Here is a 52549-nt window from a genome sequence, read left to right as displayed (position 1 = left end):
ACCTCGTAGGAGATCTCCAGGCCGATGACGAAGAAGAAGATCGTCATGAGGCCGTCGTTCACCCAGTGCCGCAGGTCGAGGCTGAACTCGCTGGCGCCGAACGACAGGCCGGCCTCGGTGTGCCAGAAGCTCTCGTAGGTGCCGCCCCAGGGGGAGTTGGCCCACAGCAGCGCCACCACGGTCGCCGCCAGCAGCACGCTCGTGCTGCCCGCCTCGGTCTTCAGAAACGCGCGCATCATCCCGGACTCCCCCCGGGATGATCCTAAGGTCGGCCTCTCGCCCGGGGTTTACGGCCCCGGGCGAAAGCCGTCAGAGGTTGCGGAGATAGGCCAGGGACGGCATGAAGAAGTACTCGCCGCCGCGCATCGTCACCGTCTGGGCCACCTGCGGCTGCGGCTCGGACTGCGCCGGCTTACCCCACGCCTTCGGCCACGTGACCTTGACGTCCCGGGCGCCCTGGCCGATCACCGGGTCGTGGCCGGTGCCGTCCACCTGGAAGTTCGGGTTGTTGGCCCACGACTGCTGGGTGAACTCGAACTGGTCGATCAGGCTGGAGTTGAAGGCCATGAACAGCAGGCCGACGTCCCCGGTGGGCCGGGTCTCCGGAGGAGCGTCGTCCCACGGCTCGTCGGTGCGCTCGCCGTACGTCTGACCGCGGCGGGCCATCAGCACATTGCGGCCGAACGAGCGCGGGTTGGTCTTGCGGACGTGCCCGCTGAACGGGCACTTGGAGCCGTCGTCGGCGTCGAAGGTGAAGTCGTTCACGACCGGGCCGCCGCCTGCCGTCGCCCGCATGGTCACCGGCGTGCCGTCCTTGAACCGGCCGACCAGCATCGCGCCGGCCCGCGGGCGATCCTTGCCGGTGAGGCCCAGGGAGTCGGCGAGATCCTGCTCGATCTCCTTGAACGCCCTGACGTTCTGCTCCAGCTTCCTGAAGACGAAGTAGCTGCCGAAGTGCCGGGCCGGGTTCGGCGCGAACGGGTCGGCGACCAGGATGTTGCCGAGCGGGAAGGCGGGGTTCCAGTGCTCCTTGGGCTCTTGGGCGACCTCGTCGGCGAGGAACAGCGGCTGGCTGCGGCCGTCCACGTAGCCGAAGTGCTCGATGCCGTCGCCGGCCGGGTTGCGCATGCCCTTGCCGGTCTCCTCGCCGAGCAGCCGGGCGCTGTCCGGAAGGCCACTGACGATCTCGTGCCGCATCCGCTCCACCGGCTCCGGGCGGGAGTCGCCGATGAGGATGACGGCGTGGATCTCGCGCTGGTAGGTGTTCTCCCACTGCTCGACGGGCGGGTCGTCGACGAGGGCGACGCGGCGCTTCATGCCGTCGCGGAAGCCCTTGTCCCCGAAACGCCGCACGTCCTCCACGGTGTGGCCGAGGTCGCGGTAGCCGGCCTTGCTGATGCCGATTCCCACGTACGGCGTGCCAGGCCGCCGTTCCCCGGCGAAAGCGCGTACTTCTTCCAGGTGTTTCCTCGCCGACTTCATGTGCTTGGTCGCGACGTGCCTGATAAACCGCTTGCCTTCCGCGACATCGTTGAAGCGCACGAACAACACCGTCAGATACTCGCGGACGTGCGCGCGCAGGATGTTGGGCTGCAGATTGTCGAGCATCGCCTTCGTGTCGGCGTCGAGCGTGGCCGAATCCCAGGCCAGGGGTTGTGCATTGGTCAGGTCGACAGGCATGTGCCGGTCCTTTCCCCGTCGTGTCGAAAGGGCCCCCTATACACGCGTCAGTAAGGACATTGCACTCACAGTGCGGCTGTCTGTGCGCCAGTCCAATTCCCCGTCACCAACGCGCCCCTGTTCATTACGACTCCCGAGGACCGCGAAAAGTTGCAGATAATCCAGATTTCCCGAAAAAACCTCCGGCCGCCCCGCGGGGTGTCTGGGGCGGCCGGAGTGGGGGGTGCCCCAATCAGGGGGCTGTGACAGTTAGCTTCGTGCGGGCGCTACCGCCGTCCTTGCAGGTGACGATCACCGGGAAGGCTCCCGCCTTGGCCGCCTTCAGGGCCGGAGTCCAGGCGGTGGCCCCGGCGGGGGCGGGCGTGCGGACCGGGGTGAACGCCTGGGAGGCGACGGCGCGCACGCCGGAGGCGCACACCGCGGTCACCTTCACCTGGGCCCCGGTGCGCACGGCGGCCGGGGCGACGCCGACGCCGGCGTCGACGGCCTCAAGGGAGGCGCCGGGCGTCGTCGGCGTGGGGGTGGGCTTCGGGGTGGCCGTCGGGGTGCCGGACGGCGTGGGCGCGGGGTTGTCGTTGCCGCCGCCGAAGACCACGTCGGAGCAGGAGTAGAACGCCTCGGGGCTGTCGCTGCGCTGCCAGACCGCGTAGATCAGGTGGTGGCCCTTCTTGGCCGGGAGCTGGGCGTCCATGACGTAGGAGCCGCCGGACAGCGCCGGGTCCTTCTGCGTGTGGAACGGCTTGGCCTCCAGGTCGGACCACTTCAGCGGCTGGGCCGGGTTGTAGCCGTCCTTGGTCAGGTACAGCTCGAAGGTGCCCCGGTGGGGCGCGGTGGCACGGAACCTGAAGGTGTGCTTCGCGCCCGAACTCATCGTCGTGGCCGGCCAGTCGGCCCGCGCCTGGTCGAAGCCGCGGTACTTGTCGCGGCCCGCGCTGCAGAGCCTGCCGTCGGGGATGAGCTCGCGGTGGCGGCCCGCGGCGGTGCCGATGTTGACCTCGTTCCAGTCGTACAGCGCCTGGGTGCCGCCCACCTGGACGGCCTTCTTGCAGGCATCGGACTTCGGAGCCTCGGGGCCCTCGGCGTAGCAGACCATCGTCCGGCTCGGCGGGTTGTTCATGGTGCCGTGCGCGCCGGCCGTACCGGGGGCCAGGGTGAGCACGAGCAGCGTGGGGGTGGCTAGGGAGAGGGCGGCGAGTGCCTTGCGGTTGATCTGCATGCAGTCACCATGGACCAGGCACCGGCCGGAAATTTCGTACTTATGTCGCCGTTAAGGCCGCCTTAGGGGCTTTTTCAAGGCGCGGATTCTGAGCCACATCTGCACCTGGGCGCCGCCGAGCGCCGAGCGGTCCAGCCGCAGCGTGCCGCCGGTCGACTCGGCCAGGCGGCGGGCGATGTCCAGGCCGAGCCCGGTGGAGCCGGCACCGCTCGCGCCCCGCTCGATCGCGGTCTCGGGGTCCCTGATGCCCGGGCCCGCGTCGGCGATGAGGATGCCGACCGAGTCCTTGCCCTCGTGCAGGGTCACGGTGAACGCGCTCCCCTCGGGGGTGTGCCGGAAGACGTTGCCCAGCAGCGCGTCCACGGTCGCGCCCAGTTCGCCCGCCGGGACCGGTACCCGCACCGGCAGCGTGGCGCCGATCAGCTGCCACGGCCGCTGCTGGTCCTCCGCCAGCGCCGACCAGAACGTCAGCCGCTCGCGCAGCACCTCCGCCGCGTCGCAGAACGTGGCCGCGCGCTGGGGCCGGCGGGCCGCGGAGATGATCGCGTCCACCTCGCCCTCCAGCCGGGTCAGCGCCTGCTTGCTCGCCTCCGCCTGCGGCCCGAGCTGCTCCAGGGTGAGGCGGAGCCCGGCCAGCGGGGTGCGCAGCCGGTGGGAGAGGTCGGCGGCCATCTCACGCTCGGCCGTCAGCAACTGGGTGACCCGGTTGGCCATCGCGTTGAACGCCGTGGCCGCGGCCACCAGCTCGGGCGGCCCGTCGGGATGGATGCGCTCGGCCAGGTCGCCATCGCCGAGCGCGGTGGCGGCGCTGCCGAGCCGCCGGGTGGCGCGCACCACCCGGGCGCCCAGCCGGTCGCCGACCACGACCGAGCCGATCACCAGCACCACGGCCACGCCGGTCAGCACCGCCCAGGAGGAGAAGACGCCCCGGTTGAGGTCGGCGGCGGGCACGAACACCTCGACGACCGCGCTCCTGCCGCCCTCCAGCGCGACCGGGCGCAGCAGCACGTAGCCGCTCTTCAGCTCGATCGTGCTGGCCCGGGTCTGGGAGGCGGCCCTGGCCACCTCGGCGGCGGGCGCGCGGCTGGTGCCCGAGGTACGGCTGCCGCCGACGTGGATGGCCAGATGGCCGCGCCGGCCCGCGGCGGTGCGCGCCATGGCCAGGCCCAGGTCGCCGGCCGTGGTGGTCAGCGCCAGCACCGGCACCAGCGAGGACGCCTGCCGTTCCGCCTCGGCCAGCGCCCGGCTCTGCGCGGTCTCCCTGACGATGAGCGCCAGCGGCACGAGGAAGGCGAGCGCCACCATCGAGGTGACGGCCACCATGAGGACCGCCAGCGTCCGCCTCATCGCGGGGCGGACAACATGACGCCCACGCCGCGGACCGTGTGCAGGTACCGCGGCTTGGCGGCGCTCTCGCCCAGCTTGCGCCGCAACCACGACAGGTGCACGTCGATGGTCTGGTCGTCGCCATAGGACTGCTGCCACACCTCGGCCAGCAGCTCCTTGCGGGCCACGACCCGGTCGGCGCGGGCGGCCAGGTAGGCCAGCAGGTCGAACTCGCGCCGGGTCAGCGACAGCGCCGCCCCCTCGAGCGTGGCCTCGCGCCGGTTGACGTCGATGACCAGCTCGCCGACGCGCAGGGTCTGCGGCGCCGGCGCCGACCTGGCGCGGCGCAGCACCGCATCCAGCCGGGCGCCCAGATGGTCGCCGGAGAAGGGCTTGACCAGGTAGTCGTCGGCGCCCGCCTCCAGCAGCCGGACGATCTCCGCCTCGTCGTCGCGGGCCGTGGCCACGATGACCGGCACGTCGGAGATGCCGCGCACCATCCGCAGCGCCTCTGAGCCGTCGAGGTCGGGCAGCCCGAGGTCGAGGATGACGGCGTCGGGCGGACTCTGGGCGATCTCCCTCAGGGCGTCGAGCGCGCATCCCGCGCTGCGGACGGCATGGTTGCGCCGGTCGAGTTCGCGGATCATCGCCGACCGGACGAAGTCATCGTCTTCGACTACGAGTACCGTCGCCATGGCGCCTTACCGTACATAATGCAACCCATGCGGCGAACACTTAGATATGTTGCCACGTGGTGCGGTGCTACCGCAGTGGCCATATCCGTCGCATGGTTCGGTGTTCGCGACGTGTTACGCAACGAGTTCGTGGACGACGTCCGCGTCCAGCCGATGACGGTCAGCCCGCCGGGCGAGAGCCCTTCGGCGACCAGGACCCCCTCGGCCACGCCGGCGCCCACGCCCCGCCGTACGCAGAAAAAGACGCCGCGCCCCCGCGGGGACCTGAAGGTGATCACCGTCAAGGGCGGCGAGGTCGCGTTCACCATCGGCGCGAACGGCTGCAAACTCATCTCGGCCACGCCCAACGGCGGCTACACGGCCAAGGTGAGCCGCGCCGACAGCTGGATCCGGGTAGATCTGGTGCAGGGGGAGCGCGGCTCGGCCGTGTTCTGCATCGGTCACGAGCGGCGTACCGACACCTGGGAGTACTGATGAGCAGGAAGTGGAGCCGGTCGAGCACCACCCGCGAGGTGCTGCTGAGCACGGCCCGGCAGGTCTTCCTGGCCAAGGGGTACGGCGAGGCCACCGTGGCCGACATCGTCGACGCCTCCAAGATCAGTGTCGGGAGCCTCTATCACCACTTCGGCGGGAAACCGGGGCTGTTCCTGGCGTTGTGGGAGCAGTTCATGCGCAACCAGGAGGACCGCACCGCCAAGGCGGCCAAGGCGGCCAAGGGGACCACCGAGCGGTTCCTGGCCGGGGCGCGGGCCTATCTGGAGGGTTCGTGGGAGCAGCGGGACGTGGCCCGGCTGTTCCTGGAGAACGACGGGCCCGCGGAGTTCACCACGTTGCGGCGCCAGCGCGGCTGGGACTGGATCGGCGGCAACAAGCGGCTGCTCGGCCTCGACGACAGCCGGGAGAGCCACGTGCTCGTGGTGCTGCTGACCACGGTCATGGGCGAGTCGGGGCGGGAGGTGGCGGCCTGCGAGTCCGAGGACGAGGCGCAGGTGACCATCGACGCGGTGATCGCCGTGGTGCGCAAGATGCTGGCTACCGCCGCGGATGTAGCGCCGACGCCTTCCGGGGGATGATTCGGCCCCGCCGTCCCGGTGGCAGCGTGGAAGCATGTGGAAAGCGCTGGGTGTGATGGCCGTGGTGCTGGCGGCGGTGATGTTCGGGTTCGCGGCGCTGCACAGCGGGATCTGGGGGCAGCCGGTGATCGCCCCCGCCGTCGTGGTGGAGATCGTGTGCGGCAGCGGGCTGCTGGCCGGTGGGTACGGCGCCATCAGGATCGCGCCCTGGGCGTGGAACGGGCTGGCGTACGCCTACGCGGGGGCGCTGGGCGGGGTGCTGCTCGGGGTGCTCGCGCTGGCGTTGTCACCGGGGGAGAGCCCGCCGCTGACCGAGTGGTATCACCGGGTCATGGCGGTGCTGCTGGCGCTCGGGCTGGGCGGCGCGCTCTACGCCTCCAGGGACCGCAAGTAGGACGCGGCCTCGGGGATGTGCTCCTCGGAGAACACCTTGATGCCGTGGAGCCCGAGCAGCGCGGCGGTGACGCCGTGGCCGGGGGTGCGCCTGCCGCGGAACGTGCCGTCGTAGATGGACAACGGACCGCAGGACGGGCTGCCCTCCTTCAGGACCGCCAGCCGTACGCCGAAGGACTGGGCGACGGCGAGCGCGGCCTGGGCGCCCGACAGGAACTCGGCCGTGACGTCGCCGCCCTCGGTGGTCAGGACGCGGGCCGCGCCGGAGAGCACGGCGTCGCCGCCGGCCCCGCCCTCGATCTCGGCGGCCGGGCGCGGGGTGGGCAGGCCGCCCTCGACCTCCGGGCAGAACACCACCAGGCGGCCCTCCTCACGCCAGGCTGCCAGGTGGGCGTCGGCGCTGGTCTTGGCACCGCCGTCGTAGCGCACCTTGCGGCCCATGAGACAGGCGCTGACGAGGATCCTTTCCACGTGGCCGATCCTATGCGGCCTTCGGCACGGGTGGTTTGCGGCTTGCACGGCGGGGCGGGCTTGTGCGGCGTCGCCGGGCGGACCGTCGATGGGCGGCGGTAGCCTTTTCCGCGATGAACACCACCGTCGCCACCGTCGTCATCGCCCTCGCCGTGCTGCTGATGCTGGCGAGCCTGGTCAGCGCGTTCCGCAACCGGGCCATGGGGATGGTGCTGCTGGTGGGGTTCGGCGTGCTGGAGCTCGCCGTCCTGGTGCAGGCCGGGTTCGTGATCGCGGCGGTGGCCGGCGGCGAGGGCGCGCACGTGTCCAAGGGGACGCTCTTCGGCTATCTCGGCGGGGAGGCGATCATCCCGCCCGCCGGGGTCTTCCTGGCGCTGGCCGAGCGGAGCCGGTGGGGGCCGGGGATCCTGGCGGTGGCCGGGTTCGCGATCGCGGTGATGACCGCCCGGCTGGTGCAGATCTGGCAGGGGCAGGCGTGAGCACACCGCTCGGGACCGGTCCGGGGCGGGTGCTGATCGCCGTCTACGGGCTTTTCGCGCTGGCCGCGGGGGCGCGGGCGACGGTGCAGATCGCGGGGCGGTTCGCCGAGGCGCCGCTGGCCTACTCGCTGTCGGCGTTCGCGGCGGCGGTCTACATCCTGCTGACCGTGGCCCTGTGGCGCGGGGCGCGGCGGCTGGCGCTGGTGTCGTTGGTCATCGAGCTGGCCGGCGTGCTGGTGGTGGGCACGGTGAGCCTGGCCGATCCGGCGGCGTTCCCGCATGACACGGTGTGGTCGGCGTTCGGGCGCGGGTATCTGTTCATCCCGCTCGTGCTGCCCTTGGTCGGGCTGTTCTGGCTGCGTCGCCGGCCGGTGTGAGCCGGGTCTCTTCTCTTAACGGTCAGGAATAAAGCCGACTTTTGGTCCTGTTATGGTGCACGTTGATTCGTCCCATGATTGGAGGATTTCCCGGCATGAGCGTGGTGGCCCAAGAGTCCAGAGGCAGAACCGCACCCCTCGCCTGGCTGCTCGTGCTGGGAATCGTCCTCGCGGCGCTCAACCTGCGCACCGCCGTCACCAGCGTCGGACCCCTCCTCGACCAGCTGGCCGGCAGCCTCGGCATGTCCAGCGTGGGAACGGGGTTGCTCACCACCCTACCGGTGCTCGCGTTCGCGACCGTCGGCGCCGTCACCCCGGCCATGGCCAGGAGGCTCGGCGAGCACCGGCTGCTCGTCCTCGCCCTGGTTCTCCTGGGCGTCGGCCTGCTCGTGCGCAGCCTCGTCGAGTCCGCGCCGATCTTCCTGCTGACCAGCGCCGTCGCGCTGTCGGGCGGCGCGATCGGCAACGTCCTCATCCCGACGCTGATCAAGCGCCACTTCCCGGCCAAGACCGGGATCATGACCACCGTCTACACCACCTCCCTGGCCGCCGGCACCATGCTCGCGGCGGCGGCCACCGTGCCGATCGAGCGGGCCGCCGGCGGAGACTGGCACATCGCGCTCGGCGTGTGGGCGGCGCTGGCCGCCATCGCCGTCATCCCGTGGCTGGCGCTGCTGCGCAGCGAGCCCGAGCGCACCGCCGGCAGCGCGGACGCCGGGCCGAAGCGCCTGCTCAGGAGCAAGCTGGCCTGGATGGTCGCCCTGTACTTCGGCACCCAGTCGATGATCGCTTACATCATGTTCGGCTGGCTCGCCACCATCCTCACCGACAGCGGCTACACCACCGGCCAGGCCGGCATGATCCTCGGCGTGTTCACCGCGCTGAACATCCCCGTCTCCATGCTGGTCCCGGCCGTCGCCTCCCGCTTCGGCGACCAGCGCCCCGTCGTGGTCGGCCTCGTCGTCGCCTACGTCATCGGCTTCGCCGGCCTCTGGTTCGCCCCCGCCTCGACCGCGCTCGTGTGGGTGGTCTTCGTCGCCGTCGGCATGGGCTCCTTCCCGCTGGCGCTCATGATGCTCGCCCTGCGCACCCGCACCCCGGAGGCCACCGCCGCCCTGTCCGCCTTCGGGCAGAGCGCCGGCTACCTCATCGCCGGCGCCGGCCCCCTGGTCGTCGGCGTCCTCCACCAGACGACCGGCGGGTGGGCCCTGCCGTACGCGCTGATCTTCGGCGTCCTCGTCCTGCAGCTCTTCACGGGCCTGTACGCCGGGCGCAACCGCTACCTGGAGGACGAGCGCCTGCCCAAGGCCGTCCGGGAGCGGCTGCCTGAGACAATCAAGGGGTGAAATCCACCCTTGTCACCTTCCCGAACGGCCAGGTCAACGGCCGTTCGGAGATCGTCGGGGCCGTGCCGGTGGGGGACCGGCACGGCCTCGTCGTCGCTCAAACCCCCTTCCACCCGCTCGACCACACCTGGCCCGACCAGCCCGCCGACCGCGGCACGATCGGCGGCCTGCCCGTCGTCGACTGCGTGACCGCTGGTTCGTCCGGTGCTTACGGGGGCGAGGTCTTCCTGGGTTCGGACATTCCGGTACGGCGGGGCGACGACGGATGGCAGTGGCTGGTCGTCCACGTCACCGAGACGCCTCTGGCCGTCGGCGCGCAGGTGGAGCTCGAGGTCGACGCCGGCTACCGGGCCGCGTTGTCGGCCGGGCACACCGCCTGTCATCTGGCCGCGCTGGCGCTCAACGCCTCCCTGGCCGGCCTGTGGCGCAAGGAGACCCGGCTGGACGCTCTCGGGCATCCGGACTTCGACCAGAGCGCGATCACCTCGTCCCGGATTCTCGCCTACGGCAGCGAGGACGTGTACCGGCTGGGCAAGTCGTTGCGCAAGAAGGGGTTCACGGCTGACGACCTGGACCCGGATGCCGTGGCGGCCCGGGTGAACGACCAGCTCAAGGCGTGGGTGGCGGCTGACGTGCCGGTCTGGGTGGATGTTCCGTCTCCGGGGCTCACGGCCCGCCGTACCTGGCACTGCGCCCTTCCCGAGGGCGAGGCGTCGATTCCGTGCGGCGGCACGCACGTGGGGCGGACCGGCGAGCTCGGGGCCGTCACCGTGACGCTGACTCCGGTGGAGCAGGGGTTGACGATGCACACGAGTGTCAGCATGAGCTGACAAATCGGATTTGTCAGCTTATGCTGACAGATATGGACGTCACCGAGCTTGCTCAGGCCGCCGCCGACCGCGACCACGGAACCGGCCTGCAAGCCGTCGCCGCACTGCGGGCCCTGCTGGAAGAGCTCGAAGCCGTGCACGTCACCAACGCCAGGGCGAGCGGCTGGTCGTGGGAGCAGATCGCCGACGCCCTCGGCGTACGACGGCAGACCGCACACCGCAAGCACGCCCGCCGGATCGGGAGGTAGCAGCGATGTTCCACAGGTTCACCGAACCCGCGCGCCAGGCATTCATCACCGCCGGAACCCTCGCCCTGGAGGCCGGCCAGGCCCGGCTCACCACCGACATGCTGCTGCTGGCGCTGGCCGAGACCCGGCCGTTTGAACTGCCGGCCTTCACGGCGACGCCGGCGGCGCTACGAGCGCGGCTGGCCGTACGCGACACCCGGGCCCTGCTGGCCGGGCTCGGCATCGACCTCGACGAGGTACGGCGGCGCACCCGCGACGATGCCGGTGACTGGCGGCTGCGGCGATCCGTTGTGCGGCCGTTGCGGGTGGTGCTTTATGGGCCACGGGGGGAGGTCGTCCTGAGCGGGGGTGCCAGGAAGGTCGTCGAGGTGGCTGCGTGGAGTGGTTCCGGGCTGGTCACGGGGGAGGGGCTGGTCTGGGGGCTGCTGGCGGACGGGCGGAACGGGGCCGCCCGCCACCTCCAGGGCGTCGGAGTTAACGTCCGGGCCCTGGTGGGAGAGGTGGGCATGCCGACCAGAGCCTGAGACGGAACCTCAAGGCTGTCCGGGACCCGGGGTGGGAGTGGTGGGCGGTCAGGGGCTGAGTCGTCCGAGTTTTTCCGGATTTGCCATGAGATAGATGGTCTCGACCTTGCCGTCGATGATCACCAGCGACAGGACGGAGATCACCCGCCCGCCCAAGCTGACCACCGCGGCCGGAGCCGCGTTGACCTCGGTGATCCGGAACCCCACCTCCAGATCTCCCGCCATCCCCAGCGAGGCGGCGAACTTCGCGATCTCCTCCGGCCTGGTGATGGCGGCGAGGAACCGGGTGACATTGTCCACACCCAGAAGCGCCCTGAGCGGCGCCCGAGCCTTGCCGCCACCATCGCTGACCAGCGTGACGTCCTTCGACAACATCGCGATCAGCGCATCCAGATCACCGCCGGCCGAGGCATTGATGAACCGCTCCGTCATGCGCCGCCGCTCGTCCAGGTCGGTCTCGAACCGAGGCCGCTTCTCCTGAACATGATCCCGCGCCCGCCGCGCCAACTGCCGGGTCGCGGGCTCGGCCCGCCCGATGATCTCCGCAATCTCGGAGAACGGCAGATCGAACGCCTCCCGCAACACGAACACCGCCCGCTCCAGAGGCGACAGCGTCTCAAGCACCACCAGCATGGCCAGCTCAACCGATTCGGCCAGTTCCACATGCTCGGCGACATCGGGAGCCGTGGCGATGGGTTCCGGCAACCAGGGCCCCACATACGATTCCCGCCGCGACTTGGCCCACCGGAGCCGATCGATCGCCAGCCGGGACGTCACCCGCACCAGGTAAGCCTTCGGATCGTCCACGGTGGCCTGATCCACCCCTGACCAGCGCAGCCACGCCTCCTGAACCACATCCTCCGCATCAGCCAGGCTACCCAGGATGCGGTAGGCGACTCCGGTCAAAAGGTGACGATGCTCCTCGAACATAGCAAGTAGAGGTATCACACGGCGTTCGGCGTGACGTGAGCGCGTTGGAGTTCCGATACACTTATGAACGTACCGCGAGGGGCTATGGCGCAGTTGGTAGCGCGCTTCCATGGCATGGAAGAGGTCTGGGGTTCGAATCCCCATAGCTCCACAAGCATGGTCTTGCCCTCTGCGCCCTTCGGGCGTGGGGGGCAAGGCTGTTTTCCCGGGGTTTACAAGCACGGTGCTCCTCTTCGCTCCGCGCGTTCTTCCAGTCGGGGCGCGGCCCCGACCCCTGTCGGGCCTCCCTTCGGTCGGGCCGTCTTCTCGGGTCCCACCCGTTGCCCGGCTAGGTGGTTGGGTCGTTGGAGCCCGCCCTGGTCTGCGGTCCTCGCTTCGCTCGGGCGCTTCGAACCGTGCGCGACTTCGACGCGGCTTGCGCGTGGGGTGAGTGTGAGCCCGCAAGGGAGTTGTGAATCAGCCCGGGTGGACTTGATCCGGTTTGGTGGGCATTCGAGATCAACGTTTGTCCCTGGCGCTCGCGGCACTCCGGTCGATTAGACGCCGCGTCGCCGAGCGTTGGGTGGTCTTGCCCGGCTTGCGTCAAGCGACGGAACCGCGATCCGAGTCGGTCGTCCGGGACATAGCCCATACATTCACGCGTCTGCTTTGGATTTCGACTGGTACGACTTTTTCAGTTGGTGTACCCGCTGCTTGGACAGGCCGGTGATTCGTGCTGTGTCGGGCTCTGACCAGCGCGCCGTCAGCTCGGCGACGACTTCTTCTCCCATTTCCAGGCTACGGGCCGCGTGTAGTTCGGCCAGCCTCCGCTCGTCGCGCCAAGCTTTCACCTTGGCCGTCAATTCGCCGGGCAGATCAAGGATGAGCTTGACGGGTGGCGGGTTCTCGGGCCAGGCCCATTCGTGAGCCTCTTCCAACTCCCGCTCCAACTGGGTCAGATTGCTGGCCACGGCCACGCCGCGCACTCGCTTTGAGTGGTCTCGGGCGGTCCAGCCACCCTCTTCGAAAGTGACCGTGTAGGTGATGGGCTCAGTCATGATTGTTCTCCAAGTCTTCGATGGCGGCTCGCAGATCTGCCAGTGCCTCAAGGTAGGCGGCCGGGCGAGCGTCTGGGTTCGCCGGGACGTAGACCATTGCCGACCGCTTGCCATGTCTGATGACCACCACGGCACAGGTCTCGCGTTTGTTGTGGAACAACCAATCAGCGGTTGCCCCGGCGGCTGCGACGATGGCGTTGACCTCGGCCGTAGCGCGGAAGTGTGGGGGGACATTCTCGCTCATGATCTTGTTAGTCTAGCCTACTAGGAACTTCTGTTCCTAGTGAAGTAGGAAGACGTGAAGGGATGTGAGGTGATCTTGGCTGCTTCACGGGGCGTATGTATGACCTTGAGTGCCTGGGTGCCGGGCGAGGTGTCCGGCTGTGCAACATCTCTTGGGCCCTCAGATCCCTTCGCCTCTGGAGACGTCGGCCCTTTCGATCATCTGACGCAGCTCTGGCACCTGGAGCGCCGAGTTCGAGTAAGCGGTGATGAGGTCCACAAGCAAGATCTTTCACCTTAGGCGCGCATCGCGCGTGAAGGTTCCTGTGCTTCTGGCTAGGCCGGGGCGTGGATCGGCCCTCGGTTGCCCGCACCCGGAGCCTTGCACCCAACCTGGCATCCGCTCCCGGACGCCAGGAGCCCGGCCATGATGCTTGCCCCGGGACGAGCTTGGTGTGGTCAGGCGGTTGCGTATGACAGGTGGCCGGGGAGGTCGGTGAGGCGTTCGATGCGGCGTATCGTCCCGTCTGCCGTCGGCGATGGGTCGCCGGTGACGAAGTCGATGCCGCGGTCCAGCCAGATGCCGGTGAGCCCGGCGTGGGCGGCGGCGGTCACATCGCTTTCCAGCATGTCGCCCACGTTGACCGCCTTCTTGGGGTCCGTCCGCATCCACCGGCAGGCGCCGGCGTAGGCGGCGGGCTTGGCCGCGCCCAACTCAGTTGGAGTCAGGACGGCTTCGAAGTACTCCAGGAGGCCGAAGCGGGCGAGCTTGGCGCGCTGCTGCCCGGGGTCTCCGTTGGTGAGAACGGCCAGGCGTGGTCCTTGGGGAAGCCGCTTCAGGGTCTCCAGGCAGGGCTGGACGTCGGGGTAGCACCGCCAGGACTCCGCGAACGGGGTGAGGTAGCGCTCGGTGATCCAGGCGTCCAGGAGGTCGGGGGCTTCCGGAACCGGTTCGCCGAGCATGGGCAGGAAGGCGCGGAGCCTGCGGCGGTGATGTTCGGCGAAGGAGCATTCACCGGCCAGGTACTCCCGCATGTGGCGTCCTTCCAGCGTCCACCACAACGTCACCAGTTCCTCCGGCGGAGCCGTCGCGTTCGGTGCTGCCCGGACGATCTGGCCGATCGTTTCCCAGACTGCGCTTCGATGATCGACCAGGGTGCCGTCCAGGTCGAAGAAAATCACGTCCGCCATGGGGTGATCATGTCGTGGTGTCTCTGCCTGACGCCAGAGGCGAGATGGCTCGGCTGGCTGATCTTGCGGCCGGTGAAGGGCTTCGAAGGCAGAGAGTCACCATGCCGACGCCGCCGAGATCCATCGCGTTCTGCGTGACCAAGGCGGAAACCTCGCCAAGGGCAAGGTCACTTCTACGATGAGGTCGTGAATAGTCAGCAACAGGCGGGCCGGCGTGAGCGGGGCCGGCCGCCGGGCCCCGGTGTGACGGTTGAGCAGCGGCGGGCGGATCTGCTCGACGCCGCGGAGCGAGCGATCCGGGCAAGAGGACCGGCGGTTTCGATGGCCGACATCGCACGCGAAGCCGGGTATGCGAGGTCCGCGTTGTATGCGATGTTCGCCGACCGGGCGTCCGTGCTCACGGCGCTCAGTGAACGGCATGCCGAGCGTATCTACGCCGCCATCGCCGACGGCATGCGCCTGGTTGCGGAGCCGCGCGGGAGGTTCCGGGTCACGCTCGACGTGCTGTGCCGGTGGGTGGAGGCCGAGCCGCACCTGTACCGGGTGCTGAGCCGGCATCCGCTGACCGACGAGGGGCCGGATCGGGGGTTGTTCGATGTGGTGAGCGCCTCGCTGGAGTCGCTGCTGCGGTCGACCCTGCGGGCCTCGGGCGCCGATCCGGCGCCGGCGGCGCCGTGGGCGCGGGCGATGGTGGGGTCGATGGCCGCGGCGGTGGAGTGGTGGCTGCGCGAGGACGCCATGTCGCGCGACGCTTTGGTCGAGCATCTCACCGATCTGTTCTGGGACGGCGGCGCGGCGCTTCCCCCCGGCTGGCTGGACGTCCGGGCTGCCGAAGGTTGACAGACTCTCAGAAAAAGACACACTGTCTTTTATGACGATGACGCATGCGCCGGAACGGTTCTGGGAGCCGGTCCCGGGCGAGGTCGACATTTCCCTGGTCGAGATCACCGGCACCCTGCCCCCGGAGTTGCGCGGCACGCTGTATCGCAACGGCCCGGGCCGATGGGAGGTGGGGTCGACTCAGCTCGACTGCCTGTTGGACCCCGACGGCATGATCGGCACGTTCATCCTCGATGGGTCGAGCGTGCGCTTCCGGAACCGGTATGTCCGCACGGAGCAGTATCTGCAGGGCAACCTGGCCGGGCGCCTGGTGAACCTGACCTCCGGGCAGCGGCTCCCCGGCGGAATCCCGAAGAACGTGCTGCGACGTCTGGGCAACCCGGCGAACACGAACGTGCTGATCCAGGGCGAGCGACTCTTCGCGTTGTGGGAAGGCGGCCGGCCGTACGAGCTCGACATCGACACCCTCGACACCTTGGGCATGACCGACCTGAACGGAGCGCTCAAGGGGCCGCTCGGGCCGTACTCGGCCCACTATTGCTGGGATCCGGCGTCGGAATCCGTGGTGAACTTCGGGGTCGACCCCTATATGCCCCGGATGGATCTCGCCTACCTCCAGGGGGCGCGCGACGGCGTCGAGTGGCGGCGCAGGGTGCGGGAGCTGCTCGGCGAAGTCCGGCCGCGGATCCGGCTCCGGCTCTATGAAACCGATCGGTACGGCGTCACGCGGTACCTTGGTTCGGTCCCGATGGCGACGTTCTCCTGGATACACGACATGGCGCTCACCCCGCGATACGCGATCTTCGCGGAGACTCCGGTGTGCTTCGATTTCGCCGCGGTGACGCTCGGCAGCGCATCGGGCATGGACGCCATGAGGCTGAAGCGGAACACGCCCGCCCGGTTCATCCTGGTGCCCCGCGACGGAGGTCCGGTCCGGACGGTGGAGACCGACCCGTTCTTCCTCTTCCACTTCACCAACGCCTACGACGAGGGCAACGACGTCATCGTCGAGCTCCCACGCTTCGCCCCCGACACGTTCCCCGCCGTGAAAGCGTGGATGAGGAACGTCCGCACGGGTACGGTGCCGTCGAAGAGCGTCCTCACCCGCTACCGGATCAGCGCCTCCGGCAAGGTGACCCTCGAGGACGCCGGCGACGTGCCCTGCGAGTTTCCCCAGTTCGACCAGCGATTCGCGACACAGCGTCATCACGTCACCTTCGCGGCGGCGCTCGGCAGCTCCGGCGTCGGCCTGGGCGCCGGCGTCGCCCGGTTCGATCACCGCGACAGCACGACGGACTCGTTCCGTCCCGAGGGCCACGACCTCGCCGAGCCGGTCTTCGTGCCCCGCGCGCCCGACTCTCCCGAGGGCGACGGGTGGGTGCTCACCATCGGCTACCACCAGAAGGAGCATCGCAGCAGCCTCATGATCTTCGATGCGGAGCACCTCGCCGACGGCCCGGTGGCGGAGGCGTGGCTGCCGTTCCACATCCCGGGCAGCTTCCACGGCGCCTTCACCACGCGCATCGCCACGTGAGCGCGCGTGCCGGTCGGCGACTCGTCCTCACCGCGTCCGGTACGTCCTGCGGATGGCGTTCACCAGGTCGTCGGGGGAGCAGTCCTTCAGCAGGTAACCCCTGGCCCCGGCGCGCAGGGCGCCGACGATGTAGTCGTCCTCCTCGAACGTGCTCAGCACCAGCGCCGCCACCTTCGGATGTTCCCCGGCCAGCCGGGTGATGAGCTGCACGCCGTCCATTCCCGGCATCCGGGCGTCGACCAGCACGATGTCGGGGTGAGGGTACGGCGGGGCCGCGAGCGCCGCCAGCGCCTGCACCCCGTCGGCCGCCTCGCCCACGACCTCGATGTCCTCCTCGACGTCCAGGAACTTGCGCAGCCCCTGCCGGATCAGCTCGTGATCGTCGACGATCAGGACACGGATCATCGTGGCAGCACCGCCGGAATCTCGACCCGCAGCTCGAAGCCGCCTTCCTCGCCGCTGGTGGCGCTCAGGGCGCCGCCGATGGAATGCACCCGTTCGCGTAACGAGGTCAGGCCGAAGCCGTGCTCGGCGCCCCGCGCGCCCTTGCCGTCGTCGCCGACGGTCATCACCACTTTCTGCTCGCCGAAGGTCAGCTGGGCACGGACCACCTTCGCGTCCGCATGCCGTACGGCGTTGGTGAGCCCTTCCTGCAGCACGCGGTAGAGCACCAGCTCGGCGTCGGGGTCGAGCGGGCGTTCCGTGCCGTGGAGCTGGAAGTCCACGTGCAGGCCGGTGCCGGTGAAGGAGTCGGCCAGGCGCTGGAGGGCGGGGCCGCCGATCCGGCTCTCCAGGGCGAGCGGGCGCAGGGCGCGCACCCAGAGGCGGGCGTCGGCCAGCGCGGTGACGGTCAGCTGCTTGGCCTGCCGTACCTCGTGCCAGGCGGCGTCGGGGCGGCGCTCGCGGAACCGTTCGGCGTTCTCCAGCCCGATCTTGATCACGGTGAGGTGATGGCCGATCGAGTCGTGCATGTCACGGGCCATTCTGGCGCGTTCCTCGGCCACGGCCAGCTCCCTGACGCGCTCCAGCAGGCGTTCTGCGGCCTCGCGCGCGCGGCGGACGTCCAGGAACGCCCGGGTCGTGGTGTAGACGAACCCGGCCAGGATCACCGCGCCCACGCCCTGGAAGACCCCGCTGATCCACGGCCCCTCGAAGAGCAGGGGTACGGCCAGCGTGACGGCGACCACGTACGGGGCCAAGATGAGGACCGTCATGCGGATGCTGAACAGGAACGCGATGTTGGCCAGCGTGATGAGCATGAACGGGCCGGCGTTGATGCCGCTGAAGGCGCTCATCGCGGTGACCGCAACCAGGAAGCACGGGGACACCAGCTTGCGCCAGGGGCTCGCGGAGGCGTCCCACGGCAGGAGGAACCACAGGACGGCGCTGGCCACCATGGACGCCACGAACGCGGCGAGCTGGGTGACCGGCGCGTAGCCGGTGACGACGGCCAGCGCGTTGGCGGCCCACAGCAGCCAGAAGACGGCGGTGAGCGGGAGCGGCCGGGTGGGTTCGCGGATGCTCACATGGCAACAGGCTAGCCAGTGCGGGGCCTCTCGGCATCCCCCTGAGGCACTATGCCTATGGTCATTGTCAGGTCATGCCACGGTCCGATGTGCCCGGCCGCGTGCCGCCGTACCGTCCTGACCATGAAGGTTCTCGTCGCGCTCCTCACCACGATCGTCATGTTCGTGCTCGTCGCGCTCAGCCCCATCCTGTCCCCGAGGACCACCTCCGCCGACGTCGTCGTCTCCCACCTCCTGCCGACCGTGGCGGCGCTGGCGTTGCTCTTCCTCTATCGGCGCTTCGCCGACCGGCGTCCGTGGTCTTCGCTGCGGACCGCGCCGACCCGGTGGTCCATCCCCCAGTTCTTACTCGGCGCGGCCGTGGGCCTGGGCACGTTGCTCCTGGCCAACGCGCTCGCCGTCTGGGTGGGAGCCGCGACCTGGGGCGGCGTGAGCACGGATCAGGGAGTGCCTTACGCCCTGTTCCTGTTTCCCGTGCTCATCGCGTTCCGGGCCGGCTATCCGGAGGAGCTGCTGTTCCGGGGACACCTGTTCGACGTGCTGTCGGATCGCTACCGGCAGATGACCGTGCTGGTCATCACGTCGGTGTCCTTCGGCGCGCTCCACATCGTCTCCCAGAGCGCGGCCGAGGGGATCGTGGAGCGCCTGCTGTACGTGCTGATGGCGATCGGGTTCGGCTTCCTGTGCGGGACGCTGCGGATGCGCACCGGGACGGTGTGGGCTGCGGCCGGAATGCACAGCTCGCTCTACTACGTCGTCTACTTTCCGACTCAGGAGATCAACTTCGGGGTTCAGCTGATCTTTCAGACGGTCCTGTTCGCGCTGGCCGCCGCGGCCGTGCTGATGTTCCCGGGGCGGCGGTTACCCTCCGCGGCACTCCCAGGCTAACCGGCCAGGAACTCTCTGGCGCCCCTCAGCCGGGTGCGGAGGAGACGCTGGGTCCGGTCGCAGGTGAGGCGCAGGTCGAGGGGGCCGGTCAGGGTCGTGCCGGCGCGGCGTCCCGTGGGCAGGGCGGCGGGGTCCAGGCCGTCGCGGCGGGCGATGAGGAGGCCGAGCTCGTGCCGGGTGACCGCGTCCGGGCCGGCGATGTGGTGGACGCCCTGGTGGGCGGGGTGGGCGAGCTCGAGGAGGGCGGCGGTCAGGTCGGCGACGTGTACGGCGCAGCGCACGTCGTCGGTGAACAGCGGCCCCTGGTGCCGGCCGGAGGCGACGGCGTGGACGAAGGACTCGTAGGGGGAGTCGCCGGCGCCGATGATCAGGGAGGTCCGGGCGATCACCGCTCCGGGGTCGATCGCCTGGACGGCCACTTCGGCGGCCGCCTTGGCCGCGCCGTACGGGGTGATGGGGTCCGGGGTGGCCTCCTCGGGGTAGGTGATCGCGCGGCCGGAGAAGACGGCGTCGCTGGAGACATGCACCAGCCGCGCGCCGGTCGCGGCGGCGGCCAGGGCCAGGTGGGCGGCGCCCGTGGCCGTGGTGGCCCAGTCCTGCTGCCGGTAGGCGGCGTTGACGACGAGATCGGGGGTGAACGTCTGGAGCAGGCCGAGGGTGGCGGCGCGGTCGCGGAGGTCGAGGGGCAGCCAGGTGGCCGGCGCGGTGCCGGGCACGGGTAGGCAGGTGGCACCGACGTCGTGGGCGGGGGTGGTCAGGTGGGTAGCGCCGACGTCGTGGGCGGGGGTGGTCAGGTAGGTGGCGCCGACGTCGTGGCCGGCGGCGGTGCTCTGCCGGACGAGCTCGCGGCCCAGGAATCCGCTGCCGCCGATGACGAGCACGCGCATGCCGATCAGACCCGCAGGAACCCGTGAGTACGGCCGAGCGGCACGAACCCGAGCCGGCCGTAGAACTGCTTGGGCCAGTCGTGGTCGTCGGCGTCCAGGAAGATCACTTCAGCGCCCGCGGCCTCGGCGAGCAGCCCCTCCAGCAGCACCCGGGCGTGCCCGCGGCCCCGATGCCCCGCGGCGGTGTAGACGCTCTCGATCTGCGCGATCCCGTCCTGCCGGTAGAGATCGGCCCGGGCGGCGATCGACCCGTCCGCCACCCGCACGCCGCGGAAGCCCACGAAGTCCGCGCCGAGCAGCCGGTGCTCCACCCGCCGCGCCAGCTCGTCCACCACCTGCTCCGAGGCGTCGGGCAGCGACTCCCGCCAGTCGCGCCGCAGGACCCGGACCATCTCCGCGAGCCCGATCTCCGCCACCGGCCGCGGGCGAGGCGGCGGCTGCCCGCGGAAGATCATCGTGAGGTTCACGGAATGCTCGTACCCCGCGGCCAGGAACGCGGGCGCGAAGGCCCGCCCGAGCCGGTCGTCGTGCACGTGGACGTAGCGGTGGCTCCGCCCGGCCAGCACCTCGTCGGCCGCCCGCAGCACCGCCCGAGCGTCGGCGCCCGACCAGATGAGCAGCTTGTTGTCGTCGTGCGAGCCGGGAAACCGGTCGTTCAGCAGCCCCGCACCGCCGGCCAACGGGAGCGTGCGAGCGGCCTTGCGAAGGGCGAAGTCCCGCTGAAACTGCAGAATCCGGTCATATTCCGAAGACATGGTTCACCACCCTGGAGCCCGTCCGAAGGAAACCTGGAGGACGTCCAGGCACCCTGAGGCCATGAATGCGACGAAGGACTTGACGATCACCACCATAGGCCGCAAAACCGGCCGCCTACGCACGACAACACACCCCTTCGGTGCGGACGGCGACCAACTGGTCCTGGTGGGGCCCGGCTCGGCGGCGGGCCCGCACCTGCCGGGCTGGTACCAGGACCTGATGGCGCACCCCGATGCCGAGGTCCAGCTGGACGGCAGAAGGCTGCACGTCCGGGCGCACACGGCGCACGGCCCGGAGCGGCGGCGGTTGTGGACGAAGCTGGTGGCCGCGCAGCCGGTCTACCAGCGGTATGCGGAGGCGGCCCGGGGCGAGATCCCGGTGGTGGTGCTGGAGGCGACGGCATGACGACGTTCGGTGAGATCCAGGAGGCGTTCGAGACGTACATCGGGGACATCGTCTACGCGACCATGACCACGGTGGACCGGAAGAACCGCCCCCGGGCCCGGGTGCTGATCCCCATCTGGGAGGTGGTGGACGGCGAGCCGCTGGGCTGGCTGGCCACCTACAGGACGCCGGTGAAGGCGGCGCACCTGGCCGGCAACCCGCACACCACGTTCTCGTACTGGACCCCGAGGCAGAACGCGGTGAGCATCGACACGGTCGCGGAATGGGTGGACGACATCGAGGTCAAGCGCCGCGTGTGGGGTTTGTACCGCACGACCAGCCCGCGCGGGGCCGGCTACAACCTGGGCAACTTCTGGCGGAGCCCGAGCGACCCGAAGCTGCACGTGCTGCGCCTGGAGCCGTGGCGGGTCCAGGTGATCCGCGGCGCGGACCTGCACAGCCGGATCTGGACGAAACGGCAGGAGGTCAGCCCAGCCGGGTGACGATCCTGCTCAGCACCTCGGCGAGCTGGGCGAGGTCATCGCCGGCGTCCTGTTCGAGCCGGGCGCGCTCGGCCTCGACGGCCGCGTCCCAGCGCCGCAGGGCGGTCTTCCCGTGGGCCGAGGCGTAGATGAGCACGCGCCGCCGGTCGGCGTCGTCGACCCGCCGGTAGACCAGCCCTTGCGAGACGAGTTTGTCCACGACCTTGGTGACGGTGGGCGCGGCGAGGATGACGTGCTCGGCGACCTGGGTCATCGCGTGCCCGCGGCCGTCGGCGAGCAGGCCGAGCACCCGCCATTGATCAACTGTGCTGCCGGCCGCGGCCAGGGCGGTGGCGATCCGCTGCGTTAACTGGCGTTCGGCGAGCGTGAGCAGTCGTGCTGTCTCCATCCTGATGCCAGGGTAACAGTTCACGGGCGAAAACTTCGCAGATAAAGTAACCGCTAAGGAGCGCGCCCATGGAGACTCTCGCGGTAGCGCTGGTGATCCCTCTGCAGGGACCAGCCGGCATCTTCGGTCCCTCCTGCGAACTGTGCGCCCGGCTGGCCGCCGACGAGATCAACGCAGGGAGCGGGCTGCTCGGTCACGAGCTCGTCTTCCGCGTGGTCGACGGCGGCCGCCCGCCGCACGAGGTGGCCGACGAGGTCGATCGGCTGATCGCCGCGGGCGAGGTGCGGGCCGTCACCGGCTGGCACATCTCCGCGGTACGGCAGGCGGTCGCGCCCCGGATCGCCGGGCGGGTGCCGTACCTCTACACCCCGTTGTACGAGGGCGGCGAGCACACCCCGTGGGTCTTTCTGACGGGTGAGACGCCGGGCCGGCAGCTGCGGCCGGCGCTGCGCTGGATGGCCGAGGAGCTCGGCGTGCGGCGCTGGACGGTGGTGGGCGACGACTACGTCTGGCCGAGGGAGTCGGCCAGGGCGGCCCGGCAGTACGTGGGCGGCAACAAGATCGTGGACGAGTTCTACGTGCGCCTGGGCACCGAGGACTTCGGCGGCGCGCTGGACCGGATCGCCCAAGGGCGCGGCGACGGCGTGCTCATGCTGCTGGTCGGCCAGGACGCGGTGGCGTTCAACCGGGCGTTCGCGGCGGCCGGGCTCGATCGCGACCACGTGCGGTTCAGCCCGCTGATGGACGAGAACATGCTGCTGGCGACCGGCGCCGCCAGCACGCGCGGGCTGTATTCGGCGGCCGGGTTCTTCGAGGGGCTGGGCACGGCGGGCAGCCTCGACTTCGGCGGGCGCTACCACGCGCGGTTCGGCCCGGACGCGCCGGTGCTCAACAGCATGGGCGAGTCCTGCTTCGAGGGTGTGCGGCTGCTGGGCGAGCTGGTCAACCGGGCGGGTGCGCTGGATCTGGACAGCATCCGGCGGGCCGCCGAGGGCCTGGTCTACGAGGGCCCGCGCGGGACCGTGCGCATGCGCGACCGCCATCTGGAGCAGGCGGTGTTCCTGGCCGAGGCGGACGGCATGGACTTCCACGTGCTGCAACAGCTCTGAGGGGTTGACAATACTTCCCTGAATAATATTTTCTGTGTGAAGTATCTGGGTGGGAGGTTGTCATGACGACCTATGAATACACCTGTCTGACCTGCGGACCATTCGAGGAACGGCACCCCATGGGCCAGGCGCCGGGGGAGACCCCCTGCCGCTGCTGCGGCACCCCGGCGCCCCGGCGCTTCAGTCCGCCCGCCGTACGGCAGATCACGCCCAAGCTGCGGCGGGCGCTCGACGCGCAGGAGTCCAGCGCGCACGAGCCCCGCGTCGTCAGGCGGTGACGGCATGGCCAGCGTGGGCCTGCTGTACGTCGGCGCCGTCCTGTTCGTCAACGCGATGATGCTGCTCGGCAAGGTCGACGGCCGGGCGGCGGCGATCCTCAACCTGTTCGTCGGCGCGCTCCAGGTCGTGACGCCGACCGTGATCATCGTGACCGCGGGCGGCGACCCGGCGACGATCATGGGGGCGTCCGGGATCTATCTGTTCGGCTTCACCTACCTCTACGTGGGGATCGGGCTGCTGGCCGGGCTCTCCACCACCGGCGTCGGCTGGTTCTCGCTGTTCGTGGCCATCGCCGCGCTCGTCTACGCCGCCCACAACGCCTTCACCGTCCGCGACTACCCCTTCGCCGTCATCTGGCTGCTGTGGTCGTTCCTGTGGACGTTGTTCTTCCTCGTGCTCGGCCTCGGGCGCGAGGACCTCACCCGCTACACCGGCTGGGTGACGCTCGTGCAAGCCTGGCTGACCGCGGTCATCCCGGCGTTCCTGCTGCTCACCGGCCGCTACTCCCCGTCGGCCTTCTACGCGCTCATCCTGGCGGGCGTCTGCGTCGTCGCCTTCGGCGGTCTGTGGATGACCGCCCGCCGTACTCAAGAACGGGAGCCGTCCCATGCCTGACGTCGTCTTCTCCGTAGACCAGTCGAAATCCATGCGCGACCAGGCCGCGCCCGGGCACAACCGGTGGCACCCCGACATCCCGGCCGTCGCCTCCGTACGGCCCGGCAGCTCGATCCGCATCGAATGCCGCGAATGGACCGACGGCCAGATCCACAACAGCGACAGCGCCAAGGACGTGCGCGACGTCGACCTGTCGGTGGCGCACATGCTCAGCGGCCCCGTCGCCGTCGAGGGCGCCGAACCCGGCGACCTGCTCGTCGTCGACATCCTCGACCTCGGTCCCGTCCCCCAGGAGTACGGCGAGGCGCCCGGCCAGGGCTGGGGCTACACGGGCATCTTCGCCAAGGAGAACGGCGGCGGCTTCCTGACCGAGGAGTACCCGGAGGCGGCCAAGGCCGTCTGGGACTTCCGCGGCCAGGTCGCCACCTCCCGCCACCTGCCCGGGGTGCGGTTCACCGGCATCACCCACCCCGGCCTGTTCGGCACCGCGCCCTCGCACGAACTGCTGGCCCAGTGGAACGAGCGCGAACGCGCCCTCATCGCCACCGACCCCGGCCGGGTCCCCCCGCTCGCCCTCCCACCGCTCGAGGAGGGGGTCCTGGCCGGCTCACTCACCGGCGCCGACCTCGAACGCGTCGGCAGGGAAGGCGCCCGCACCGTGCCCGCCCGCGAGAACGGCGGCAACCACGACATCAAGAACTTCTCCCGCGGATCCCGCGTCCTCTACCCCGTCCACGTGCCCGGCGCCAAGCTGTCCGGCGGCGACCTGCACTTCAGCCAGGGCGACGGCGAGATCACGTTCTGCGGCGCCATCGAAATGGGCGGCTTCATCGACATGCACGTCGACCTCATCAAGGGCGGCATGGCCAAGTACGGCGTCACCACCAACCCGATCTTCATGCCGGGCAACGTCGAGCCGCGCTACACCGAGTTCCTGTCGTTCATCGGCATCTCGGTCGACCACGCAAACAACGTCAATCACTACAACGACGCCACGCTGGCCTACCGGAACGCCTGCCTGAACGCCGTCGAATACCTCAAGAAGTTCGGCTACAGCGGCGAGCAGGCGTACCTGATCCTCGGCTCGGCCCCCATCGAGGGCAGGGTCAGCGGCGTGGTCGACATCCCCAACGCCTGCTGCTCGCTCTACCTGCCGACCGCCATCTTCGACTTCGACATCCGGCCCACCGCCGAGGGACCGCACTGGGGCGACCGCGGCCGCTGCGCCGTGGCCACCTAGTCCTGCTCGTCCTCCGGCTTCTTCTTCGGGGCGTTCCTGCGCTGCTCTTCGGCCCGCTCACGCAGGCGGCGCAGGAACTCCTCGTCGTCGTCCGGGTTGCTCGCCTCGAAGCGGCCCGGACGGTCGTATTCGGGGTAGCGGCCGGCCATGCGCCGCTGATGGGGCGTGGCCGGCGGCAACGCCTGCGGACGCCCGGCGACCAGCCAGATGACGGACCCGACCAGCGGGAACAACAGGACCACGAACACCCAAAGAATCTTGGGAAGGTTGCGTACGGCCTCGTCGGGGGTGGTGATCACGTCGAAGAGGCAATAGATCCACAGGACCAGCGTGATCAGGCCCATGGCTTCGTAGATGTACACCACGCGCCGGAAGGTAACAGAACCCGTGATCGCTGTACAGCCGATGGAGTACGGCCCGGCCGCCCGGCTGCGTCCCGCGCGGTAGCCCGCCACCGGCCTCGTGGACGATGCCCGGAGCCCTGAGCGGCGAGAAGGTTGTGCCATGACTTCTCACGCGTTCAGATTCGGCACCGTCGGGGGCTTCGCGCGCGACGGCGAGGCGTGGACCGCGCTGGCCCGGCGGGCCGAGGACCTCGGGTACGCCACGCTGCTGATCCCGGACACGCTCACCACGCTGTCACCCTTCACGGCCGCCGCCGCTGCCGCCGCCGTGACCAGCCGCCTGCGGGTCGGCACGTACGTGGCGGCGGCGCCGTACCGGACGCCCGCCGCGGTGGCGCGTGAGGTGGGCACGCTGCGCACGCTGACGGGCGGCCGGTTCGAGCTGGGCATCGGCGCCGGGCGGCCGGGCGCCGAGCAGGAGGCGGCGGCGCTGGGCGTGCGGTTCGGCACGCCGTCCGAGCGGGTGCGACGGGTGGTGGACACGCTGGACGCGGTGGACGAGGACGTGCCCGTCCTGATCGCGGCCGCCGGGACGCGGCTGCTGCGCCTGGCCGCCGAGCGGGCCGACACCGTCGCCCTGGGGCTGCCGGCGACCGCCACGGAGGACGACCTGGCCGCCAAGCTTGACGAGCTGTACGAGCTGGCCGGCGACCGGTTCAACGAGCTGGAGATCAACACCAACCTGGCGGCCGTGGGCGACGAGCTGCCCGCCTGGTTGTCCCAGCAGCTCGGCACCGACCCGCGGGAGATCGTGGCCAAGGGCGGCTACGGCATCCTCACCGGGACCCTCGACCAGATGGCCGACACGCTGCGCCGCCGCCGCGACCGCCTCGGGGTCTCCTACATCTCGGTCAGCGCGCAGTTCCTGGAGCAGTTCGCGCCGCTCGTGGAACGGCTGGCCGGTACCTGACACACGCTGACGGGTACTCCTGCCACGCTGGGCACATGTTCGCGAAAGGCACCTTCGACACCGCCGGCTGGACCCCTCAGCCAGCCTACGACGACCGCGACGGCGTCTCCCTTGGCGTCGTCACCATGACCAAGACCTTCCACGGCGACCTGACCGGCACCAGCCTGGTCACGCTGCTCGTGGTGAGCACCCCGGTGGAGGAGTCGAAGGCGTACGTCGCCCTGGAACGCATCGACGCCACGCTCGACGGCCGCACCGGCAGCTTCACCGTCCAGCACCTGGCGGCCAGCGAGCCGTCCGGCCAGTCGCTGCGCGTCAGCGTCGTCCCCGACTCCGGCACCGGCGAGCTGACCGGCATCCGGGGCGAGATGCAGATCCACATCGCGCCCGACGGCACCCACTCCTACGTCCTCGACTACACCCGCCCCGATTAGACCCGCTGGGCCAGGTCCACGACGGCGGCCATGAGCTCGGGGCCGTCCAGGAGGGTCTGGTCGTTGTGGCCGGCGCCGGGCACCTCGACCAGGACGGCCCCCGGCGGGGCGGCCGAGCGGGAGAGGGCCGGCGGGACGATCGTGTCGGCGCTGCCGTACACGATGGTGATCGGCGCGTGCACCGTCCTCAGCTGCGCCTTCACCGGGAACGTGTCGCGCAGCAGCGGCCGTACCGGAAGGAAAGGATAGGCGTGCCTGCCGGCGTCGGCCAGGTCGGTGAACGGGGAGCGGAGCAGCAGACCGTCCGGCGGGATCTTCGTGGCCAGGCGGGTGGCCACGGCGGCACCCAGGCTTTCGCCGTAATAGATGACTTTTCCGTTCACCGCCTGGCGGGCGGCCTCCGCGTCCAGAGCCAGGCCCTCCTCCGTGGGACTGCCCGCGTTGCCGCCATACCCGCGATAGTCCATGAGAAGGACGGCGAAACCCTCCCGGGCCAGCGCCGCGGCCAGCGGCGCCCGGTGCGACCGGTTGCCCGCGTTCCCGCCCATGACCAGGACGGTCACCTCCCGCCTCCCGGGCACGTACCACGCGCCCAGCCGCAGGCCGTCGGCCGTGGTGAGCGTGACGTCGCGGGCCCCGGGCAGGACCGTGGCCGCGGCCGGCACGGGCCGGGTGTCCGGCAGATAGATCAGCCGCCGCTGGAACAACCAGAGCAGCCCCGCCAGCAACAGCGCCACGCCCAGGACAGCCACCACGGACAGCAGTACGGTCTTGATCACGCCATCTCTTCCCGAGTGCGGTACGTCACCTGCTGATCGTCCGCCACGTCCCCTGAGGTAACAAGGTAACCATGAGCCACTGGGCATGGGGCGCCGAGCCCGGCCTGGACGAGCTGCGTGACCTGGCGCCCTCCTGGGCGGGGGCGCCGACTTCGAGGAGCCTGTCCCCTTTGATCGGGTACGGCGGCCGGTGCACAAGCTGTCCGCGCCGGTGCGGTTCGCCTCGTGGGAATGGGCGGGGTCGTCGGGGAGGTTCGTCAGGGCCGGGAATGGATGGGCACGTTCACCCGCATGCCGTACCTCCGCAATGCCTTTCCCGGAATGGGGAGGGTAGTGGAGACGTGCGACCGGCAGCGGCCGGAGCCGTTCGCGCCGGCGCTGCGGGCGGCCAAGGACGCGCTGGACCCGGCGGGCGTGCTCAACCCCGGCGTGCTCGTCTGACCTGCTCGCTAAATCGGTTGCCCGGGGCAGCGCGCCGTGAAAGCGTCGTTGAGCCATGATCTCCTGGACACAAGCGGGGCGTGAGCGTCGTGCGGCGTGGCGTTCGGCGACCGGAGCCCCCGAACCCGAGCGCGTCGTCGTGGCCGACGACAGCACCAAGGCCGACACCGCGCACCGGCTGGCCTCGGAAGGCGTCGCGCTGCTGTGGACCGGCGACTTCCACAACGCGCGCCAGCTGCTCAAGGCCATGGACCGGCGCTGCACCCGGCCCCGGCCGGGCAGCGGATTCCACCGGCAACGCCAGGCCCAGTCCCAGCGGGCCCGCATCCTGGGCATGCTGCTCGTGCCGTACACCGGTGACCACGAGATCCCGCTGCGCCGCGCGCCCGACGTGCGCGCGGCCTGCGCCGAGGTGTACGGCCCGGCCGACGGTGCGGCCGTCGGGCCGCTGCGCGAGCTGCTGGGGCTGATCGGCGCGCACGAATGGCGTTCCAAAGGCGTCGAGGTGCCGGCACTGGAGGATCGCATCCACCCGCATTTCGGGGTGTTCTCCCCGATTCGCGGTGAATATGTGGATCTCGTGGCGCGTACCCCGCTGCCGGACGCCGAGGTGGCCTTCGACATCGGCACCGGCACCGGCGTGCTGGCCGCGGTGCTGGCCAAACGGGGAGTGCGACGGGTGACCGCCACCGACCTCGATCCCCGGGCCGTGGACTGCGCCCGCGACAACATGGCGCGGCTGGGGCTGGCCGATCGGGTCTCGGTGCAGCGGACCGATCTGTTTCCCGAAGGGCAGGCGCCGCTGGTGGTGTGCAATCCGCCGTGGATCCCCGCGGTGCCGATGTCGCCGCTGGACCACGCCGTCTACGACGAGGGCAGCCGCATGATGCACGGGCTCCTGAGCGGGCTGCGGGAGCATCTGTCGCCCGGCGGGGAGGCATGGCTGATCCTTTCCGACCTGGCCGAGCATCTCGGGCTGCGGTCACGGGAGGAACTGCTCGGGTGGTTCCACGACGCCGGGCTGAGCGTGGCCGGGCGGGAGGAGACGCGGCCGCGGCACGGGCGGGCGGCCAAGAGCGACGACGCGCTGCACCGCGCGCGGGCCGCCGAGGTCACCTCGTTGTGGCGGCTCTACGTGCGGAAGGTTCTCCTGTAGGCCGACGGCGAGGTGTGCATCGCCCGGGTGAAATGGTGCCGGAAGGTGACCGGGCTCTCGAAGCCGACCGCGGCGCCGATCTCCTCGACCGGCACGCTCGTCGACTCCAGCATGGCCAGGCTGGCCGCCACCCGCTGAGAGATGACCCAGCGCAACGGGCTGGTCCCGGTCTGACGCTTGAAGTGGCGGATGAACGAGCGCTCCGACATGTGCGCCTCACCGGCCAGGCGGCCGACGGTGATCTGCTCGGTGAGATGGTCCAGCGCCCAGGCCATCGCGCGGGTCACGCCGTCGTCCTCCTCGACCGGCGTCACCGCGGCCTCGATGAACTGCGCCTGCCCGCCCTCGCGGTGCGGCGGCACGACCAGGCGGCGGGCCACGGTGTTGGCCACGTTCGCGCCGTGGTCCTTGCGGATGAGGTGGATGAGCAGGTCGAGGCCGGCGGCGCTGCCCGCGCTGGTGAGCACGTCGCCGTCGTCGACGTAGAGGACCTCGGGGTTGACGTGGACCTTGGGGTGGCGGGTGCGCAGCAGGTCGGCGTACTTCCAGTGGGTGGCGGCCGCGCGGCCGTCGAGCAGGCCGGCGGCGGCCAGGGTGAAGGCGCCGGAGCAGATGGAGACGATGCGGGCGCCGGCTCGGTGCGCCTCCTGCAACGCGGTGATGAGGGCGGGGGAGGTGGGGTGGTGGACGTTGGCGCCGGGGATGATCACCGTGTCCGCATTTTTCAGGACATCTAGGCCGTGTTCGGCCTGCATCGTGAAGCCGCCCACGACGCGCAGGGGGCCGCGCGATTCGGCGCAGACCTTCAGGTCGTACCAGGGGATTTCCAGCTCGGGCCGGGGCAGGCCGAAGATCTCCACCACGCAGCCCAGCTCGAAGGGCGCCATCCCGTCGAAGGCCAGCACGGAGATGGTGTGTGGCTTGGGCGGCCGAGGCATCATGGCGGGATATTAGCTGATTTGACCGATTTGGCCAGAGTGGTGTCTTTGCTGGTTTCTGGGTGTTGTGTGGGACACGGGAGGCTATCGGTGGCCGCTTTGCGGCTGGCCTTAATGGCGCGGAGACGGATGTCAGTGGCGTCCGGTTTGGTGGATTTGGTTACGGTTCGAGAACGTCGATCACGCTGTGACCACGGTTTGTACTCGCTTGCGTCACCTGCCCGGCCATGGGGGAGGCGGGCTCGTCTTAGGGCGTGGAGGTGGAAATGCCATGAAATTTCGCCCGTTAGTGGCTGGTGTCGGGTTGGCCGGGTTGCTTCTGCTCGCCGCGTGCGGCGGCCCGGGAGGCGGCTCGATCACGTCCGAGGACAAGGCCCCGCAGCAAGGGGCCAAGGCCGCCGAGCAAGGGGCCAACGCCGCGCCCAGCGACAACCTGCCCAGGCCGTCGCCCAGCGCGAGCAAGGCCGATGACGACGACACCACCACGGCCCAGATCTCCACGTTCGCGCTGGACGTGGACACCGCCTCGTACGGCTACGCCCGCCGTACCCTCGCGGAAGGACGCTGGCCCGAGCCCGGGATGATCCGCCCGGAGGAGTTCGTCAACGCCTTCCGCCAGGACTACGCCCAGCCGCGGGACAACGGCTTCACCGTGCACACCGACGGCGCGCGCACCGGCCAGGGGGAGACCGCCGTGGTCCGCGTCGGCCTGCAGACCCGCGCCTCCGACCCGGCCGCCCGCCGTCCCGCCAACCTCACCTTCGTCATCGACGTCTCCGGCTCCATGGCCGAGCCCGGCCGGCTCGACCTGGTGAAGGCGTCCCTCCGCACGTTGATCGGCCAGCTCGCCCCCGGCGACCAGGTCTCCATCGTGACCTTCAGCGACCAGGCCACCCGCGTGGCCTCCATGACCCCGCTCGTCTCGCGGGGCGAGCTGTACGCGGCCATCGACCGCATCGGCATCGGCGGCGGCACCAACCTCGAATCCGGCCTCGTCCTCGGCTACGAGGAGGCGGCGAAAGCCTTCCGCCCCGCCGCCACGAACCGGGTCATCCTGCTCTCCGACGGCCTGGCCAACCAGGGCGACACCCGGTGGCAGTCGCTGCTGGCCAAGGTCAAGGAGCAGGCCGGCAAGCAGATCACCCTGCTGTCGGTCGGCGTCGGCCGCGAGTACGGCGACGAACTCATGGAACAGCTCGCCGACCACGCCGACGGCGCCGCCGTTTACATGAGCTCGGAGGATGAGGCCACCAAGATCTTCGGCACCTACCTCACCACCACCATCGAACTGCGCGCCCGCGACGCCAAGGCCCAGGTCGTCTTCAACCCGCGCGTCGTCGAGTCACACCGGCTCATCGGCTACGACAACCGCGCCCTGGCCGCCGAGGACTTCCGCGACGACACCAAGGACGGCGGCGAGATAGGACCCGGCCACTCGGTCACCGCGCTCTACGTCGTCACCCTCAAACCCGGCGCCACCGGCCAGCTCGCCACGGCGACCGTACGCTGGCAGGACCCCGACACCCGCATGCCGGCCGAGGCCAGCGAGTCCGTCGACGCCGCCGACCTGAGCCCGTCCCTGTGGCAGAAGGCGCCGCCCAGGCTGCAGGTGGACCTGGTGGCCGCCGCCTTCGCGTTGTACATGCGCGACCAGGAGGCGTTCGGCCTCGACCTGCCCACGCTGGCCACCCGAGCCCGCGCCCTGGCCGCGAACGTGGAGGACCCCATGGTCAACGAACTCGCCTCACTGATCAGCCAGGCCGACGGCGTGCGTTAGCACCTAGTTCGGCCGCCCGAAGATGGGGATCTCCGGATCCCGCCCGTAATAGAAGTTGTACAACGCCTGCGCGAACTCGTCCTTCGACAGCCGGCCGTCACGGTTGCCGTCCAGCCGCTCGAACGCCTCTTTCGCGGTACGGCCGGCCACGTCGTAGGCCGCGAACAGGCGAAGGTACTCGGCCCGGGTCAACTGCTCGTCGCCGTCGGTGTCCAGCGCGTCCCACAGGGCGTCGCCGATGGGCCAGACGATCCGGGCCACGAACGTCATCCGGCCGGACGAGGGCCGCATCGCATGCCGTACATAGGATGCGCGGCTGATGCGCCCGTCGTCGTCGGTGCCGATGAGATCGACCGCATGATGCCACGCCTGCCGGTATGCGGCGATCACCGCGTCACGTTGCTCGGAAGGATCGGGAACACTGAGCCGATCACAGACCGCTACGCCGACGAGCGTCATGTCATGCTCGTCGAGGAAGCCGTCATGACCCATGTCACTGCTGTCGAAGGCATACCCCGCGTTTCGCGCGTGAGGATCCATGATCGCCCCGCCCCACCCCGGTGAATTACTCAGGACTAATGGTTCTCACCTGCATCAATACCTGTCAACCGAATCGTCAACATTCCCTGACCCGCGCTCGGGAATATCGGCATCATTCCGGCATAAAGCCACCTGGCGACGGGGAGCATGCGCGGATAACAGAACAGGGACGACTCGATTCCCAGGACGGACGGGGTGTCCAGCATGAGCGGCAATTCCGACAAAAGGAATGGAATCGCGTCCTGGGCCTGGGTGGGGGTGGGGGAGCGGGTCCCGAGCACGGGTTCGAGCGCGGCGACGCAGTACTCACGGAAAGCGGAGTCGCCGCGGTAGAGGTCTTCGAGGTGCGTCCTGAGCTCGGTGTAGCTCTGGTGGTGGTGAAGCTCGTTCCAGGAGAAGACGCCCACATCGGGCGCCTCCAGCATGCGTAGCGCGTGGAGGACGCGGTTGCGGGTGTTGTTGATGGCCGCCTTAGCCTTTTTGTGCGCTTTTTTCGGCATTTCCCCGCGCGCTGCGAGGGTCCCCGCCAGCTCCATCCCGGGAACCAGAACATCGACCCGCTTGAAATAGCCCCGCGCCCACCTGAGGAGCTCGGTGATGGCATCGAGACTGAAATATCCGTTCATGGCGCTGACACCGAGCAACGCATGCTCACGTTCGGCGAAGATACGCGCACATCGAGCCGTCAACGGCACGGCCTCCACAGTCGTCACGTAACGCACGGTAGCAAGCCGATGACGCTGAGATTTATCGGACTCGGAGAGTCTGGGAGTCCTATACACTGGGGCGGTGCCGCGGGTGCGGCATGGGGCTATAGCGCAGCTGGTAGCGCACCTCCATGGCATGGAGGGGGTCAGGGGTTCGAATCCCCTTAGCTCCACAGGCAAGGTCTTTCACATTGGCGCGCTTCGCGCGTTCGGGATTTCAGGCGTTTCTCCAGTCGAGCTGAAGCTCGACCCCTGAAGGTCCTCCCTCCGGTCGGGCTGTCTTTCATAGGTCCCGCCCGTTGCCCTGCTGGTTGGTTGAGCGGTTGGAGCCCGCCCTGGTCAATGGTCCTCGCTTCGCTCGGGCGTTTGATAGTGCGCCTGCGGCGCGTAGCTTGCGCGCTTGGGTGACCTTGGCTCATCGGGTTGTTCTGGGCCGAGGGCTGGTGCGGTCGGGCCGGCTAGCCGAAGTACGTCCACGAGAGCCCGTCGTGCAGCCATCGCCCGTCTGGAGGACCTGGCCTACCTGTGGCCCGCCATCAAGCGAGGGCAACACCGTCACCGGCTCAACAGCGAGCTCGAGGCCGCCTATCCGACCAGATCAGAGGTCGTTCGACCGGTGGCGGACGTTGATCGAAAGACGGACAGCCAGACCGGCATTCTGATCTGCACCGCAGTGTTCCTCCAAGACCTCAACGCCCTGCTCACCATGGAGCATGAAGCGGGATGCCGCGTACGCATACTGCTGGGAGGCCCGGATTCGCCAGCCATAAGGGGTTGCGGCCTGGAGGAGAAGTACGGCTACGGGGTCGAAACCCTATGCCGTCGGTCATGCACTATCTGCCGCTGGAGCGGGCCACCGGCATCGAGGTCCACGCCCGCGGCACCACGCTGTACAACTCGATCTTCATCGGTGGTACCGCAACAGGCTGTGGGCGCCCCCGGGCGGAGGCATGGATCTCACGGAATCGGTGTCCGGCGCCGGACGGCGCGAGGTGCTCGAAGAGATCGAGTACGGCATCTCTATGCCGCCGGCCAGGCCGGGTTTCGCACGGACACTCAAGGTGAGCCGGCGCGTGCTGCACAAGTACCTGCCGGAGTTGGGCGTGTCATGAGGATGGCCAAGAGATTATCGAAGGGGAACCATACGGGAGGCGAACATGGGGACGATTCAGGCGGTACCGGGGTTCGACCGGCTGACCGTCGAGCCAGGCAGCCCTGCATTCGCGGCTACCGCTTACCGCCGAGCACCTGGTTGAGCTGCACGTCAACGGCTGGACCGATGAGCAGATCATCGCAGAGTACCCGTTCATCGAGCCGGAGGACATTCAGCAGGCACTACGGTTCGCCCTGTCTCTCATGCAGCGCGCGTTCTACCTGCCGATGGCGGAGTCCGCGTGAGGCTGCTCCTCGACCAGAACATCCATCAGATGCTGTTGGGTTTGATGAACTCCCTCTGACCGGGCGATCTTATGAGGTTCCACCCGGTGGCCGGTCAGTTGGAGTCCGACCCTGCTCCGCCCCCAGAGTCTTGATCGCGCCCCGCCTTCGATGGGGTTCGCGCGTACGAGCAGGAAGGCCGGGATGCCACGTGCATACTTCTCATCGTCGCGAGCACCTAGCCCCGAGCGTATGCAAGGCCGTTCGAGTGATCATCGTCTGAGCAGGGCATCACGGAGAGGCCGTCTCTTGAACTGCATGGTGGATGCCTGACCTCGAAGGCCGACCATATCTTACTATGTGTCATACACTTGAGGGATGGTCAGAGGGAAGCGTGACCCTGCCGAGGCCACAGATGGCGTGCACGATGTGACCGTGCGCAAGACTGTGACCATGCGCAGCTCGATCGTTCGCCGAGTCGAGGCGCGAACAGGCACGCGTGACTTCTCGGCCTATGTGGACGGCGCCGTCGCCCGTGCGCTGGCCATGGATGACGCCCTGGAGATCCTCGCCGAGGCCGAGGGCCGTCTCGGGCCTGTCAGTGATGAGGCGATGGTGGAGGCGGAGCGAGCGTGGCGCGGAGAGTAGTCCGCCCCGATGTCCTTTCGGGCAAGGTCCTCGTCCTTGACGCTCAAGCGGTCTCTCTCTGGGCGGATGACGATGAGCGGATGCGTGCCCGGATCGCTCTCGCTGTTCAGCACGACCACATCCCGGTCATCAGCGCGGTCACCATCGTGGAGCAGCGCCGGGACGGACGGGCGGGTCAACGCCTGCGCTGGATGCGTTCTCGCTTGACTGTCATCTCCGTGACCGAGGATCTGGCCGATCTCGCCGCCAGGCTTCTGGCTGAGGCGGGCTTGGACGGCCATCGGAACGCGATTGACGCCGTGGTCGTCGCTACGGGAGCAATGGCCGGCGGTGCCGCCCGGGTGGCCTCCAGTGACGGGAGCCACATCCCCAGGCTGTGTCAGGCCGCGTCCGCCGTGCGTCGCACACCCGTCGAATGGCTGCCTGTCTAGGAGATGTCCTTCTGCCAGCCTTGGCCCCACGGTCCCGCACCCACGATCAGGGCGCAGGTCGTCGATGCCATGCCGGCGCCCCAACCACCTCATCCCCTTCAATGCCTCGTCGCCGGTCACGCTGACGGGGGGCCTGGGTTGCGGGCTGGTTGGTACGGCGTCTCCGTGCCGTGCACGCGTGAACGGCGAAGCGGCCCTCACCCGTGCCCGGCTGCGAAGAAGGGGCCGTGTCAGCGCGGTGACGGCCCGGTGTCAGGACGGGCGGCGATGGTGGGGCCATGAACCCCGGGCCGTGAACCCCGGGCCGTGAACCCCGAGCCGTGAACCCCAGGGCTACCCGCTGCGCCCGCTTCGATACGGTAGCGCCGCATCAGTGCAGCTATAGCCGTTGATCAGCAGATTTATTGGCGAGACAAGGAAATGGTCATGAGTGAATCCCTCCACACCCTCACGGCGATGCCGACCGAGCGTCAGCCCGGTTGCCCGTTCGACCCGCCCAAGGAGCTGCTCGAGGCTCGTGAGCACGGCCCGATCAGCCGTTTCCCGTTCCCGGACGGGCATCAGGGCTGGCTGGTCACCGGCTACGACCTGCTCCGGGCGGTGCTGGCCGACCAGCGGTTCAGTTCGCGCAGGGAGCTCATGCGGCACCACCCCCTGATCGACCTGGGCGACATCGAGGTGCCCCCGGCGCCGCCGGGTGAGTTCCTGCTGATGGACGAGCCGCAGCACGGCCGCTACCGCAAGCCGCTGGTGGGCAAGTTCACGGTCCGGCGGATGCGGCAGCTGACCGAGCGCGTGGAGCAGGTGACCGCCGAGCACCTGGACGCCATGGAGAAGGCGGGGCCGGGGGCGGATCTGGTGACCGCGTTCGCCAAGCCCATCCCGTCCGTCATCATCTGTGAGCTGCTGGGCGTGCCGTACGAGGACCGGGGCTCCTTCCAGGACAACATCGACAAGTTCCTCGGCGGGGAGGTCGGCGACGAGGAGCTGATGGCGGCCTACCTGGCCACCCAGAGCTATCTGGCGGAGCTGGTGGCGGCCAAGCGGGCCAACCCCACCGACGACGTGCTCAGCGACCTGCTCGACAGCGACTTCACCGACGAGGAGCTGAAGGGGATCGCGCTGATCCTGCTGTCGGCCGGGTTCGACACCACCGCGAACATGCTGGGCCTGGGCACCTTCGCCCTGCTGCAGAACCCGGCCCAGCTGGCCGCGCTGCGCAACGATCCGGCGCTCGCCGACAACGCCGTGGAAGAACTGCTGCGCTATCTCACCGTCGCCAAGCAGTTCACGAGAGTCGCGCTGGAGGACGTCGAGCTCGGCGGCCAGACCATCAAGGCCGGCGACACGCTCATCCTGTCGTATGGCACCGCCAACCGCGACCCCGAGCGCTTCAGCGACCCGCACCTGCTGGACCTGCGCCGCCAGGACGGCGGGCACCTGGCCTTCAGCCACGGCATCCACCAGTGTCTGGGCCAGCAGCTGGCCCGCGTCGAGCTACGCGTCGCGCTGCCCGCGCTGGTCAACCGCTTCCCGACGCTGCGGCTGGCCGTACCGGCTGAGGAGGTCGCCCTGCGCCCGGAGACCGCCGACATCTACGGCGTGAAGAGCCTCCCGGTCACCTGGGACGCCTGACCGCGAGCATGTGATGGGTGAGACCCCCGCGTCGAGGCCCTCACCCATCCCGCGCCGCCGGCTCGACACTTCGACCGGAGCTGAAACGTCGCGCGCCTACGCTCCCGTTCATGCACATGCTGGCCGTCTTCGCCGCCGGTACCGTGGCCGGCGCCGTCAACGCGGTGGTCGGCTCCGGCACGCTCATCACGTTCCCCGTCCTGCTGGCCAGCGGCCTGCCGCCGGTCACGGCCACGATCTCCAACGCCCTCGGCCTGATCCCCAGCTCGATCACCGGTCTGATCGGGTACCGCAAGGAGCTGGCGGGTCAGGGCCGCCTCGTGGCGAAGCTCGGCGCCGGCGCGCTGGCGGGCGGGGTGACGGGCGCCGCGCTGCTGCTGGCCCTGCCCGCCGAGGCGTTCGAGCGCATCGTCCCGGCCCTGGTGGGCGTGGCGCTCGTGCTCGTCGCCTGCCAGCCGTGGCTGGCGCGGCGGGTACGGCGGCGCCGCGGGCGGCCGGGCCCGTTGCTGCTCACGGGGCTGACGCTGGCCAGCGTGTACGGCGGCTATTTCGCGGCCGCCCAGGGAATCGTCTACATGTCCCTCATGGGCCTGACCCTCGACGCCGGGATGCAGCGGCTGAACGCCATCAAGAACGTCCTGGTGGCCCTGGTGAACACGGTCGCCGCGGGCTTCTTCCTCGTGATGGCGGACGTCGACTGGACGGCCGTGGCGCTCCTGGCGGCGGGCTCGGCCATCGGCGGGCGGATCGGCGCCGCCGTGGGCCGGAGGCTCGGCCCCCTTGCCCTGCGCGTGCTCATCCTGCTGGTCGGCACGGTCTCCATCGTCCAGTTGCTGCTCCGTTGACGCCCTCCCCCACGGCGGGGGAGGGCGATGATCTAGAACGCGACCTCCAGCAGCACCAGATGGCTCCATCGCCAGTGCACGCTGATGCTGACGTCCTTGGCGAAACAGGCGACCTTGATCTCTTCCCGGTAGCCGTCGAACAGCGCCGGGCTCATCCCGGATCGGCACCAGACGAGCATCGCCACGTCGCCGCCGTTGCGGGCGGAGTGGATGACGAGGGGCAGCCGTCCATCGGGCGTGCGCAGCGTGGTTCGCCGGCAGAGCCCCTGGAATCGGTGCCGGACGAGCAGCGCTCTGCCGTACCCGGCGATGCGGCGGCGGATCGGCGGTACGGCGAGGCCGGCGGCGAGCGCCACCAGGCTCCAGCGCAGGTCCAGGAGGAAGGCGGCCGTGGGGATCGCGGCTTCGGCGCGCCAGCGCCAGAGGCGGCCCAGTGCGGCGGGCCAGTCTCGCGCGGGCGGGATGATGCGCGGGTGGGTGCGGGGGTGGCCGTTACCTGGCGCGAAAGGGGAGTTGGACGAAGGTCTCCCCGTCCTGCCCCGGGCGGGTGAGCTGATCGAAGCGCGGGTCCCGGTAGACCCTTTTGTTCCACCTCGCTTCCCGGATCTGGAGGCCGGCCGAGGTGGCCGAGTCGTCGGCCGTGCGCCACACGAGGCGCTCCCATAATCTGTGCAGCCGGTTTTTAGGTGTTTTGTTAGGCTCTTGCATAGAGCATCCTGACTCGTCCTGGGTTGGCCTGCTTTGAGGCAGGTCGGCGGGGGCATCCGCCGACCTGCCCTTCGTTTCGTGGCAGCCCTTGCGTCACAGCTGTCTTGTTTCTTCTCCGATCTCTTCGCGAGTATCTCTCGTGTCGTGCGCAGTTCTGAGATACTCTGAGGATCCTTCAGCGAGGTGTTCTGTGCAATTTTCCAGGGAAGTACAACTGCCATGTCCCAAGGAAGTTCTTTAGAACTAATCGGTGAGGATTGCCTCGGCACGAGCTAGGGAAATGGCCCCTTAGTGAGTCGGATCAGTAACGTTGTGCGACATCGGCTGCTGGCCGCGGAGTTGCGGCGGCTGCGGGCTGAAGCGCGCCTGACCGGTCCCGTCGTGGCCAAGGCGCTGTCCATGTCGCCCGCCAAGTTCTCCCGCCTGGAATCGGCGAACGTCAAACCCTCGCCAGACGACACCCGTGCGATCCTGACCTACTACGGCGTTCCAGAAGATCGGCAGGCCGGTTATCTCGCCCTGGTGCGCCAGGCCCACGAGCTCAACTGGTGGGACGATCATGTCAAGGCTCTGCCGCCGGGCTATGTGGAGTTCGTCGGCCTCGAGCACGAGGCCAGGACGATGATCAGCTGGGAGAGCTCGGTCATGCCCGGCCTCCTGCAGACCCGGGCGCACATGGACGCCATCAACAGCACGGGGCGCGACTATTTCGCGATGCCGCCCAGCTGGGTGAGGGTGCGCAACCAGGTGCGGCTGACTCGCCAGGGACTCCTGACCGGCCCTGATCCGCTGGAGTTCGTCGCGGTGATCGACGAAGTCGTCATCCACCGCGCCATCAGCCTGCTGCGCACCATCGGCAGCGCGGACCTGGTCCGTGAGCAGCTGAACCACCTGGTGGTGATGGCGCAGTCGCCGAACGTGACCCTCCGGGTGTTCAAATTGTGGGATCCCTATCCAGTCCTCGCGGCATCCGCGCTCGTCCAGCTGAAGTTCGCGGCCATCGGCGACGTGCCCGGCCTCACGCATCCCGACGTCACCTATATCGAAGCGGTGACCGGTGGGTCCGTCACTGACGACGAGGAGACAAACTACAATACAGAACGTATCTTGCAATTCTTCCTACAGAAGTCGCTTGACGCACATCAATCCATCCGGCTGATCCAGCGGATTGCTGATCAGAACGGTGATTGACGGGGGAGTAACGAGAGGTGCTAATGAGCTCCGTGAGCTTTGTTCCGCAGTGGTTTAAAAGCAGCTACAGCGCGACGAATGGCAACTGTGTCGAGGTGGCGGGGCTACCCGGCAAGAGGGTCGCGGTGCGCGACACCAAAAATCGGGAAGGCGGCGTGCTCGAATTCAGTTTCGAGGACTGGCAGACCCTGCTGAACACGATCAAGGCCGCCGGGTAAGGTCCAGGCGGGAGCCTGGGACGCACGCGCGAAACGTCGTCCCAGGCGCCGGCCGGAAGTGGTCACGTCCGTCAGCGGCCGATCTCGCGGGAGGGTGTTGCGCGCCTCTCAGCGTGCGCGGTCCATCTCCCGCCACTCGGGGCGCAGCCCGGTCAGGTTCGTGGTCAGCGCGTAGAGCCCGGCGCAGGCCAGCAGGACGGGCCCCAGCCCGGCCGCGGCCACCGCGACTCCGCCCAGCAGGCCGCCCAGAGGGATGCCGCCCCAGCTCAGCGCCTGCTGCAGCGAATTGACCCGGCCCAGCAACTCCCGCGGCACCCGTTCGTAGGAGACGGCGCCGAGGATCGGGTTGATGAACCCGGCGCCGAACCCGCTCAGCGCGAACACCCCGGCCATCACCCACACCGGCGCGTCCACTGCCAGAATCAGGAACCGCGGCGCCCCGCACAACAGGAACGCCGCGAAGAAGACCGGCCGCCGCCGCAGCCGGTGCGCCACGGCCGCCGCGACCAGGCTTCCCGCGACCGCGGTCAACCCCATCACGCTGCTGTTGAGCCCGAGTACGGCCGGGCCGTACCCCGACTCCTTGGCCCACACGGGGGCCAGCACCTGCGAGAAGGCGGCGTCCAGCAGGTTCGTGACGGCGACCATGACGGCGACGGCGAGCAGGAGCGGTTCGCCGCGCAGGAACGCCAGGCCCTGGCCGAACCGGCGCCAGTACCCCTCCCGCTCGTCGTGGACGGCGGGGCGGTGTCCCATGTCGCGCGGCAGGGTCCAGGCCACGATGACGGAGCCGAGCGCGAAGCAGGCGGCGCTGAGGCCGAGCCCGGTCAGCGGTCCGGTCACGGCCACGAGCGCGCCGCCGGCCACGGGCCCCACGGTCTGGGCGAGCCGTTCGGTCACGCCCATCAGCCCCGCGGCCCGCTCCAGCGGCACCCGGGCACGCTCGGCCGCCTCGGGAATCATGACCTCTTTGGCCAGGTCCCCGGGGCCGCGGGCGGCGCCGATCAGGGCGACGAGGGCGAGGAGCGCGCCCAGCGGGAGCATGGCCAGGGTGTGCAGGGCGATCACGGCCGCGGCCGCGGCGGCGCTCAGCACGTCGGCCAGCCAGGAGACGCGGCGCGGGCCGGCCCGGTCGACCAGGGGTCCGGCCAGCGCCTTCACCAGCACGTAGGGGGCCAGTTCGGCGAAGGCCACGAGGCCGGTCTGCGCCGCGCTGCCGGTGGTGGTCAGGACGAACCAGGGCAGGGCGATGGCCGAGACCCGGGTGCCGGTCAACGCCACGGCGATGGCCGCGAGCACCCCGGCGATCGAGCCTAAGGGGCGGGTCACGAAATATCCGGTGGTTCGGGCAGCACCTGGGTGATCAGGTAGACCGGGGCCGAACCCTCCGCCGCCTCGGCGCGCCGGTAGCGCTCGACGACCTCCACCAGGTCCGCGTGCAGCCGCCTGCCCTCCTCCGCGGTGAGCCGGAGCGAGAAGGAGCTGAGGTCGAAGACGCGCCGCCACTCCCGGGGCATGGTGTGCAGTTCGTTCAGCGTCTGCTGGGTGCGCACGTTGTACAGGGCCGCGATCGACCGCAGGTACGCCAGCACCGCGTCCGGCTCCTGCTCCGACAGTTCCTCGCTGGAGAGCACGGTGCCGCGGTGCACCGAGCGCCACCAGCGTTCGCGGGCGTTGCCGCGCTCGGTGTCCTCTTCCACGAAGCCGGCCGCGCCGAGCCTGCGCAGGTGGTAGCTGGCCGTGCCCGAGTTCACCCCCAGCCGCTCGGCCAGCCGGGTGGCGGTGGACGGGCCGTGCTTGCGCAGCAGGTCCACCAGCCGCACGCGGACCGGGTGCGCCAGTGCGCGCAGGCCCTTGGCGTCGAGGACGACCACGCCGTCGCGAGGTTCGGTCATGCTTCGCAGCCTAAACCGCAAACATCTCTTCGCGAAGAGATGTTTGCGATTAAGCCACGGCGCCGGTCAGCCGGGCAGCAAGATGTGGAGCATGTCGCCGGCCCTCCGGTAGCCGACGCGTTCGTAGACGCGCCCGGCGGCCTCATCGGCGGGGGTGAGGAAGGGGGTGGTGACGCCCGTCCCGGCGCAGGCGCGGGTGAGGAGGGCCGTCACGGCTCCGGCGATGCCGCGGCGGCGATGAGAGGTGCGTACGGCGATGCCCGCGACCTCGGCCACGCCCTTCGTCGGGGCGCCGATCTGACCGGCGCCGACGACCTCGCCGGTCGTGGTGTCGGTGGCGGCGGCGGCCAGCCCGCCGCGGTCGAGCAGGCGCCGCAGCCGGGCGACGTCGTGCTCGGTGGCCTCGGGCGCCTCGAAGGCCGCGTTCATGACCTGTGCCACCGCCAGCAGGCCGGCGTCGGTGGTGACCAGCGAGACGTCGATGGCCGGATCCGTCGCGGCGTCGATCACCCGCGCGGGCGGGCACACCAGCAGCGGGAACCGGCCCTCGGGGACGAACCCGGCGGCCAGCAGGGCCGCCTCGACCTCGGGGGCGGCCTGGGGGACGTACTCCAGCCGGGGTGTCCTGGCTCGCGCGCGGAAGGCGGCGACCAGAGCGGCGAGGTCGGCGGCCGTGGGGGCGGCGCCGTCGTCGGGGATGGCGTAGTTGTAGGGCAGGGCGTCGTCGTGCTCGTCGAAGCGGATCGTGAACGGCCCGTTCCGCACGGCGGTCGGCAGCGCTCGGAGGTAGGCGTGGACGGCGGCGTCAAGCGCGCGGGTGCTTTCCATCGAGGCCGAAGGGTAGATCCCCGCGTTCATGTCCGGCAAATGACTTTGCGGCCCGATGTAGGGGCAAGGCCGATCGGGCACTACTGTCGTCAGGGTGCTGCCCCTCGAGCCGATGGATCCGATCCAGATCAGTGCCTACAAGCTGAGCGGCGTGCTCGGCCGCGGTGGGCAGGGAACCGTGTACGCGGGAGAGGACGGCGCCGGAGCCAAGGCCGCGGTCAAGGTCCTGCACACCGGCCTCGACGGCGAGGACGCCCGCCGGCGCTTCGTCCGGGAAGCCGAGGCCGCGCGCAAAGTGGCCCCCTTCTGTACGGCCCGCGTCCTGGACGTGGGCGTCGAGCAGGGCCGGCCGTACATCGTGAGCGAGTACATCCCGGGCCCCTCCCTCGACCGGCTGGTCAAGAACGAGGGCGCCCGGCCGGGCACCGCGCTGGAACGCCTGGCCGTGGCGACCCTGACCGCGCTGGCCGCCATCCACCGGGCGGGGATCGTGCACCGGGACTTCAAGCCGAGCAACGTGATCATGGGCCCCGAGGGGCCGGTCGTCATCGACTTCGGCATCGCCAGGGCGCTCGACCAGACGGCCACGAGCAGCGTCATGGGCACGCCCGCGTTCATGGCGCCGGAGCAGTTCGAGGGCGCGCTGGCCGGGCCGGCCGCGGACCTGTTCAGCTGGGCCAGCACGATGGTGTTCGCGGCGACGGGCACGCAGGCGTTCAAGGGCGACACGATGCCGTCGCTCATGCACGCCATCCTGACCACCGAACCCGACCTGTCCGGCGTGCCCGAGGCGATGCGCTCCCTGCTGGCACGCTGCCTGGACAAGGACCCCGCGCGGCGGCCGTCGGCCGAGGGGCTGCTGGCGCAGCTCACCGGGCAGCACGCGGCGGGCGGCACCCTGCACCTGCCAGCTCCGGAGCCGACGGTGCCGCAGAATGTCCAGGCCGCGCCGGTTCCGCTGGGCCCGTTCGCCGGGCCGCCGCACCTGCCCTATCCGATGCCGGTCGCGGTCCCGAAGCGGCCCGGCGGCGCCGGGCACACGGTCGCCGCGGTGCTGACCTCGGTGCTCGGGGGAGTCCTGGCGATCGTGCTGCTTCTGCAGGCGGTGAGCGGGGCGGGCGGGCTGCACCTCACCGCCGGCGGGCTCATCATCATGTTTGCGGCGCTGCTCCTGTTCGTCCCGGCGTTCGCCACCGCCGCCTGGCGCCACAACGTCGGCGCGGCGATCTGCGTCGTCCTGGTGTTCCCCCTGAGCCTGGTCATCCTGATCTGGGGAGTCGTGCTGGGCGGGGAGGACGACTTCCCCGAGCTTCTGCTGGCGATCGTCCCCGCCCTGCTCGTCGGCTTGCTGCTGGCCGCGTCCGCGTTGTTGCTGTGGCGGCTGAACCGGGTCGCCGCGGTGCTGGGCGGGCTCGGGGGCCTGCTGATGGCGGCCGAGGTCATGGGCTACATCCTCGTCGCCTCGTCCCTCGAACTGCCCGATCTCTTCTACGAGTTGCTGGGGATCGAATCGATCTTCACCCGGGTCATGCTCGCCGCGTGGCTGCTGACCGTGAGCATCTCATTGGTCGTGCGCGCGGGACGGCCGGCGTCACCGGGCCGCTGACGCGCGCAGCCTCCGATACACCGCCTGCCCGAGGACCAGCCAGGCGACGGCCAGGACCCACACGGCCAAGGCCAGCCGCCCGAGCGCCTCGCTGGCGAAGGCGCCGGCCCGTGGCGCGGCCACGCCCAGGTCGGAGAAGACGCCGGTGATGCCGCCGATCCCCATGAGGGCGCCGACCAGCATGCCGAGCGCGCCCATCACCCAGTTCCACCGCCATAACACCATCGCGGTGGCCAGCAGCAGCATGCTCGTCAGCACGGAGGCGAGCGAGACCACCGCCATGAGGTCGAAGCCGGTCAGGTTCTTGAACCCCTCCTTGCCGGCCGAGGCCACCCCGTTGAGCGCGAACAGCACGGTCAGCGGGATGTGCAGCAGCCAGATGAGGGAGGCGCTCGCGGAGACGTGGTGGAGCGTCAGGCAGAGCGCGCACGCCACGAGCGAGACCATGACCGCCCTGGGGGTCTCCACGTCGAAGGGCGGGGACAGGGAGGCGGGGAAGCCGGTTCCGTACCCGAGGGTCGCCAGGGCGAAGTAGACGCTGTAGTACAACAGCGGCGCGACCGCCAGCAGCGTCAGGACGGCCCCGGTCAGGCTGACCATGTCGGGGCCGGAGGAGGGCTCCTCATGGGCGGCGGACACGGTCGCGGGCTCGTCGGCATCGGGTACGGCTGCCGCGGCCGGAGGCATGGGCTGGGGCAGGGCGGTCATGGTGGCCAGGGCCTGGGCGGCGGTGGGGCGCAGGGCCGGGTCCTTGCCCAGGCAGGCGTGCAGCAGCGGGCGCAGGTCCTCGGGGACTCCCGACAGGTCCGGCTCGGTCATGAGGATGGCGTGCATGACCGACGGCATCGTGTCGCCCGGGAAGGGGTTGCGGCCGGTGGCGGCGAACACCATGGTGCTGGCCCAGCTGAACAGGTCGGCGGCCGGTCCGATCGGGCCGCCGGCGAACTGCTCGGGCGCCATGAACGCGGGGGTGCCCATGATGCTGCTGGTGGCGGTCTGGTCGAGCACGCGGGCGATGCCGAAGTCGATGACGACCGGCCCCTCGGGGCCCATGATCACGTTGCCGGGTTTGAAGTCGAGGTGCACGAGGCCGGCGCGGTGGATGTTCTCCAGCGCGGTGAGCGTGGCCACGGCCAGGCGCGGCAGGCCGCCACCGGTCCTGGGGCCGTGCTCGCGGACGAGCCGGCCCAGGGAGGGGCCGGGGACGTACTCGCTGACGATGTAGCCGTCGCCGACGTCCAGGACGCGGGCCGTACAGAAGGGGGAGACCTTGCGGGCGGCCTCGGCCTCGCGCAGGAAGCGGCGGCGCACGTCGCCTTCCGCGGCGAAGCGGCTGTGCAGGGCCTTGATGGCGACCTGGGCGCCGCCGGGAGCGCGCCCGAGATGCACGGTGCCCTGACCGCCCTCGCCCAGGATGCCTAACACCTCGTAGGGACCGAACCGCGACTCCACCCGGCCGAGCCTATCGGCGGCCGCCCTGAGGGGCGACCGCCGTACTGCCGTGGGCTACTTCTGCGGGGGCATGCTCGGCACGGAGACGGTCACGCCGCCCACCGAACCCCAGACCGACCACGCCTGGATGACGAAGTCGTCGGTGATGCGCAGGGGGCCCATCTCCCGGCGGCCGTTGGCGCGCAGGACGTCGCGGAAGAGCAGGCGGGTCTGGCCCTTGTTCCAGATCTCGATCCAGACGCCGGCCTCGCGGCCGGGGCTGCCGGACTGGAAGTCGAAGTCGGCCAGGTCGAGCTGGACCCACTGGTCGGAACGGCCGGCGAAGGTGATGCGCTGCTCCTGGCCGATCCGCTTGAGGTGGACGAACTTGCCGGGGCCGTCGATGTCCACCCGGCCGAGGTCGGTCACCGAGTTGAGCAGGACCTTGGCGGCGACCAGGCCGTCGGCGGCCACCGGGGCCACCTCGACCTCGTACGTGCCGGCGGTCGTCAGCTCGGGGACGGCCAGCCGGTAGATCGGCTGGACCTGCGGGTGGCCGCCGACGTACTGGGCGACGACCTGGCCGGAGGGGTCGCGGACGATCAGCTTGCTGTGGAAGCCGATCCGCTCACCGCCGGCGCCGGGGAGGTAGATGCCGACGGTGAGCTTGTCGCCGACGTTGCCGGTGAAGGTGTAGCAGTTGCCGACGCCGGGGGCGGGGCTGTTCGCGTCGAGTTCGGCGCCGTCGACTGCCAGCGCACCCGAAGGCTGGCAGGCGACCGCGGAGTTCGGGGTGGAGCCGGGGGTGGGGCCGGCATGCGCCGCCACTCCCGTGCCCAGGATCGTCAGCGTCGCGGCGACGGCTGCGACACCCGCACGAGCGAGGGTTCTCGTGTGCATCAAGCGTCTTCATCCTTCCACGTGCTCTGCGTGACCCGCGGCGGCGGGCCACCGCTTCATGATCAAGATCAAGCTTGACTCACAGATCGCCAACAAGCAAGAAACTTTCCTAAAGAATTCGGCGTCATCGCAGGTAACAGCCGGTGATGGAAGCGCTCTCTCGGCTTTCAACCTTCCGCACGGACGGATGGTTCGGTTTACCCGATGGACACGGCCGTGATCCTTGGCAGGCTGGGGGAGTGCGACGCATCTGGGCGGAATTCCGCTACGCCGTCACCGCGCTGCCGATCGCCCTGGCCGGGCTGACCGGGGTGGGCGTTCTGCTCGTGCCCGGGCTGACGCTGGCGGTCGTCTTCGCCGGGCTGCCGTTGCTGGCCGCCGCCGTCAGCCTGGCCGGGTGGTTCGCGGACATCGAACGGCGACGCCAGGCCGCCCTGCTCAGCGTCCGGATCGGCGCCCCGGCGGGCCCGGGCGGCGCGAGATGGCTGAGCGGCCGCCTCAAGCACGCGGCGGGCTGGCGGGCCGTGGCCTTCACCCTGCTCAAGCCCCTCACCGCGCTGCTGCCCTTCTCCGCCGTCCTGCTCTTCTGGGCGGCGGGGGCGGTCGAGCTCGCCTACCCCCTCTGGCGGCACGTCGGGGGCCTCACACAGGTCTGGGGCGGGCTCCTGCTCGACACCTGGCCCCGTTCCCTGCTCGCCACGGGCGCGGGCGCGCTCCTGCTGGCCTGCGCCCCCTGGGCGGTGCGCGGGGCGATCCTGCTCGACCGGCTGCCGGCCGGGGCGCTGCTGAGCCCGGCCAAGGGCGCCGAACGCCTGCGCCACCTCGAACGCACCCGCACCCAGGCCGTGGACGACGCCGCCGCGACCCTGCGCAGGATCGAGCGCGACCTGCACGACGGCGCCCAGGCCCGCATGGTCGCGGTCACCATGGACCTGATCACCGCGGGCCGGCTCCTGGAGGACGCCACCCAGCTCGACCGGGCCCGCGAACTGCTCGACCTGGCCCGGCACAACGCCGGCGCCGCCGTGGGGGAGTTGCGCGACCTGGCCAAGGGCATTCACCCGCCCGCGCTCGACCACGGCCTGGACACCGCGCTGGCCACGCTGGCCGCCGCGCGGGGCGGCATCCCGGTCGAGGTCAGCGTGGACCTGCCGGAGCGGCCCGGCCGGGCGAGCGAGAGCATCCTCTACTTCTGCGCCGCCGAGCTGCTGGCCAACGTCTTCAAGCACAGCCACGCCACCCGCGCGGTGATCGAGGTGCGCGGCACGCCGTCCGCGCTGATGCTGCGCGTCCACGACGACGGGTACGGCGGCGCCGCGCTGACATCCGGCGGCGGGCTGGACGGGCTGGCCGCCCGCCTGCGCCCGGTCGACGGCCGGTTGACGCTCACCAGCCCTCCGGGCGGGCCCACCACGGTGGTGGTCGAGCTGCCGCACCGGCGGTGACCGGGGTGCGCATCGTGATCGCCGAGGACTCGGCCGTCATCCGGGCCGGGCTGGCCAGGCTGCTGTCGTACCACGGTCACACGGTCGTGGCCGAGGCGGGCCGGGCCGAGGAGCTGTGGGCGACCGTGGCCGAGCACCTGCCCGACCTGGCCGTGGTGGACATCCGCATGCCGCCGTCGTACACCGACGAGGGCCTGCGGGCGGCCATCGCGGTCCGCGAGACCCATCCGGGGGTCGGCATCCTGGTGTTCTCGCAGTACGTCGAGACCCGCTACGCCACCGAGCTGCTGACCGGCGACCCCGGCGGTGTCGGCTACCTGCTGAAGGACCGGGTCTCCGCGGTCGAGGACTTCCTGGACGCCCTCGACCGGGTGGCCGCCGGGGGCACCGCGCTGGACCCGGAGGTCGTGGCCCAGCTGATGCGGGCCGGCCGGCGCAGGGACCCGCTGGCCGTACTGACCGAGCGCGAGCGTGAGGTGCTCGCGCTGATGGCGGAGGGCCGCTCGAACGCGGCCGTCGCGCGGCTGCTGCGGGTCGGCGACCGGGCCGTGGAGAAGCACGTGAGCAACATCTTCACCAAGCTGACGCTGCCGCCGGCCCGCGACGACCATCGCCGGGTCCTGGCCGTCCTCGCCTACCTCCAGCAGCGTTAGCGCAGCGGCTTGGGCAGCTTGATCGTGATGAGGCGGCTCTTGACGCCGGAGTCGATCAGCCGGCCGTCCTCGCCGAACGTGCCGAGGCCGAAGTCGTTGTCGTTGGCGATCACGACGGTGCGCGGGTCGAGCAGCGTCACGCCCTCGATCTTGCCGGGCAGGCCGGGGATCGCGGCCAGGTCGACGGCGAGCTTCTTGGCCGCGGGCCGGACCGAGGCGGGCAGCGCGCTCTCCAGCGATGGCTTGGTGGCCGGGTCGTCGTGCGGGCCGCCGAGCAGGTTGGTCGCGCCACGCAGGTCCACGGTGTAGAGACGGGCGACGGCGTCGGTGCGCTCCTGCAGCAGGAGCCGGCCGGGGGCGAGCACGTTGAGCGCGGAGATCTTCATGTCGCCCTGCTCGGCCTTCGGGTCGAAGTCCGCGACCTTCTCCATCAGGTGGGCCCACTCGCCGGTCGGGCGGCCGGTGCGCAGGTCCACGCGCAGGATGCGGACGAGGTCGGACGCCTTGCCGGTCTTCTTGTCCGGGTTGGCCAGCGGGCTCTGCACGGCCAGGTAGAGCGCGTTCTCACGACGCGAGAAGCCGAGCGCCTCGAGGCCGCGGTTCTGCTGGCGGGTGGCGAGTACGGCGGGCAGCGTCTCCTTGACCGGGTAGCCGGCGCCGGTCAGCCCGAGGCCCTTCGGCACGTACCTGGCCAGGATGCGCCCGTCGGGGGCGGCGTGCACGAGCGAGGGGGAGTACTCGTCCACCAGCCAGAAGTCGCCGTTGCGGCCGGCCACCAGGTCCTCGGTGTCGAGGCCGCCCGGGTCGTAGGCCAGCTGCTCCTGGCCGTCCCAGCCGTAGGGGACCTCGTCGTGGCCCTCCTGGTTGGACCGGCCGGTGATGGGGGTGCCGTCGGACTTCTTGAGCGTGATCGTCTTGGTGATCCTGGCCGTGCCGTTCCGCACCGCGACGCGCACGATGGCGGGGGCGAACTCGGGGACCGGGAACGTGCGCCGCTTCTCGCCGTTCACCTTGGGCTCGCCGTTGGGGCCGCGGTCGGTGACCATCCAGTACTCGCCATGCCCGGCCGGGTAGAGGCCGCTGCCGATGCCGCCCAGCTTGACGCCGCGGTCGTCCTGGACGAGGCCCTTCTCGAAGTCGGCCAGCGCGGGGGCGGGCAGGAGCACGTCCGAGGTGACCCTGGGCCCGGCCGTGGCTCCGGCGGGGACGGCCGCGAGTGTGGAGAGGGCCGCTGCTGCGGCGGCCAGCCCGGCGATAAGTGAACGGGACACAGTGCTTCCTATCAGTAAAGATGCGGCGATAGCACTCGGAAGCTATAGATGCCGGGCGTCCGGCTGTTGAAGCCCGGATGAATGCCCGCTTACCCGCGCACGTCAGCGTGGAGATCCTTCAATGTTCAACTGGATAAACCTATGTTGAGGTTTCTGCCCACTTGGGGGGCTCTTCGCCCTATGATCACGGCGCAGAACCCCACAAAACGGAGAACGTATGCTGCGCAAGACCTGGTTACCAGCCCTGGTGACCCTGGCCGTGACCGCCTCCGGCCTCACCGCCGCCCCCGCGCGGGCCGTCGCCGCGGACGAGCCGAAAACGATTACCGTCCAGGCCGCCGACGACACCTACGTCAGCGAGACGAGCCCGGCCGCCGACCACGCCGCCTTCACCTGGATGTCGGCCTTCAACGGCCCCGGCAACGAGCGCTTCGGCCTGGTCCGCTTCAAGGTCGCGGGCATCCCCGAGGGCGCCGAGGTCAAGGCCACGCTGGAGCTCCACTCCGTGCGCACCACCGACACCGCGCTGGCCGTGCGCCCGACCACCTCGGCCTGGGACGAGCACGTCCTCTACACCAACCGGCCCACGCTCGGCGCCACCGTCGCCACCCACACCGGCTTCACGGCCGGCGAGCAGGCCAAGATCGACCTGTCGGAGGCGGTCGCCGGCGACGGCGCCTACGCCTTCGCCCTGACCAGCACCGGCGGCGCCCAGGGCGTCTTCCACTCCTCGCGCGCCACCGCCACCGGGGCCGTCCCGCCGCGCCTGGTCATCACCTACACCGCCGCCGGGCAGCCGCCGGTGCCCGCCGGGCCGCTGCCGTTCAACCTGCCGGCGATCAGCACGCTGCGCGCCTCGGGCAAGAAGGTCTTCGCGCACTACTTCACGCCGTACCCGATCTCGCTTGACAACCAGGCCGGTAGCAGCGACTACTACGCCCGCAACTACCTCACCCCGACCGGCGAGGGCGGCAAGCACGCGGCGTACGGCGGCCTGCTGCGCGACCGTCCCCTGCCCCGCGCGGCCATGGGCGGCAACTGGCAGCTGGCCGACATGGAGGCCGAGATCCGCCTGGCCAGGGCGGCCGGGCTGGACGGCTTCACCGTGGACATCCTGTCGCTCACCAGCCAGCATTGGAGCAGGACCAAGCTGCTCATCGAGGCGGCCAAGAACGTCGACCCCGGCTTCAAGATCGTCCTGATGCCGGACATGAACGGCCTCAAGGGCGTCACGCCCGCCCAACTGGCCGCGTCCATGGCCGAGCTGGCGCAGAAGCCCGGCGTCTACCGCCTGGCCGACAAGCGCCTGGTCGTCTCGCCGTTCAAGGCCGAGAACCAGACGGTCTCGTGGTGGCGGGAGTTCATGGACACCATGCAGGCCAAGCACGGCGTCAAGGTGGCGTTCGTGCCCGTCTTCCTGAACGCCGCGACCCACGCCAAGGCGTTCGCGCCCATCAGCTACGGCTTCTCCAACTGGGGCAACCGCAGCCCGGCCCAGCAGTCGGGCATCGGTGCGAACATCGACCTCGCCCACGGCATGGGCAAGATCTGGATGCAGCCGGTCTCGGTACAGGACGAGCGCCCCAACCAGGGCGTCTACGACGAGGCCAACAACACCGAGAACCTCCGCGTCACCTGGGACAAGGCCATCTCGGGCGGCGCCGACTGGGTCCAGCTCACCACCTGGAACGACTTCTCCGAGGGCACCCAGTTCACGCCGTCCGCCCACAACGGCGGCGCGTACCTGGACATCACCTCCTACTACCTGACCAAGTTCAAGACCGGCAAGACGCCGACGATCGTCCGGGACACCGTCTACCTCACCCACCGCCTTCAGAAGGCGTCCCAGCGGCCGGGCGGGGGGCCGCAGACCAAGTTCATGACCCTGCGCGGCGGCAGCAGCCCGGCGCGCGACACGGTCGAGGTGCTGGCCTTCCTGACCGGCGCGGCCACGATCCAGGCCGGCATCGGCGGCACGGCCAAGAAGGCCGAGGCGGCGGCCGGGGTCACGGCCACGACCTTCCCGCTGGCGTACGGCCGGCAGTCCGCCTCGGTCGTGCGGGCCGGGAAGACCACGGCCAAGGTCGTCTCCCCGTTCGAGGTCAGGACGAGCCTGCCCAACCAGGACCTGCAGTACGTCGCCGCCACCAGCGGCCGGCCCTGACCTGGAAACCGGACCCGGCCCGGGGGTCTCGGGCCGGGGTGGTTCTGGGGCGTTTGGTGAAATATCCGGCGCCCGGGGATATGTCGGCGGATGGGGAAATATCCGGCCTACGACGTGCTTCGCTGGCTCACCGCGGCCAGGACCGCCGCGGCGGCCAGCAGGACCGCGCCGATCGCCGCGACCGTGGTGAGCCCGCCGGTGAACGCCTCCTTGGCCGCCGCCAGCACCTG

The 52549-nt window shown here is 70.1% G+C and carries 63 protein-coding genes and 2 tRNA genes (2 of these 65 only partly in view); 37 read left to right on the top strand and 28 right to left on the bottom strand.

Going from position 1 to position 52549, the window contains the following annotated elements:
* The 5 genes from nhaA to FVE25_RS12020 form a co-directional block, all read right to left on the bottom strand.
* A protein-coding gene (gene nhaA, locus FVE25_RS12040) for a Na+/H+ antiporter NhaA (RefSeq protein WP_157246482.1) crosses the window boundary here: on the bottom strand, positions 1 to 239 show its beginning. It extends 1558 nt beyond the left edge of the window; 239 of the gene's 1797 nt are visible here — the first part of the coding sequence; the start codon lies at positions 237 to 239; the stop codon falls past the left edge of the window.
* Positions 240 to 309: 70 nt separating this feature from the next.
* Positions 310 to 1680 carry a Dyp-type peroxidase gene (locus FVE25_RS12035; protein WP_157246481.1) on the bottom strand — a complete coding sequence of 457 codons (1371 nt, stop codon included), beginning with the start codon at positions 1678 to 1680 and terminating at the stop codon, positions 310 to 312.
* A 232-nt stretch (positions 1681 to 1912) separates the two neighbouring features.
* Complete coding sequence (locus tag FVE25_RS56250) at positions 1913 to 2896, bottom strand: lytic polysaccharide monooxygenase auxiliary activity family 9 protein (RefSeq protein ID WP_181019540.1); 984 nt, start codon at positions 2894 to 2896, stop codon at positions 1913 to 1915.
* 51 nt (positions 2897 to 2947) lie between these two features.
* Positions 2948 to 4243: a sensor histidine kinase gene (locus FVE25_RS12025; RefSeq protein WP_157246480.1), complete on the bottom strand. Its 1296-nt coding sequence runs from the start codon at positions 4241 to 4243 to the stop codon at positions 2948 to 2950.
* On the bottom strand, positions 4240 to 4917 hold the full coding sequence (locus FVE25_RS12020) for a response regulator transcription factor (protein WP_157246479.1): 678 nt from the start codon (positions 4915 to 4917) through the stop codon (positions 4240 to 4242). The genes FVE25_RS12025 and FVE25_RS12020 overlap by 4 nt, the downstream gene beginning before the upstream one ends.
* Positions 4918 to 5028: 111 nt before the next feature.
* On the opposite strand from FVE25_RS12020, the gene FVE25_RS12015 reads away from it, so the two are divergent.
* The 3 genes from FVE25_RS12015 to FVE25_RS12005 are packed head-to-tail and all read left to right on the top strand — an operon-like array spanning position 5029 to position 6384.
* The gene (locus FVE25_RS12015; protein WP_157246478.1) at positions 5029 to 5391 is read left to right on the top strand and encodes a hypothetical protein; all 363 of its coding nucleotides are present in this window, start codon (positions 5029 to 5031) and stop codon (positions 5389 to 5391) included.
* Positions 5391 to 5990 carry a TetR/AcrR family transcriptional regulator gene (locus FVE25_RS12010; protein ID WP_157246477.1) on the top strand — a complete coding sequence of 200 codons (600 nt, stop codon included), beginning with the start codon at positions 5391 to 5393 and terminating at the stop codon, positions 5988 to 5990. The genes FVE25_RS12015 and FVE25_RS12010 overlap by 1 nt, the downstream gene beginning before the upstream one ends.
* Before the next feature lie 34 nt (positions 5991 to 6024).
* Complete coding sequence (locus FVE25_RS12005; RefSeq protein WP_157246476.1) at positions 6025 to 6384, top strand: hypothetical protein; 360 nt, start codon at positions 6025 to 6027, stop codon at positions 6382 to 6384.
* Here the strand turns inward: FVE25_RS12005 and FVE25_RS12000 are convergent.
* A complete protein-coding gene (locus FVE25_RS12000) occupies positions 6360 to 6854 on the bottom strand; it encodes a 2-thiouracil desulfurase family protein (RefSeq protein WP_157246475.1) in 495 nt (164 codons plus the stop codon). The genes FVE25_RS12005 and FVE25_RS12000 overlap by 25 nt on opposite strands.
* Positions 6855 to 6967: 113 nt before the next feature.
* Here FVE25_RS12000 and FVE25_RS11995 point away from each other — a divergent pair, with 113 nt between their 5' ends.
* The 6 genes from FVE25_RS11995 to FVE25_RS11970 all read left to right on the top strand — a co-directional run bounded on the left by FVE25_RS11995 (position 6968) and on the right by FVE25_RS11970 (position 10658).
* The gene (locus FVE25_RS11995) at positions 6968 to 7333 is read left to right on the top strand and encodes a hypothetical protein (protein ID WP_157246474.1); all 366 of its coding nucleotides are present in this window, start codon (positions 6968 to 6970) and stop codon (positions 7331 to 7333) included.
* Entirely contained in the window at positions 7330 to 7710 is a 381-nt protein-coding gene (locus tag FVE25_RS11990; RefSeq protein ID WP_157246473.1) for a hypothetical protein, read from the top strand. Before FVE25_RS11995 ends, FVE25_RS11990 begins: the two co-directional genes overlap by 4 nt.
* Positions 7711 to 7805: 95 nt before the next feature.
* Positions 7806 to 9056: a CynX/NimT family MFS transporter gene (locus FVE25_RS11985; RefSeq protein WP_157246472.1), complete on the top strand. Its 1251-nt coding sequence runs from the start codon at positions 7806 to 7808 to the stop codon at positions 9054 to 9056.
* Positions 9053 to 9886: an alanyl-tRNA editing protein gene (locus tag FVE25_RS11980; RefSeq protein WP_157246471.1), complete on the top strand. Its 834-nt coding sequence runs from the start codon at positions 9053 to 9055 to the stop codon at positions 9884 to 9886. Before FVE25_RS11985 ends, FVE25_RS11980 begins: the two co-directional genes overlap by 4 nt.
* Before the next feature lie 32 nt (positions 9887 to 9918).
* On the top strand, positions 9919 to 10134 hold the full coding sequence (locus FVE25_RS11975) for a helix-turn-helix domain-containing protein (protein WP_157246470.1): 216 nt from the start codon (positions 9919 to 9921) through the stop codon (positions 10132 to 10134).
* Between the two features lie 5 nt (positions 10135 to 10139).
* On the top strand, positions 10140 to 10658 hold the full coding sequence (locus FVE25_RS11970) for a Clp protease N-terminal domain-containing protein (protein WP_157246469.1): 519 nt from the start codon (positions 10140 to 10142) through the stop codon (positions 10656 to 10658).
* A gap of 48 nt (positions 10659 to 10706) precedes the next feature.
* Here the strand turns inward: FVE25_RS11970 and FVE25_RS11965 are convergent, their stop codons facing one another.
* Positions 10707 to 11588, bottom strand: coding sequence for an RNA polymerase sigma-70 factor (locus tag FVE25_RS11965; RefSeq protein ID WP_157246468.1), 882 nt, complete (start codon positions 11586 to 11588; stop codon positions 10707 to 10709).
* Between the two features lie 78 nt (positions 11589 to 11666).
* On the opposite strand from FVE25_RS11965, the gene FVE25_RS11960 reads away from it, so the two are divergent.
* Positions 11667 to 11739: transfer RNA gene (locus tag FVE25_RS11960), tRNA-Ala, on the top strand.
* Positions 11740 to 12223: 484 nt separating this feature from the next.
* Here FVE25_RS11960 and FVE25_RS11955 read toward each other — a convergent pair.
* The 3 genes from FVE25_RS11955 to FVE25_RS11945 form a co-directional block, all read right to left on the bottom strand.
* The gene (locus FVE25_RS11955) at positions 12224 to 12625 is read right to left on the bottom strand and encodes a hypothetical protein (RefSeq protein WP_157246467.1); all 402 of its coding nucleotides are present in this window, start codon (positions 12623 to 12625) and stop codon (positions 12224 to 12226) included.
* On the bottom strand, positions 12618 to 12869 hold the full coding sequence (locus tag FVE25_RS11950; protein WP_157246466.1) for a hypothetical protein: 252 nt from the start codon (positions 12867 to 12869) through the stop codon (positions 12618 to 12620). The genes FVE25_RS11955 and FVE25_RS11950 overlap by 8 nt, the downstream gene beginning before the upstream one ends.
* Positions 12870 to 13306: 437 nt before the next feature.
* Positions 13307 to 14038 carry an HAD family hydrolase gene (locus FVE25_RS11945; protein WP_157246465.1) on the bottom strand — a complete coding sequence of 244 codons (732 nt, stop codon included), beginning with the start codon at positions 14036 to 14038 and terminating at the stop codon, positions 13307 to 13309.
* Positions 14039 to 14224: 186 nt separating this feature from the next.
* On the opposite strand from FVE25_RS11945, the gene FVE25_RS11940 reads away from it, so the two are divergent.
* Both FVE25_RS11940 and FVE25_RS11935 read left to right on the top strand, forming a co-directional pair.
* Positions 14225 to 14878: a TetR/AcrR family transcriptional regulator gene (locus FVE25_RS11940; RefSeq protein ID WP_219825432.1), complete on the top strand. Its 654-nt coding sequence runs from the start codon at positions 14225 to 14227 to the stop codon at positions 14876 to 14878.
* 31 nt (positions 14879 to 14909) lie between these two features.
* On the top strand, positions 14910 to 16412 hold the full coding sequence (locus tag FVE25_RS11935; RefSeq protein ID WP_157246464.1) for a carotenoid oxygenase family protein: 1503 nt from the start codon (positions 14910 to 14912) through the stop codon (positions 16410 to 16412).
* 27 nt (positions 16413 to 16439) lie between these two features.
* On the opposite strand, the gene FVE25_RS11930 is transcribed toward FVE25_RS11935, so the two are convergent.
* Positions 16440 to 16817: a response regulator gene (locus tag FVE25_RS11930; RefSeq protein WP_157246463.1), complete on the bottom strand. Its 378-nt coding sequence runs from the start codon at positions 16815 to 16817 to the stop codon at positions 16440 to 16442.
* Positions 16814 to 17938: a sensor histidine kinase gene (locus FVE25_RS11925; RefSeq protein ID WP_157246462.1), complete on the bottom strand. Its 1125-nt coding sequence runs from the start codon at positions 17936 to 17938 to the stop codon at positions 16814 to 16816. The genes FVE25_RS11930 and FVE25_RS11925 overlap by 4 nt, the downstream gene beginning before the upstream one ends.
* Positions 17939 to 18061: 123 nt before the next feature.
* Here FVE25_RS11925 and FVE25_RS11920 point away from each other — a divergent pair, with 123 nt between their 5' ends.
* The gene (locus FVE25_RS11920) at positions 18062 to 18826 is read left to right on the top strand and encodes a CPBP family intramembrane glutamic endopeptidase (protein ID WP_157246461.1); all 765 of its coding nucleotides are present in this window, start codon (positions 18062 to 18064) and stop codon (positions 18824 to 18826) included.
* Here the strand turns inward: FVE25_RS11920 and FVE25_RS11915 are convergent.
* Both FVE25_RS11915 and FVE25_RS11910 read right to left on the bottom strand, forming a co-directional pair.
* A complete protein-coding gene (locus tag FVE25_RS11915; RefSeq protein WP_157246460.1) occupies positions 18823 to 19713 on the bottom strand; it encodes a sugar nucleotide-binding protein in 891 nt (296 codons plus the stop codon). The two genes, FVE25_RS11920 and FVE25_RS11915, sit on opposite strands and share 4 nt — an antisense overlap.
* A 5-nt stretch (positions 19714 to 19718) precedes the next feature.
* On the bottom strand, positions 19719 to 20468 hold the full coding sequence (locus FVE25_RS11910; RefSeq protein WP_157246459.1) for a GNAT family N-acetyltransferase: 750 nt from the start codon (positions 20466 to 20468) through the stop codon (positions 19719 to 19721).
* Between the two features lie 61 nt (positions 20469 to 20529).
* Between FVE25_RS11910 and FVE25_RS11905 the strand changes: the two genes are divergently transcribed.
* Both FVE25_RS11905 and FVE25_RS11900 read left to right on the top strand, forming a co-directional pair.
* The gene (locus tag FVE25_RS11905) at positions 20530 to 20874 is read left to right on the top strand and encodes a nitroreductase/quinone reductase family protein (protein ID WP_157246458.1); all 345 of its coding nucleotides are present in this window, start codon (positions 20530 to 20532) and stop codon (positions 20872 to 20874) included.
* Entirely contained in the window at positions 20871 to 21356 is a 486-nt protein-coding gene (locus tag FVE25_RS11900; protein ID WP_157246457.1) for a pyridoxamine 5'-phosphate oxidase family protein, read from the top strand. Before FVE25_RS11905 ends, FVE25_RS11900 begins: the two co-directional genes overlap by 4 nt.
* On the opposite strand, the gene FVE25_RS11895 is transcribed toward FVE25_RS11900, so the two are convergent.
* Positions 21340 to 21744 carry a MarR family winged helix-turn-helix transcriptional regulator gene (locus tag FVE25_RS11895; protein WP_157246456.1) on the bottom strand — a complete coding sequence of 135 codons (405 nt, stop codon included), beginning with the start codon at positions 21742 to 21744 and terminating at the stop codon, positions 21340 to 21342. The genes FVE25_RS11900 and FVE25_RS11895 overlap by 17 nt on opposite strands.
* A gap of 68 nt (positions 21745 to 21812) precedes the next feature.
* Here FVE25_RS11895 and FVE25_RS11890 point away from each other — a divergent pair, with 68 nt between their 5' ends.
* From FVE25_RS11890 to fmdA, 4 genes are all read left to right on the top strand, one after another.
* A complete protein-coding gene (locus tag FVE25_RS11890) occupies positions 21813 to 22853 on the top strand; it encodes a substrate-binding domain-containing protein (RefSeq protein WP_157246455.1) in 1041 nt (346 codons plus the stop codon).
* A 62-nt stretch (positions 22854 to 22915) separates the two neighbouring features.
* Positions 22916 to 23131, top strand: a complete 216-nt coding sequence (locus tag FVE25_RS11885) for an FmdB family zinc ribbon protein (RefSeq protein ID WP_157246454.1) — start codon at positions 22916 to 22918, stop codon at positions 23129 to 23131.
* 4 nt (positions 23132 to 23135) lie between these two features.
* A complete protein-coding gene (locus tag FVE25_RS11880) occupies positions 23136 to 23747 on the top strand; it encodes an AmiS/UreI family transporter (RefSeq protein ID WP_157246453.1) in 612 nt (203 codons plus the stop codon).
* A complete protein-coding gene (fmdA, locus tag FVE25_RS11875; protein ID WP_157246452.1) occupies positions 23740 to 24987 on the top strand; it encodes a formamidase in 1248 nt (415 codons plus the stop codon). Before FVE25_RS11880 ends, fmdA begins: the two co-directional genes overlap by 8 nt.
* Here fmdA and FVE25_RS11870 read toward each other — a convergent pair.
* Positions 24984 to 25352 carry a PLD nuclease N-terminal domain-containing protein gene (locus FVE25_RS11870; protein ID WP_219825431.1) on the bottom strand — a complete coding sequence of 123 codons (369 nt, stop codon included), beginning with the start codon at positions 25350 to 25352 and terminating at the stop codon, positions 24984 to 24986. The genes fmdA and FVE25_RS11870 overlap by 4 nt on opposite strands.
* Positions 25353 to 25491: 139 nt before the next feature.
* Between FVE25_RS11870 and FVE25_RS11865 the strand changes: the two genes are divergently transcribed.
* Both FVE25_RS11865 and FVE25_RS11860 read left to right on the top strand, forming a co-directional pair.
* A complete protein-coding gene (locus tag FVE25_RS11865; RefSeq protein ID WP_157246451.1) occupies positions 25492 to 26301 on the top strand; it encodes an LLM class flavin-dependent oxidoreductase in 810 nt (269 codons plus the stop codon).
* Between the two features lie 35 nt (positions 26302 to 26336).
* Positions 26337 to 26735 (top strand): DUF3224 domain-containing protein, encoded by a 399-nt coding sequence (locus FVE25_RS11860; protein ID WP_157246450.1) that lies wholly within the window; start codon positions 26337 to 26339, stop codon positions 26733 to 26735.
* Here FVE25_RS11860 and FVE25_RS11855 read toward each other — a convergent pair.
* Positions 26732 to 27514: an alpha/beta hydrolase gene (locus FVE25_RS11855; protein ID WP_157246449.1), complete on the bottom strand. Its 783-nt coding sequence runs from the start codon at positions 27512 to 27514 to the stop codon at positions 26732 to 26734. The genes FVE25_RS11860 and FVE25_RS11855 overlap by 4 nt on opposite strands.
* Positions 27515 to 27835: 321 nt before the next feature.
* Here FVE25_RS11855 and FVE25_RS56245 point away from each other — a divergent pair, with 321 nt between their 5' ends.
* Together FVE25_RS56245 and FVE25_RS11845 are read left to right on the top strand one after the other, a co-directional pair.
* Complete coding sequence (locus tag FVE25_RS56245) at positions 27836 to 27955, top strand: FAD-linked oxidase C-terminal domain-containing protein (RefSeq protein WP_281367841.1); 120 nt, start codon at positions 27836 to 27838, stop codon at positions 27953 to 27955.
* Between the two features lie 55 nt (positions 27956 to 28010).
* Entirely contained in the window at positions 28011 to 29111 is a 1101-nt protein-coding gene (locus FVE25_RS11845; protein ID WP_157246448.1) for a 50S ribosomal protein L11 methyltransferase, read from the top strand.
* Here FVE25_RS11845 and FVE25_RS11840 read toward each other — a convergent pair.
* Positions 29087 to 30049: a helix-turn-helix domain-containing protein gene (locus FVE25_RS11840; protein ID WP_157246653.1), complete on the bottom strand. Its 963-nt coding sequence runs from the start codon at positions 30047 to 30049 to the stop codon at positions 29087 to 29089. The genes FVE25_RS11845 and FVE25_RS11840 overlap by 25 nt on opposite strands.
* 304 nt (positions 30050 to 30353) lie before the next feature.
* On the opposite strand from FVE25_RS11840, the gene FVE25_RS11835 reads away from it, so the two are divergent.
* A complete protein-coding gene (locus FVE25_RS11835) occupies positions 30354 to 31826 on the top strand; it encodes a vWA domain-containing protein (RefSeq protein ID WP_246266922.1) in 1473 nt (490 codons plus the stop codon).
* Positions 31827 to 31829: 3 nt separating this feature from the next.
* Here the strand turns inward: FVE25_RS11835 and FVE25_RS11830 are convergent, their stop codons facing one another.
* Both FVE25_RS11830 and FVE25_RS11825 read right to left on the bottom strand, forming a co-directional pair.
* Positions 31830 to 32216: an EF-hand domain-containing protein gene (locus tag FVE25_RS11830; protein ID WP_157246446.1), complete on the bottom strand. Its 387-nt coding sequence runs from the start codon at positions 32214 to 32216 to the stop codon at positions 31830 to 31832.
* Between the two features lie 185 nt (positions 32217 to 32401).
* Positions 32402 to 33079 carry a tRNA-dependent cyclodipeptide synthase gene (locus tag FVE25_RS11825; protein ID WP_157246445.1) on the bottom strand — a complete coding sequence of 226 codons (678 nt, stop codon included), beginning with the start codon at positions 33077 to 33079 and terminating at the stop codon, positions 32402 to 32404.
* Between the two features lie 94 nt (positions 33080 to 33173).
* Between FVE25_RS11825 and FVE25_RS11820 the strand changes: the two genes are divergently transcribed.
* The 7 genes from FVE25_RS11820 (at position 33174) to FVE25_RS11790 (ending at position 38009) form a co-directional block, all read left to right on the top strand.
* Positions 33174 to 33246 (top strand) — tRNA-Ala (locus FVE25_RS11820).
* A gap of 777 nt (positions 33247 to 34023) precedes the next feature.
* Positions 34024 to 34185 (top strand): hypothetical protein, encoded by a 162-nt coding sequence (locus FVE25_RS53775; protein WP_181019537.1) that lies wholly within the window; start codon positions 34024 to 34026, stop codon positions 34183 to 34185.
* A 103-nt stretch (positions 34186 to 34288) separates the two neighbouring features.
* The gene (locus tag FVE25_RS56985; protein WP_219825465.1) at positions 34289 to 34471 is read left to right on the top strand and encodes a DUF433 domain-containing protein; all 183 of its coding nucleotides are present in this window, start codon (positions 34289 to 34291) and stop codon (positions 34469 to 34471) included.
* Positions 34472 to 34828: 357 nt separating this feature from the next.
* Positions 34829 to 35098 (top strand): hypothetical protein, encoded by a 270-nt coding sequence (locus FVE25_RS11805; RefSeq protein ID WP_157246444.1) that lies wholly within the window; start codon positions 34829 to 34831, stop codon positions 35096 to 35098.
* 80 nt (positions 35099 to 35178) lie between these two features.
* Positions 35179 to 35529 (top strand): hypothetical protein, encoded by a 351-nt coding sequence (locus FVE25_RS11800; protein ID WP_246266921.1) that lies wholly within the window; start codon positions 35179 to 35181, stop codon positions 35527 to 35529.
* A 426-nt stretch (positions 35530 to 35955) separates the two neighbouring features.
* Positions 35956 to 37164, top strand: a complete 1209-nt coding sequence (locus FVE25_RS11795) for a cytochrome P450 (RefSeq protein WP_157246442.1) — start codon at positions 35956 to 35958, stop codon at positions 37162 to 37164.
* Positions 37165 to 37274: 110 nt separating this feature from the next.
* Complete coding sequence (locus FVE25_RS11790; RefSeq protein ID WP_157246441.1) at positions 37275 to 38009, top strand: sulfite exporter TauE/SafE family protein; 735 nt, start codon at positions 37275 to 37277, stop codon at positions 38007 to 38009.
* Between the two features lie 32 nt (positions 38010 to 38041).
* On the opposite strand, the gene FVE25_RS11785 is transcribed toward FVE25_RS11790, so the two are convergent.
* Positions 38042 to 38365, bottom strand: coding sequence for a hypothetical protein (locus tag FVE25_RS11785; protein ID WP_157246440.1), 324 nt, complete (start codon positions 38363 to 38365; stop codon positions 38042 to 38044).
* A gap of 664 nt (positions 38366 to 39029) precedes the next feature.
* On the opposite strand from FVE25_RS11785, the gene FVE25_RS11780 reads away from it, so the two are divergent.
* Together FVE25_RS11780 and FVE25_RS11775 are read left to right on the top strand one after the other, a co-directional pair.
* A complete protein-coding gene (locus FVE25_RS11780) occupies positions 39030 to 39908 on the top strand; it encodes a helix-turn-helix domain-containing protein (RefSeq protein ID WP_157246439.1) in 879 nt (292 codons plus the stop codon).
* Positions 39909 to 39940: 32 nt separating this feature from the next.
* A complete protein-coding gene (locus FVE25_RS11775; protein WP_425489484.1) occupies positions 39941 to 40126 on the top strand; it encodes a DUF397 domain-containing protein in 186 nt (61 codons plus the stop codon).
* Between the two features lie 108 nt (positions 40127 to 40234).
* On the opposite strand, the gene FVE25_RS11770 is transcribed toward FVE25_RS11775, so the two are convergent.
* The 3 genes from FVE25_RS11770 to FVE25_RS11760 form a co-directional block, all read right to left on the bottom strand.
* Complete coding sequence (locus tag FVE25_RS11770) at positions 40235 to 41455, bottom strand: MFS transporter (protein WP_157246437.1); 1221 nt, start codon at positions 41453 to 41455, stop codon at positions 40235 to 40237.
* Complete coding sequence (locus tag FVE25_RS11765) at positions 41452 to 42021, bottom strand: ArsR/SmtB family transcription factor (protein ID WP_157246436.1); 570 nt, start codon at positions 42019 to 42021, stop codon at positions 41452 to 41454. The genes FVE25_RS11770 and FVE25_RS11765 overlap by 4 nt, the downstream gene beginning before the upstream one ends.
* A gap of 66 nt (positions 42022 to 42087) precedes the next feature.
* Positions 42088 to 42849, bottom strand: a complete 762-nt coding sequence (locus tag FVE25_RS11760) for a GNAT family N-acetyltransferase (RefSeq protein ID WP_157246435.1) — start codon at positions 42847 to 42849, stop codon at positions 42088 to 42090.
* A 94-nt stretch (positions 42850 to 42943) separates the two neighbouring features.
* Between FVE25_RS11760 and FVE25_RS11755 the strand changes: the two genes are divergently transcribed.
* The gene (locus FVE25_RS11755) at positions 42944 to 44455 is read left to right on the top strand and encodes a serine/threonine-protein kinase (protein WP_157246434.1); all 1512 of its coding nucleotides are present in this window, start codon (positions 42944 to 42946) and stop codon (positions 44453 to 44455) included.
* Here the strand turns inward: FVE25_RS11755 and FVE25_RS11750 are convergent.
* Entirely contained in the window at positions 44441 to 45907 is a 1467-nt protein-coding gene (locus tag FVE25_RS11750; protein ID WP_157246433.1) for a serine/threonine-protein kinase, read from the bottom strand. The genes FVE25_RS11755 and FVE25_RS11750 overlap by 15 nt on opposite strands.
* Before the next feature lie 54 nt (positions 45908 to 45961).
* Entirely contained in the window at positions 45962 to 46786 is an 825-nt protein-coding gene (locus FVE25_RS11745) for a hypothetical protein (RefSeq protein ID WP_157246432.1), read from the bottom strand.
* Positions 46787 to 47025: 239 nt separating this feature from the next.
* Here FVE25_RS11745 and FVE25_RS11740 point away from each other — a divergent pair, with 239 nt between their 5' ends.
* Together FVE25_RS11740 and FVE25_RS11735 are read left to right on the top strand one after the other, a co-directional pair.
* The gene (locus tag FVE25_RS11740) at positions 47026 to 48231 is read left to right on the top strand and encodes a sensor histidine kinase (protein WP_181019536.1); all 1206 of its coding nucleotides are present in this window, start codon (positions 47026 to 47028) and stop codon (positions 48229 to 48231) included.
* Positions 48232 to 48236: 5 nt separating this feature from the next.
* Complete coding sequence (locus FVE25_RS11735; RefSeq protein WP_157246430.1) at positions 48237 to 48884, top strand: response regulator transcription factor; 648 nt, start codon at positions 48237 to 48239, stop codon at positions 48882 to 48884.
* Here the strand turns inward: FVE25_RS11735 and FVE25_RS11730 are convergent.
* Positions 48881 to 50155, bottom strand: a complete 1275-nt coding sequence (locus FVE25_RS11730; RefSeq protein ID WP_157246429.1) for an esterase-like activity of phytase family protein — start codon at positions 50153 to 50155, stop codon at positions 48881 to 48883. The genes FVE25_RS11735 and FVE25_RS11730 overlap by 4 nt on opposite strands.
* Before the next feature lie 217 nt (positions 50156 to 50372).
* Here FVE25_RS11730 and FVE25_RS11725 point away from each other — a divergent pair, with 217 nt between their 5' ends.
* On the top strand, positions 50373 to 52319 hold the full coding sequence (locus FVE25_RS11725) for a glycoside hydrolase family 71 protein (protein WP_219825429.1): 1947 nt from the start codon (positions 50373 to 50375) through the stop codon (positions 52317 to 52319).
* Between the two features lie 107 nt (positions 52320 to 52426).
* On the opposite strand, the gene FVE25_RS11720 is transcribed toward FVE25_RS11725, so the two are convergent.
* Positions 52427 to 52549: the 3' portion of an MFS transporter gene (locus FVE25_RS11720; RefSeq protein WP_157246428.1), read on the bottom strand. The gene runs 1533 nt beyond the window's last position; only the last 123 of its 1656 coding nucleotides appear in the window; its start codon lies off the right edge, out of view; it ends in the stop codon at positions 52427 to 52429.

Source organism: Nonomuraea typhae (assembly GCF_009760925.1).
Classification (GTDB): Bacteria; Actinomycetota; Actinomycetes; order Streptosporangiales; family Streptosporangiaceae; genus Nonomuraea; species Nonomuraea typhae.
This window is presented reverse-complemented; position numbering and strand designations above follow the sequence as displayed.

Bases quoted from the DNA above. Each gene is read 5' to 3' on its own strand.
- FVE25_RS56250 (WP_181019540.1), bottom strand. From the start codon at position 2,896: ATGCAGATCAACCGCAAGGCACTCGCCGCCCTCTCCCTAGCCACCCCC.
- FVE25_RS11765 (WP_157246436.1), bottom strand. From the start codon at position 42,021: ATGACCGAACCTCGCGACGGCGTGGTCGTCCTCGACGCCAAGGGCCTG.
- FVE25_RS11915 (WP_157246460.1), bottom strand. From the start codon at position 19,713: ATGCGCGTGCTCGTCATCGGCGGCAGCGGATTCCTGGGCCGCGAGCTC.
- FVE25_RS11985 (WP_157246472.1), top strand. From the start codon at position 7,806: ATGAGCGTGGTGGCCCAAGAGTCCAGAGGCAGAACCGCACCCCTCGCC.
- FVE25_RS11955 (WP_157246467.1), bottom strand. From the start codon at position 12,625: ATGACTGAGCCCATCACCTACACGGTCACTTTCGAAGAGGGTGGCTGG.
- FVE25_RS11965 (WP_157246468.1), bottom strand. From the start codon at position 11,588: ATGTTCGAGGAGCATCGTCACCTTTTGACCGGAGTCGCCTACCGCATC.
- FVE25_RS11800 (WP_246266921.1), top strand. From the start codon at position 35,179: ATGCGTGCCCGGATCGCTCTCGCTGTTCAGCACGACCACATCCCGGTC.
- FVE25_RS11975 (WP_157246470.1), top strand. From the start codon at position 9,919: ATGGACGTCACCGAGCTTGCTCAGGCCGCCGCCGACCGCGACCACGGA.
- FVE25_RS53775 (WP_181019537.1), top strand. From the start codon at position 34,024: ATGGATCTCACGGAATCGGTGTCCGGCGCCGGACGGCGCGAGGTGCTC.
- FVE25_RS11935 (WP_157246464.1), top strand. From the start codon at position 14,910: ATGACGATGACGCATGCGCCGGAACGGTTCTGGGAGCCGGTCCCGGGC.
- FVE25_RS11725 (WP_219825429.1), top strand. From the start codon at position 50,373: ATGCTGCGCAAGACCTGGTTACCAGCCCTGGTGACCCTGGCCGTGACC.
- FVE25_RS11910 (WP_157246459.1), bottom strand. From the start codon at position 20,468: ATGTCTTCGGAATATGACCGGATTCTGCAGTTTCAGCGGGACTTCGCC.
- FVE25_RS11950 (WP_157246466.1), bottom strand. From the start codon at position 12,869: ATGAGCGAGAATGTCCCCCCACACTTCCGCGCTACGGCCGAGGTCAAC.
- FVE25_RS11880 (WP_157246453.1), top strand. From the start codon at position 23,136: ATGGCCAGCGTGGGCCTGCTGTACGTCGGCGCCGTCCTGTTCGTCAAC.
- FVE25_RS12010 (WP_157246477.1), top strand. From the start codon at position 5,391: ATGAGCAGGAAGTGGAGCCGGTCGAGCACCACCCGCGAGGTGCTGCTG.
- FVE25_RS11760 (WP_157246435.1), bottom strand. From the start codon at position 42,849: ATGGAAAGCACCCGCGCGCTTGACGCCGCCGTCCACGCCTACCTCCGA.
- FVE25_RS11805 (WP_157246444.1), top strand. From the start codon at position 34,829: ATGGTCAGAGGGAAGCGTGACCCTGCCGAGGCCACAGATGGCGTGCAC.
- FVE25_RS11790 (WP_157246441.1), top strand. From the start codon at position 37,275: ATGCACATGCTGGCCGTCTTCGCCGCCGGTACCGTGGCCGGCGCCGTC.
- FVE25_RS11865 (WP_157246451.1), top strand. From the start codon at position 25,492: ATGACTTCTCACGCGTTCAGATTCGGCACCGTCGGGGGCTTCGCGCGC.
- FVE25_RS11920 (WP_157246461.1), top strand. From the start codon at position 18,062: ATGAAGGTTCTCGTCGCGCTCCTCACCACGATCGTCATGTTCGTGCTC.
- FVE25_RS56245 (WP_281367841.1), top strand. From the start codon at position 27,836: ATGGGGAGGGTAGTGGAGACGTGCGACCGGCAGCGGCCGGAGCCGTTC.
- FVE25_RS12005 (WP_157246476.1), top strand. From the start codon at position 6,025: ATGTGGAAAGCGCTGGGTGTGATGGCCGTGGTGCTGGCGGCGGTGATG.
- FVE25_RS11905 (WP_157246458.1), top strand. From the start codon at position 20,530: ATGAATGCGACGAAGGACTTGACGATCACCACCATAGGCCGCAAAACC.
- FVE25_RS11745 (WP_157246432.1), bottom strand. From the start codon at position 46,786: ATGCACACGAGAACCCTCGCTCGTGCGGGTGTCGCAGCCGTCGCCGCG.
- FVE25_RS12035 (WP_157246481.1), bottom strand. From the start codon at position 1,680: ATGCCTGTCGACCTGACCAATGCACAACCCCTGGCCTGGGATTCGGCC.
- FVE25_RS11840 (WP_157246653.1), bottom strand. From the start codon at position 30,049: ATGCCTCGGCCGCCCAAGCCACACACCATCTCCGTGCTGGCCTTCGAC.
- FVE25_RS12020 (WP_157246479.1), bottom strand. From the start codon at position 4,917: ATGGCGACGGTACTCGTAGTCGAAGACGATGACTTCGTCCGGTCGGCG.
- FVE25_RS11860 (WP_157246450.1), top strand. From the start codon at position 26,337: ATGTTCGCGAAAGGCACCTTCGACACCGCCGGCTGGACCCCTCAGCCA.
- FVE25_RS12025 (WP_157246480.1), bottom strand. From the start codon at position 4,243: ATGAGGCGGACGCTGGCGGTCCTCATGGTGGCCGTCACCTCGATGGTG.
- FVE25_RS11900 (WP_157246457.1), top strand. From the start codon at position 20,871: ATGACGACGTTCGGTGAGATCCAGGAGGCGTTCGAGACGTACATCGGG.
- fmdA (WP_157246452.1), top strand. From the start codon at position 23,740: ATGCCTGACGTCGTCTTCTCCGTAGACCAGTCGAAATCCATGCGCGAC.
- FVE25_RS11885 (WP_157246454.1), top strand. From the start codon at position 22,916: ATGACGACCTATGAATACACCTGTCTGACCTGCGGACCATTCGAGGAA.
- FVE25_RS11795 (WP_157246442.1), top strand. From the start codon at position 35,956: ATGAGTGAATCCCTCCACACCCTCACGGCGATGCCGACCGAGCGTCAG.
- FVE25_RS11845 (WP_157246448.1), top strand. From the start codon at position 28,011: ATGATCTCCTGGACACAAGCGGGGCGTGAGCGTCGTGCGGCGTGGCGT.
- FVE25_RS11970 (WP_157246469.1), top strand. From the start codon at position 10,140: ATGTTCCACAGGTTCACCGAACCCGCGCGCCAGGCATTCATCACCGCC.
- FVE25_RS11995 (WP_157246474.1), top strand. From the start codon at position 6,968: ATGAACACCACCGTCGCCACCGTCGTCATCGCCCTCGCCGTGCTGCTG.
- FVE25_RS11890 (WP_157246455.1), top strand. From the start codon at position 21,813: ATGGAGACTCTCGCGGTAGCGCTGGTGATCCCTCTGCAGGGACCAGCC.
- FVE25_RS11945 (WP_157246465.1), bottom strand. From the start codon at position 14,038: ATGGCGGACGTGATTTTCTTCGACCTGGACGGCACCCTGGTCGATCAT.
- FVE25_RS11930 (WP_157246463.1), bottom strand. From the start codon at position 16,817: ATGATCCGTGTCCTGATCGTCGACGATCACGAGCTGATCCGGCAGGGG.
- FVE25_RS11895 (WP_157246456.1), bottom strand. From the start codon at position 21,744: ATGGAGACAGCACGACTGCTCACGCTCGCCGAACGCCAGTTAACGCAG.